This is a genomic window from Curtobacterium sp. MCLR17_051, from assembly GCF_003234395.1.
In the GTDB taxonomy this organism is placed as follows: Bacteria; Actinomycetota; Actinomycetes; order Actinomycetales; family Microbacteriaceae; genus Curtobacterium; species Curtobacterium flaccumfaciens.
Map to the genome: position 1 here is coordinate 54,227 of NZ_QKTA01000002.1, position 55,959 is coordinate 110,185.

General features: G+C 71.3%; 58 protein-coding genes (2 of these 58 only partly in view). 42 read left to right on the forward strand and 16 right to left on the reverse strand.

Features of this window, described 5'->3' with window-relative positions; translation table 11 throughout:
• Positions 1 to 163, forward strand: partial view of a glycine betaine ABC transporter substrate-binding protein gene (locus tag DEJ06_RS03270; protein ID WP_111038412.1) — the final stretch only. It extends 854 nt beyond the left edge of the window; only the last 163 of its 1,017 coding nucleotides appear in the window; its start codon lies beyond the left edge, outside the window; its stop codon occupies positions 161 to 163.
• 80 nt (positions 164 to 243) lie between these two features.
• On the opposite strand, the gene DEJ06_RS03275 is transcribed toward DEJ06_RS03270, so the two are convergent.
• Entirely contained in the window at positions 244 to 873 is a 630-nt protein-coding gene (locus tag DEJ06_RS03275) for a TetR/AcrR family transcriptional regulator (RefSeq protein WP_111038413.1), read from the reverse strand.
• A gap of 80 nt (positions 874 to 953) precedes the next feature.
• Between DEJ06_RS03275 and DEJ06_RS03280 the strand changes: the two genes are divergently transcribed.
• From DEJ06_RS03280 to DEJ06_RS03305, 6 genes are all read left to right on the forward strand, one after another.
• Positions 954 to 1,682, forward strand: coding sequence for an ABC transporter ATP-binding protein (locus tag DEJ06_RS03280; RefSeq protein WP_031260145.1), 729 nt, complete (start codon positions 954 to 956; stop codon positions 1,680 to 1,682).
• A complete protein-coding gene (locus DEJ06_RS03285) occupies positions 1,679 to 2,956 on the forward strand; it encodes an ABC transporter permease (protein ID WP_111038414.1) in 1,278 nt (425 codons plus the stop codon). Before DEJ06_RS03280 ends, DEJ06_RS03285 begins: the two co-directional genes overlap by 4 nt.
• Positions 2,957 to 2,983: 27 nt before the next feature.
• Positions 2,984 to 3,511 carry a GNAT family N-acetyltransferase gene (locus DEJ06_RS03290; protein WP_181436704.1) on the forward strand — a complete coding sequence of 176 codons (528 nt, stop codon included), beginning with the start codon at positions 2,984 to 2,986 and terminating at the stop codon, positions 3,509 to 3,511.
• 54 nt (positions 3,512 to 3,565) lie between these two features.
• The gene (locus tag DEJ06_RS03295; protein ID WP_111032176.1) at positions 3,566 to 4,234 is read left to right on the forward strand and encodes a hypothetical protein; all 669 of its coding nucleotides are present in this window, start codon (positions 3,566 to 3,568) and stop codon (positions 4,232 to 4,234) included.
• A gap of 282 nt (positions 4,235 to 4,516) precedes the next feature.
• Positions 4,517 to 5,962: an NAD(P)/FAD-dependent oxidoreductase gene (locus tag DEJ06_RS03300; RefSeq protein WP_111038416.1), complete on the forward strand. Its 1,446-nt coding sequence runs from the start codon at positions 4,517 to 4,519 to the stop codon at positions 5,960 to 5,962.
• Positions 5,963 to 5,967: 5 nt separating this feature from the next.
• The gene (locus DEJ06_RS03305; protein ID WP_027466826.1) at positions 5,968 to 6,411 is read left to right on the forward strand and encodes an SRPBCC family protein; all 444 of its coding nucleotides are present in this window, start codon (positions 5,968 to 5,970) and stop codon (positions 6,409 to 6,411) included.
• Positions 6,412 to 6,485: 74 nt separating this feature from the next.
• Here DEJ06_RS03305 and DEJ06_RS03310 read toward each other — a convergent pair whose 3' ends face one another.
• On the reverse strand, positions 6,486 to 7,304 hold the full coding sequence (locus DEJ06_RS03310) for a shikimate 5-dehydrogenase (protein ID WP_111038417.1): 819 nt from the start codon (positions 7,302 to 7,304) through the stop codon (positions 6,486 to 6,488).
• Positions 7,305 to 7,399: 95 nt separating this feature from the next.
• Between DEJ06_RS03310 and DEJ06_RS03315 the strand changes: the two genes are divergently transcribed.
• The 3 genes from DEJ06_RS03315 to DEJ06_RS03325 all read left to right on the forward strand — a co-directional run bounded on the left by DEJ06_RS03315 (position 7,400) and on the right by DEJ06_RS03325 (position 10,061).
• On the forward strand, positions 7,400 to 8,326 hold the full coding sequence (locus DEJ06_RS03315) for an NADP-dependent oxidoreductase (protein ID WP_258372380.1): 927 nt from the start codon (positions 7,400 to 7,402) through the stop codon (positions 8,324 to 8,326).
• 99 nt (positions 8,327 to 8,425) lie between these two features.
• Entirely contained in the window at positions 8,426 to 8,620 is a 195-nt protein-coding gene (locus DEJ06_RS03320) for a PspC domain-containing protein (RefSeq protein WP_027466823.1), read from the forward strand.
• Positions 8,621 to 8,654: 34 nt separating this feature from the next.
• Complete coding sequence (locus DEJ06_RS03325) at positions 8,655 to 10,061, forward strand: L-serine ammonia-lyase (RefSeq protein ID WP_111038418.1); 1,407 nt, start codon at positions 8,655 to 8,657, stop codon at positions 10,059 to 10,061.
• A gap of 35 nt (positions 10,062 to 10,096) precedes the next feature.
• On the opposite strand, the gene DEJ06_RS03330 is transcribed toward DEJ06_RS03325, so the two are convergent.
• The 5 genes from DEJ06_RS03330 to DEJ06_RS03350 are packed head-to-tail and all read right to left on the reverse strand — an operon-like array spanning position 10,097 to position 14,856.
• Entirely contained in the window at positions 10,097 to 10,933 is an 837-nt protein-coding gene (locus DEJ06_RS03330) for a class II fructose-bisphosphate aldolase (RefSeq protein WP_111038419.1), read from the reverse strand.
• Positions 10,930 to 11,955, reverse strand: a complete 1,026-nt coding sequence (locus DEJ06_RS03335; RefSeq protein ID WP_111038420.1) for a 1-phosphofructokinase family hexose kinase — start codon at positions 11,953 to 11,955, stop codon at positions 10,930 to 10,932. Before DEJ06_RS03335 ends, DEJ06_RS03330 begins: the two co-directional genes overlap by 4 nt.
• On the reverse strand, positions 11,952 to 13,070 hold the full coding sequence (gene nagA / locus DEJ06_RS03340) for an N-acetylglucosamine-6-phosphate deacetylase (protein WP_111038421.1): 1,119 nt from the start codon (positions 13,068 to 13,070) through the stop codon (positions 11,952 to 11,954). Before nagA ends, DEJ06_RS03335 begins: the two co-directional genes overlap by 4 nt.
• Positions 13,067 to 13,978, reverse strand: a complete 912-nt coding sequence (locus tag DEJ06_RS03345) for an ROK family protein (protein WP_111038422.1) — start codon at positions 13,976 to 13,978, stop codon at positions 13,067 to 13,069. Before DEJ06_RS03345 ends, nagA begins: the two co-directional genes overlap by 4 nt.
• Positions 13,978 to 14,856 (reverse strand): SIS domain-containing protein, encoded by an 879-nt coding sequence (locus DEJ06_RS03350; RefSeq protein ID WP_071406232.1) that lies wholly within the window; start codon positions 14,854 to 14,856, stop codon positions 13,978 to 13,980. The genes DEJ06_RS03345 and DEJ06_RS03350 overlap by 1 nt, the downstream gene beginning before the upstream one ends.
• 133 nt (positions 14,857 to 14,989) lie before the next feature.
• Here DEJ06_RS03350 and DEJ06_RS03355 point away from each other — a divergent pair, with 133 nt between their 5' ends.
• The 8 genes from DEJ06_RS03355 to DEJ06_RS03390 all read left to right on the forward strand — a co-directional run bounded on the left by DEJ06_RS03355 (position 14,990) and on the right by DEJ06_RS03390 (position 23,099).
• Positions 14,990 to 15,778, forward strand: a complete 789-nt coding sequence (locus DEJ06_RS03355; protein WP_027466817.1) for a DeoR/GlpR family DNA-binding transcription regulator — start codon at positions 14,990 to 14,992, stop codon at positions 15,776 to 15,778.
• Between the two features lie 147 nt (positions 15,779 to 15,925).
• Positions 15,926 to 17,167, forward strand: coding sequence for a Gfo/Idh/MocA family protein (locus DEJ06_RS03360; protein WP_111038423.1), 1,242 nt, complete (start codon positions 15,926 to 15,928; stop codon positions 17,165 to 17,167).
• A gap of 23 nt (positions 17,168 to 17,190) precedes the next feature.
• The gene (locus DEJ06_RS03365; protein WP_111038424.1) at positions 17,191 to 18,516 is read left to right on the forward strand and encodes a sugar ABC transporter substrate-binding protein; all 1,326 of its coding nucleotides are present in this window, start codon (positions 17,191 to 17,193) and stop codon (positions 18,514 to 18,516) included.
• A gap of 9 nt (positions 18,517 to 18,525) precedes the next feature.
• On the forward strand, positions 18,526 to 19,503 hold the full coding sequence (locus DEJ06_RS03370; RefSeq protein WP_111038425.1) for a carbohydrate ABC transporter permease: 978 nt from the start codon (positions 18,526 to 18,528) through the stop codon (positions 19,501 to 19,503).
• Positions 19,500 to 20,360: a carbohydrate ABC transporter permease gene (locus DEJ06_RS03375; RefSeq protein ID WP_181433258.1), complete on the forward strand. Its 861-nt coding sequence runs from the start codon at positions 19,500 to 19,502 to the stop codon at positions 20,358 to 20,360. Before DEJ06_RS03370 ends, DEJ06_RS03375 begins: the two co-directional genes overlap by 4 nt.
• Positions 20,357 to 21,130, forward strand: coding sequence for a hypothetical protein (locus DEJ06_RS03380; protein ID WP_111038426.1), 774 nt, complete (start codon positions 20,357 to 20,359; stop codon positions 21,128 to 21,130). Before DEJ06_RS03375 ends, DEJ06_RS03380 begins: the two co-directional genes overlap by 4 nt.
• 34 nt (positions 21,131 to 21,164) lie before the next feature.
• Positions 21,165 to 21,359 carry a hypothetical protein gene (locus DEJ06_RS03385; RefSeq protein ID WP_017887924.1) on the forward strand — a complete coding sequence of 65 codons (195 nt, stop codon included), beginning with the start codon at positions 21,165 to 21,167 and terminating at the stop codon, positions 21,357 to 21,359.
• A gap of 54 nt (positions 21,360 to 21,413) precedes the next feature.
• On the forward strand, positions 21,414 to 23,099 hold the full coding sequence (locus DEJ06_RS03390) for a bifunctional 3'-5' exonuclease/DNA polymerase (RefSeq protein WP_111038427.1): 1,686 nt from the start codon (positions 21,414 to 21,416) through the stop codon (positions 23,097 to 23,099).
• A 99-nt stretch (positions 23,100 to 23,198) separates the two neighbouring features.
• Here the strand turns inward: DEJ06_RS03390 and DEJ06_RS03395 are convergent, their stop codons facing one another.
• Positions 23,199 to 23,555 (reverse strand): hypothetical protein, encoded by a 357-nt coding sequence (locus DEJ06_RS03395; RefSeq protein ID WP_111038428.1) that lies wholly within the window; start codon positions 23,553 to 23,555, stop codon positions 23,199 to 23,201.
• 351 nt (positions 23,556 to 23,906) lie between these two features.
• Between DEJ06_RS03395 and DEJ06_RS03400 the strand changes: the two genes are divergently transcribed.
• The 9 genes from DEJ06_RS03400 (at position 23,907) to DEJ06_RS03440 (ending at position 32,686) form a co-directional block, all read left to right on the forward strand.
• On the forward strand, positions 23,907 to 24,362 hold the full coding sequence (locus DEJ06_RS03400) for an SdpA family antimicrobial peptide system protein (protein ID WP_258372585.1): 456 nt from the start codon (positions 23,907 to 23,909) through the stop codon (positions 24,360 to 24,362).
• Positions 24,359 to 25,366, forward strand: coding sequence for a sporulation-delaying protein SdpB family protein (locus DEJ06_RS03405; RefSeq protein ID WP_181436706.1), 1,008 nt, complete (start codon positions 24,359 to 24,361; stop codon positions 25,364 to 25,366). Before DEJ06_RS03400 ends, DEJ06_RS03405 begins: the two co-directional genes overlap by 4 nt.
• A gap of 5 nt (positions 25,367 to 25,371) precedes the next feature.
• The gene (locus DEJ06_RS03410; protein ID WP_146245782.1) at positions 25,372 to 25,758 is read left to right on the forward strand and encodes a hypothetical protein; all 387 of its coding nucleotides are present in this window, start codon (positions 25,372 to 25,374) and stop codon (positions 25,756 to 25,758) included.
• Between the two features lie 46 nt (positions 25,759 to 25,804).
• Positions 25,805 to 26,623, forward strand: a complete 819-nt coding sequence (locus tag DEJ06_RS03415) for a phosphatase PAP2 family protein (RefSeq protein ID WP_111038432.1) — start codon at positions 25,805 to 25,807, stop codon at positions 26,621 to 26,623.
• Between the two features lie 108 nt (positions 26,624 to 26,731).
• Entirely contained in the window at positions 26,732 to 28,327 is a 1,596-nt protein-coding gene (locus tag DEJ06_RS03420; RefSeq protein ID WP_111038433.1) for a serine/threonine-protein kinase, read from the forward strand.
• Positions 28,328 to 28,373: 46 nt separating this feature from the next.
• The gene (locus tag DEJ06_RS03425) at positions 28,374 to 31,526 is read left to right on the forward strand and encodes a GH92 family glycosyl hydrolase (protein ID WP_258372381.1); all 3,153 of its coding nucleotides are present in this window, start codon (positions 28,374 to 28,376) and stop codon (positions 31,524 to 31,526) included.
• Positions 31,527 to 31,560: 34 nt separating this feature from the next.
• Positions 31,561 to 31,791, forward strand: a complete 231-nt coding sequence (locus DEJ06_RS03430; protein WP_017887929.1) for a hypothetical protein — start codon at positions 31,561 to 31,563, stop codon at positions 31,789 to 31,791.
• A gap of 64 nt (positions 31,792 to 31,855) precedes the next feature.
• On the forward strand, positions 31,856 to 32,068 hold the full coding sequence (locus DEJ06_RS03435) for a hypothetical protein (protein ID WP_139179591.1): 213 nt from the start codon (positions 31,856 to 31,858) through the stop codon (positions 32,066 to 32,068).
• Positions 32,069 to 32,140: 72 nt separating this feature from the next.
• Positions 32,141 to 32,686, forward strand: coding sequence for a hypothetical protein (locus DEJ06_RS03440; RefSeq protein ID WP_027466807.1), 546 nt, complete (start codon positions 32,141 to 32,143; stop codon positions 32,684 to 32,686).
• A gap of 81 nt (positions 32,687 to 32,767) precedes the next feature.
• Here the strand turns inward: DEJ06_RS03440 and DEJ06_RS03445 are convergent, their stop codons facing one another.
• The 4 genes from DEJ06_RS03445 to DEJ06_RS03460 are packed head-to-tail and all read right to left on the reverse strand — an operon-like array spanning position 32,768 to position 35,766.
• Entirely contained in the window at positions 32,768 to 33,313 is a 546-nt protein-coding gene (locus DEJ06_RS03445) for a GNAT family N-acetyltransferase (RefSeq protein WP_111038436.1), read from the reverse strand.
• Between the two features lie 37 nt (positions 33,314 to 33,350).
• Positions 33,351 to 34,289, reverse strand: a complete 939-nt coding sequence (locus tag DEJ06_RS03450; RefSeq protein WP_111038437.1) for an aldo/keto reductase family oxidoreductase — start codon at positions 34,287 to 34,289, stop codon at positions 33,351 to 33,353.
• A gap of 51 nt (positions 34,290 to 34,340) precedes the next feature.
• Positions 34,341 to 34,961, reverse strand: coding sequence for a hypothetical protein (locus DEJ06_RS03455; protein WP_111038438.1), 621 nt, complete (start codon positions 34,959 to 34,961; stop codon positions 34,341 to 34,343).
• 49 nt (positions 34,962 to 35,010) lie between these two features.
• Positions 35,011 to 35,766, reverse strand: a complete 756-nt coding sequence (locus DEJ06_RS03460; protein WP_111038439.1) for an SDR family NAD(P)-dependent oxidoreductase — start codon at positions 35,764 to 35,766, stop codon at positions 35,011 to 35,013.
• Positions 35,767 to 35,800: 34 nt separating this feature from the next.
• Between DEJ06_RS03460 and DEJ06_RS03465 the strand changes: the two genes are divergently transcribed.
• Positions 35,801 to 36,613: a putative RNA methyltransferase gene (locus DEJ06_RS03465; RefSeq protein WP_111038440.1), complete on the forward strand. Its 813-nt coding sequence runs from the start codon at positions 35,801 to 35,803 to the stop codon at positions 36,611 to 36,613.
• A gap of 9 nt (positions 36,614 to 36,622) precedes the next feature.
• On the opposite strand, the gene DEJ06_RS03470 is transcribed toward DEJ06_RS03465, so the two are convergent.
• Entirely contained in the window at positions 36,623 to 37,051 is a 429-nt protein-coding gene (locus tag DEJ06_RS03470) for a VOC family protein (RefSeq protein WP_111038441.1), read from the reverse strand.
• A 62-nt stretch (positions 37,052 to 37,113) separates the two neighbouring features.
• Here DEJ06_RS03470 and DEJ06_RS03475 point away from each other — a divergent pair, with 62 nt between their 5' ends.
• A complete protein-coding gene (locus tag DEJ06_RS03475) occupies positions 37,114 to 38,070 on the forward strand; it encodes a YafY family protein (protein WP_111038442.1) in 957 nt (318 codons plus the stop codon).
• On the opposite strand, the gene DEJ06_RS03480 is transcribed toward DEJ06_RS03475, so the two are convergent.
• The gene (locus DEJ06_RS03480; RefSeq protein WP_258372382.1) at positions 38,071 to 39,141 is read right to left on the reverse strand and encodes an Abi family protein; all 1,071 of its coding nucleotides are present in this window, start codon (positions 39,139 to 39,141) and stop codon (positions 38,071 to 38,073) included.
• A gap of 256 nt (positions 39,142 to 39,397) precedes the next feature.
• On the opposite strand from DEJ06_RS03480, the gene DEJ06_RS03485 reads away from it, so the two are divergent.
• The 7 genes from DEJ06_RS03485 to DEJ06_RS03515 all read left to right on the forward strand — a co-directional run bounded on the left by DEJ06_RS03485 (position 39,398) and on the right by DEJ06_RS03515 (position 47,776).
• Complete coding sequence (locus DEJ06_RS03485) at positions 39,398 to 39,487, forward strand: potassium-transporting ATPase subunit F (RefSeq protein WP_017887940.1); 90 nt, start codon at positions 39,398 to 39,400, stop codon at positions 39,485 to 39,487.
• Positions 39,487 to 41,169 carry a potassium-transporting ATPase subunit KdpA gene (gene kdpA, locus DEJ06_RS03490; protein WP_111038444.1) on the forward strand — a complete coding sequence of 561 codons (1,683 nt, stop codon included), beginning with the start codon at positions 39,487 to 39,489 and terminating at the stop codon, positions 41,167 to 41,169. Before DEJ06_RS03485 ends, kdpA begins: the two co-directional genes overlap by 1 nt.
• A complete protein-coding gene (gene kdpB / locus DEJ06_RS03495; protein WP_111038445.1) occupies positions 41,166 to 43,265 on the forward strand; it encodes a potassium-transporting ATPase subunit KdpB in 2,100 nt (699 codons plus the stop codon). The genes kdpA and kdpB overlap by 4 nt, the downstream gene beginning before the upstream one ends.
• 2 nt (positions 43,266 to 43,267) lie before the next feature.
• Positions 43,268 to 43,867, forward strand: a complete 600-nt coding sequence (gene kdpC, locus DEJ06_RS03500) for a K(+)-transporting ATPase subunit C (RefSeq protein WP_111038446.1) — start codon at positions 43,268 to 43,270, stop codon at positions 43,865 to 43,867.
• 121 nt (positions 43,868 to 43,988) lie between these two features.
• Positions 43,989 to 46,481 (forward strand): ATP-binding protein, encoded by a 2,493-nt coding sequence (locus DEJ06_RS03505; protein WP_111038447.1) that lies wholly within the window; start codon positions 43,989 to 43,991, stop codon positions 46,479 to 46,481.
• On the forward strand, positions 46,478 to 47,161 hold the full coding sequence (locus tag DEJ06_RS03510; protein ID WP_027466795.1) for a response regulator: 684 nt from the start codon (positions 46,478 to 46,480) through the stop codon (positions 47,159 to 47,161). The genes DEJ06_RS03505 and DEJ06_RS03510 overlap by 4 nt, the downstream gene beginning before the upstream one ends.
• 96 nt (positions 47,162 to 47,257) lie before the next feature.
• Complete coding sequence (locus tag DEJ06_RS03515) at positions 47,258 to 47,776, forward strand: helix-turn-helix domain-containing protein (protein ID WP_111038448.1); 519 nt, start codon at positions 47,258 to 47,260, stop codon at positions 47,774 to 47,776.
• Here DEJ06_RS03515 and DEJ06_RS03520 read toward each other — a convergent pair.
• Entirely contained in the window at positions 47,760 to 48,605 is an 846-nt protein-coding gene (locus DEJ06_RS03520; RefSeq protein ID WP_071406217.1) for a LuxR C-terminal-related transcriptional regulator, read from the reverse strand. The genes DEJ06_RS03515 and DEJ06_RS03520 overlap by 17 nt on opposite strands.
• Positions 48,606 to 48,715: 110 nt before the next feature.
• Here DEJ06_RS03520 and hxlB point away from each other — a divergent pair, with 110 nt between their 5' ends.
• The 4 genes from hxlB to DEJ06_RS03540 all read left to right on the forward strand — a co-directional run bounded on the left by hxlB (position 48,716) and on the right by DEJ06_RS03540 (position 51,276).
• Positions 48,716 to 49,279 (forward strand): 6-phospho-3-hexuloisomerase, encoded by a 564-nt coding sequence (hxlB, locus tag DEJ06_RS03525; RefSeq protein ID WP_111038449.1) that lies wholly within the window; start codon positions 48,716 to 48,718, stop codon positions 49,277 to 49,279.
• Between the two features lie 11 nt (positions 49,280 to 49,290).
• Positions 49,291 to 49,914 carry a 3-hexulose-6-phosphate synthase gene (gene hxlA, locus DEJ06_RS03530; protein ID WP_071406215.1) on the forward strand — a complete coding sequence of 208 codons (624 nt, stop codon included), beginning with the start codon at positions 49,291 to 49,293 and terminating at the stop codon, positions 49,912 to 49,914.
• Positions 49,915 to 50,050: 136 nt separating this feature from the next.
• A complete protein-coding gene (locus tag DEJ06_RS03535) occupies positions 50,051 to 50,557 on the forward strand; it encodes a GNAT family N-acetyltransferase (protein ID WP_111023340.1) in 507 nt (168 codons plus the stop codon).
• On the forward strand, positions 50,554 to 51,276 hold the full coding sequence (locus tag DEJ06_RS03540; RefSeq protein ID WP_111028931.1) for an alpha/beta hydrolase: 723 nt from the start codon (positions 50,554 to 50,556) through the stop codon (positions 51,274 to 51,276). Before DEJ06_RS03535 ends, DEJ06_RS03540 begins: the two co-directional genes overlap by 4 nt.
• A gap of 71 nt (positions 51,277 to 51,347) precedes the next feature.
• Here the strand turns inward: DEJ06_RS03540 and DEJ06_RS03545 are convergent, their stop codons facing one another.
• Complete coding sequence (locus tag DEJ06_RS03545; RefSeq protein ID WP_111023338.1) at positions 51,348 to 52,703, reverse strand: APC family permease; 1,356 nt, start codon at positions 52,701 to 52,703, stop codon at positions 51,348 to 51,350.
• A 201-nt stretch (positions 52,704 to 52,904) separates the two neighbouring features.
• Between DEJ06_RS03545 and DEJ06_RS03550 the strand changes: the two genes are divergently transcribed.
• A complete protein-coding gene (locus tag DEJ06_RS03550; RefSeq protein WP_071406212.1) occupies positions 52,905 to 53,672 on the forward strand; it encodes an HAD family phosphatase in 768 nt (255 codons plus the stop codon).
• Positions 53,673 to 53,745: 73 nt separating this feature from the next.
• Positions 53,746 to 55,959: the 5' portion of a glycoside hydrolase family 65 protein gene (locus tag DEJ06_RS03555; RefSeq protein ID WP_111038450.1), read on the forward strand. It continues 297 nt past the right edge of the window; only the first 2,214 of its 2,511 coding nucleotides appear in the window; it begins with the start codon at positions 53,746 to 53,748; the stop codon falls past the right edge of the window.

The window sequence follows — 55,959 nt, forward strand, 5'->3', positions numbered from 1 at the left end:
CAAGGAGTACCCGCAGCTCGAGGGGATCTACGACCAGATCTCGCCGAAGCTCACGGACGCGGTGCTGCAGGAACTCAACCGTCAGGTCGACGTCGAGGGGCGTGAGCCGGCCGACGTCGCCTTCGACTGGATGGTCAAGGAGGGCTTCATCACGAAGCCCTGACCGTTCTCGACGCACCCACCGACGGACGGGAGGCGTGGTGCCAGCTGGCACCACGCCTCCCGTCCGTTCGTGGTCGCGTCTCAGGCCGCGGCGATGCGCGCAGCCGTGTCGCGGATCGACGCGACCACCGCCGCCCGGACCTGCTCCGGGTCGGAGCCCTCGTGCCGAGCGGCACTGCGGAGGCCCGTCATGCACATGCCGAGCAGCATCTCCGCCGCCTGCGGGGTCGCCGCCTCCGGCCCCCAGGCCGGGTCGCGTTCGAGGATCGTGCGCACCGCGCCGGTCATCGCCTCGGCGACCGTGGTCATCCGCGCGACCTGCCGACGCATCAGCTGCGGGAACCGCACGATGACGGCCTTGCGCTCGAGCCGCTCGTGCTCGTCGCCGAACGACGACCCGAACACCAGGAACGCCAGGTCCACGACGGCCTGCGCCGCCGGCTCCCCCGCGACGGCGGCCAGGTGCGCCTCGAGGGTGGCGGGTTCGAGGTCGAGCTCGGTGTGCCCGAGGACCGCGTCCTCCTTGCTCTCGAAGTAGTTGAAGAACGTCCGCGGGGAGACGTCGGCCCGTGCTGCGATCTGCTCGATCGTGGTGCCGTCGACGCCCTGCTCGAGGGCCAGGGACCGAGCCGCCTCGGCGATGCGGTTGCGGGTCTCGATGCGCTTGCGGTCACGGAGACCGAGTTCTGACGGCGTCGCGGAGTCGGGCATGGCCCGACTGTAACCGGAACGTCACATGATCTACAGCAAACGCAAACTTGCAGTCGTGCATCGGACACTACGGTGAACCCATGACCACTCCCGTGCTCGAGGCCCGTGACCTCGCCAGGACCTACGGCCGCGGCGCGACGCGGTTCGACGCGCTCAAGGGGGTGTCGCTGGCGGTGCACCAGGGCGAGAGCCTGGCGATCGTCGGTAAGTCCGGCTCCGGCAAGTCGACGCTGATGCACCTGCTCGCACTGCTCGACAAGCCGTCGGCCGGACAGGTGCTGCTCGACGGCACCGACGCGGCGACGCTCGGTGCCCGCCAGGTCAACCGCACCCGGAACAGCACCTTCGGGTTCGTGTTCCAGCAGTTCTTCCTGACGCCGAAGACCTCGGTGCTCGACAACGTCGTGCTCCCGCTCAAGATCGCCGGCGTCTCCGGGGCCGAGCGCAAGCGCCGGGGCATGGCGGCGCTCGACGCCCTCGGGCTGGCCGACAAGGCGAAGAACGACGCCAACGACCTGTCCGGCGGCCAGAAGCAGCGCGTGGTCATCGCCCGGGCGCTGGTCGGTGAGCCGAGCGTGATCTTCGCCGACGAGCCGACCGGCAACCTCGACACGAACACTGGGCAGGTGGTCGAGGACATGCTGTTCGGGCTGCAGCGCGAGCGGGGGATCACGCTCGTCGTGGTCACGCACGACGAAGAGCTCGCCGCGCGCTGCGACCGCAGCGTGAACGTCCGCGACGGCCTGATCGTCGGCGGACCCGACGACGCGGTCGACGCGTCTGCCACGCACGGAAGGCACTCCGCATGAACTTCCTCGACCTCCTGCGCACCGCGGTCTCGAACACCTTCCGCTCGAAGCTGCGCACGACCCTGACCGTCATCGCGATCTTCATCGGCGCCTTCACGATCACGCTCACCTCGGCCATCGGCACGGGCGTCAGCAACTACATCGACAGCCAGGTCTCCTCGATCGGCGACGACGGCACCCTGGTCGTCACGAAGGCCGTGGAATCCACCTCGACCGACAGCGGCCCGGCGAAGTACGACCCCGAGGCCTCCGGTCAGAGCGTCGACCGTGGCCCGGCGTCGTTCTCGTACCTGTCGCAGTCCGACGTCGACGCGATCGAGAAGACGGACGGCATCAAGAACCTCCGTCCGGCGGTCGCGCTCGCACCGAAGTACGCCGAGTACGGCGACCAGGGCAAGTACGTCGTGTCGCTCACCGCCAACGCCGGCGAGCTCGACGCCGACCTGGCGAGCGGCAAGCAGCTCGACGACGAGACCGACGCCAACCAGGTGATGCTGCCGACCGACTACCTGAAGAACATGGGCCTCGGCAGCGCGTCGGCCGCCGTCGGCAAGGAGCTCACGTTCGCCGTCGACGACTACCAGGGCAAGGCGCACACGCTCACCGCCACCGTCGTCGGGGTGCAGAACGAGTCGCTGTTCGGCAGCGGTGCGGGGGCGAACGCCGCGTTGACCGACGCCATGCAGGCCGCGCAGGAGATCGGCAAGCCCGACTCGATCGCGACGTCCTACGCCAGCGCCACCGCGACGCTCGACGCCGACGCCTCCGTCACCACGGTCAAGAAGTCCCTGGCCGACGACGGGTTCCTCGGCCAGACCATCCAGGACCAGCTCGGCCAGTTCCAGACCGTGATCAGCGGCATCGTCGGGGTCCTGAACGCCTTCGCCGTGATCGCACTCGTCGCCGCCGGCTTCGGCATCATCAACACCCTGCTCATGAGCGTGCAGGAGCGCACCCGCGAGATCGGCCTGATGAAGGCGATGGGCATGGGTGGCGGCAAGGTCTACACGCTGTTCTCGCTCGAGGCGGTGTTCATCGGGTTCCTCGGCAGCGCCATCGGTGCCGGGGTCGCGATCCTGCTCGGCACCGGGATCTCGAACGTCCTGGCCGGCACGCTCCTCAAGGACCTGCCGGGGCTGCAGATCATGCAGTTCGCGCCGGGGTCCGTCGCCACGATCATCCTCGTCGTGATGTTCATCGCGTTCCTGGCGGGCACCCTGCCGGCACGACGAGCGGCACGGCAGAACCCGATCGAGGCGCTCCGGTACGAGTGACAGGCAGGGGTGCCTAGTGTCTGGACGGTGACGACGTTCGGACGCGACCTCGGTGACGGCTACACGCTGACGCTGCGCGACCTGACGACGGTCGACCCGGTGCTCGCACTCGTGCACGCCAACACCGATCGTCTGCGGGCCGCTGAGCCCTGGGCCTGGGACCCCCAGACCCGCGAGGCCATCGCCCTGCACACCGAGCGGCTGCTCGGCCAGTTCGCGATGGACCGCGCGCTGCCCTGCGTCATCCGGGCGGACGACCGCATCGTCGGCGTGGCCTCGCTGACGTTCGACCCGTACCTGGGCCAGGCATCGCTCGGCTACTGGGTGGACGCCGGACAGGAGGGCCGTGGTGTCGTCCGGCGGGCCGCCACCGTGCTGATCGGGGTCGCCCGGGCGCGCGGGTCCGCACGGATGGAGATCCGGACGGCGGTCGACAACGCGCGGAGCCGGGGGCTCGCCGAGCGGCTCGGCTTCGTGCACGAGGGCACCCTGCGCGGCGCGCTGCCCCTCGGGCCCGATCGTGTCGACGTCGCGGTGTACGGCCTGCTGCTCTGACGAACGACTCCCTCGTGCAGGCCGACCGACACCGGTCGCCGGTATCGTCGGAGCATGGCCTTGTTCGGACGACGCAACCACGACGTGCGCGATCGACCCATCAGCCAGGTCGAACTGAAGCGGGCGGTCGACGAGGGCTTCCTCATCGCGAAGGCCGCCGTCACCATCGCGGTGGCCAACCGCATCATCACGAACGCCCTGCGTGACCAGGGGTACTTCGACCACGCGCTCATCGCCGAGGCCACTCGCGAGGAACTCCACCGCATGGCCGAGGAAGAGCGGGGCGACGCCGCACGGATGCGCGAGATCCGCTCCACCTCGAGCAAGCAGAAGGGCCGTTCCCGCCACCAGCACGACTACCGGCGGGGCGACGACCTGAAGCTCCGGATGCGCGAGGCCACGTACGAGCAGCTCGCCACCATGCTCGACAAGCGGCGCGACGACCAGCACTTCGTCGACGGCATCGTGCTCGCCGCGCGGGCCCGCGCCTGGGACGACATCGGCACCACCGTCGTCGGACGCCTCGGGTGGGCACAGCGCCCGGCGGACGACTACGAGATCGGCCGCGACGACCGGCTGCAGCAGATGCTCGACGAGGACTTCGCCGAGTTGCTCGCCGAGCACCCCGTCGGATCGACCCCGGTCGACGCCGACGAGCCCGACGACGCCGACGGTGACCAGGACGAGTCGGACCCGGCTGATCCCGACACCTCGCGCACCTGACCGGTACGTGATATACTGGGGCATCTTCGATACGCTCATCGAGTAACGCCCCAGGACCATTCGGCTCGCCGGACTCCTGGGGCGATTGCTGTCTCAGAGGGGTGCGACGAGGGGTGCGACGAGGGGCGCGATGATCGAACGATCGACCCCGACGCAGCAGCGTTCATCGCCGGTGCGCACCGCATCGACGACGTCCTGGCTCGGAAGCGGGTGGCGGTGTCGACAGGCGCCTCGGTGATCTGACCGACACCACACGCAGTCACGAGTCCCTAGGCTCGGTGCATGGTTGATGCGGTGGTCGTCGGAGCGGGACCGAACGGGCTCGCGGCAGCGGTGACGCTCGCACGCGCCGGACTGTCGGTCGAGGTCGTCGAACGGAACGACACGATCGGCGGCGGCGCCCGGACAGCCGAGCTCACCCTGCCCGGCTTCCTGCACGACGTCTGCTCCGCCGTGCACCCGATGGCCCTGCAGTCCGAGTTCTTCCGGCTGTTCCGCATGGAGGAGCGCATCGAGCTCCGCCTGCCCGAGGTGCAGTACGGCCACCCGCTCGACGGCGGCCGCGCCGGCATCGCCTACCAGGACCTCGACCGCACCGCCGCCGAGCTCGGGGTGGACGGGCCGGCCTTCAAGCAGTTGATGGCCCCGCTGGCGGAGAACGCCGACCAGGTCGCCGACTTCGCGACCGACGCGCTGCTGCACGTGCCGCGGCACCCGCTGACGGTCCTGCGCTTCGGCCTGCGGGCGCTCGAACAGGGCACCGCCGCGTGGAACCTGCGCTTCCGCGGTGAGGCCGCCCCGGCGATGGTGTCCGGCGTCGCCGCGCACTCGATCCAGCACCTGCCGTCCCTGTCCACCGCGGCGGCTGCCCTGTCGCTCGGCTCGTACGCGCACGCCCGCGGCTGGCCGGTGCCGATCGGTGGCAGCCAGGCGATCGTCGACGCGCTCGCCGCGGACCTCGTCGCGCACGGCGGCCGCATCGTCACCGGGCAGGAGGTCCGGTCGCTCGGTGACCTCACCCCGGCGAAGGCGGTGCTGTTCGACACCAGCGTGCCGGGCATGCTCCGGATCGCGGGCAAGCAGATCCCGACCCCGAAGCACGGTGCACTGCGGCGCTTCCGGTTCGGCAACGCGGCGGCGAAGGTCGACTTCGCGCTGTCCGACCCGGTGCCGTGGACCAACGAGTCGCTGCGGAAGGCCGGGACCGTGCACATCGGCGGGACCCGCCAGGAGATCGCGGAGGCCGAACGGGCGGTGGCGCACGGGCAGCACGCCGAGCGCCCGTACGTGCTCGGCGCGGAGCCGACCGTGGTGGACCCGACCCGCGCCCCGAAGGGCAAGCACGTCTTCTGGGCCTACGCGCACGTCCCCGCGGGGTCGGACGTCGACCCGACCGAAGCCGTCACCCGCCAGATCGAGCGGTTCGCGCCGGGGTTCCGCGACACGATCCTGTCGTCGAGCTCCCGCACCGCCGTGCAGATGGGCGAGTACAACCCGAACTACGTCGGTGGCGACATCGCCGCCGGTGCCGCGAGCTTCTGGCAGCTCGTCAAGCGCCCCGTCCTGTCCAGCGACCCGTGGCGGATGGGCGGCGGCATGTACCTGTGCTCCGAGTCCTCCGCGCCCGGCCCCGGCGTGCACGGCATGGCCGGGTGGCACGCGGCGAAGAGCGCACTCCGGCACACCTTCGGCCTGCCGGAGGACGTCGACCTCACCCCGGAAGGCTGATCACCATGGCGAAGAACGTCCGCATCCTGCACTGCCGTCCCGAAGCCGTCTTCGACGTGCTCGGCGACGGGTGGCTCTACACGACCTGGGTGGTCGGGGCCTCGCGCATGCGCAAGGAGGAGTCCGGTTGGCCGCAGGTCGGTACCCACCTGCACCACTCGTTCGGCGCGTGGCCGATCGTCATCAACGACGTCACGACGTCGCTGGTGTGGGAGCCGCCGCACCGCATGGTCATCCAGCCGAAGGGCTGGCCCATCGGCGAGGCCCGCGTCGAGCTGACCGTCGAACCGCACCGGCACGGCAGCAAGGTCACGATCACCGAGAACGCGGTGGCCGGACCGGGCTCGTACGTGCCCGACTTCCTCATGCAGCCGCTCATCTGGATCCGCAACCGCGAGACCCTCCGCCGCCTCGAGTGGGTGGCCGTCGGGCGCGCGGCGAACGCCTGAGACGTCTCCACGAACGGACGGGAGGCGCGTGGCGGCGCCGCCACGGCCTCCCGTCCGCCCTGTGGGTGCGTCGACTACTCGGCGCGCGAGAACTCGCTGGCCCGCGCCACCTGGTCGTCGGTCAGGGCGACGCCCGTGTACCGCTCGAACTGACGGGCCGCCTGCAGGGCGATGACCTCGGCCCCGGTGATGACGTGCTTGCCGGCGTCGCGCCCCGCCCGCACGAGCGGGGTCTCCGACGGGAACGCGACCACGTCGAAGACGGTGTGCGCCGCCTCGATCCGTTCCGGCGCGAAGGCGAGTGCGTCCTGCTGGTCGCCGCGCATGCCGAGCGGGGTGACGTTGACGACCAGGTCGGTCTCCCCCGCCTCGCGCTCGTCGGCCACCCAGTCGTACCCGTACTGCGAGGCCAGGGCCGGGCCGGTCTGCTCGTTGCGGGCGACGACCGTCAACCGGTCGAAGCCGGCGCCGCGGAACGCCGCCGTGACGGCCTTGGCCATGCCACCCGAGCCGCGGAGCAGCACCCGCGAAGCCGGGTCGACCTGGTGCGACCCGAGCAGGGCGGCGATCGCCTCGTAGTCGGTGTTCGACGCCGTGAGCACGCCGTCGTCGTTCACGACCGTGTTGACCGACTGGATCGCGGCGGCGGAGTCCTCGATGTGGTCGACCAGCGGGATGATCGCCTCCTTGAAGGGCATCGACACCGAGCAACCGCGGATCCCGAGCGCACGGATGCCGGCGACGGCGCCGGGCAGATCGGTCGTGGTGAATGCCTTGTACAGGAAGTTGAGGCCGAGCTCGTCGTACAGGTAGTTGTGGAACCGGGTGCCGATGTTGCTCGGTCGCGCGGCCAGCGACATGCAGACCTGCATGTCCTTGTTCAGGATGGGCATGCCCCCAGTCTCGCACCCTCTCCCTTTCGCGTCCTCGCAGGGATGGAGCGGTCCACGCAGACCGGGTGCCGCGCGCCGGGGTAGCGTCGGTGCCGATGACTGAGATCCCGGAGACCATGCGCGCTGTCCGCTTCGACGAGTGGGGTGACCGATCGGTCCTGCACGTCGCCGAGGTGCCCGTTCCCGAGGTGACGCCCGGGCGGGTGCTCGTCCGCGTCCGCGCCGCAGGCATCAACCCCGGTGAGTCGGCCATCCGCCAGGGGGCGTTCGGCGGCGACCTGCCGTCCGGGCAGGGCACCGACTTCGCCGGCATCGTGGTGGCCGTCGGGGCCGAGGTCGACGGCGTCGACGAGGGCGAAGAGGTCATCGGCTGGTCGTGGGACCGCGCCAGCCATGCCGAGTACGTCTCCGTGCCGGCCGTCCAGGTCGTCCAGAAGCCACGCCTGCTCGACTGGACCGTGGCGGGTGGCCTCGACGTCATCGCGACCACCGCGGCCGCAGCCGTCCGCGCGGTCGACCCGCGTCCGGGCGAGACCGTCGTCGTGTCCGGCGCCGCCGGCGGGGTCGGCGGCTTCGTCACCCAGCTGCTCGCGAACGAGGGCATCGACGTCATCGCCGTCGCCTCCGAGGCGAACCACGAGTGGCTCCGTTCCAAGCGTGCACGGCCGGTCGCGTACGGCGACGGGCTGCAGGAGCGCATCACCGAACTCGCGACGAACGGCATCGACGCCGTGATCGACACCCACGGTGCCGAGTACGTCCGGCTCGGCATCGCCTTCGGGGTGCCGGTCGACCGCATCGAGACGATCATCGCGTTCGACGAGGCCGCCGAGGTCGGAGCGAAGGCCTCGGGCAGCGCGGACACCGCCGACCCGGAGATCCTCGGGGCGCTCGCACTGGAGGTCGCGAACGGCGCCATCGAGGTGCCGATCGCCGCGACCTACCCGCTCGATCGTGTGCAGGACGCCTTCGAGGAGCTCGAGCAGGGCCACACCCGCGGCAAGATCGTCCTCATCCCCTGACCCCGGGGGCTGCTCAGGGCCGGTCCGGGGGTTTCCCCCACCACTCTCGGGGTGCGTCCCGGATGCGCTCGACCGGCGGGGTTGCGTAGCGTCGTCGGTATGAGCACACTCTCCCGTCCCCGCAACGGTCGTCTGCTGGCCGGCGTCTGCGCCGGTCTCGCCGATCGCTTCAACCTGTCCCGCACCCTGGTCCGGGTGGTCTGGGTCATCCTGAGCTTCTTCCCCGGGCCGCTGTGGATCGCGTACGTCGTGCTGTGGTTCGTGATGCCGCCCGAGGGTGGTCGGCGGCGCTGAGCACCGGTCCGTCCGGACGGGTTAGTGTGGCGGCGTGCCGGTCTCCGTCTTCGATCTGTTCAGCGTCGGTGTCGGCCCCTCGAGCTCGCACACCGTCGGCCCGATGCGGGCCGGTGCCGAGTTCGCCACCCTCGTCCGTGGCCTGCCCGTCGCGTCCGTGGTGGTCGACCTGTACGGGTCCCTCGCGTCGACCGGGCAGGGCCACGGCACGCTCGGTGCCGTCGTCGCCGGGCTCATGGGGTCGCACCCGGAGACCGTCGACCCCGATGCCATGGTCCTCGCGCTCGACGCCCTGGAACGCGACGGTGTCCTGCGGCTCGACGGCGGTGCGAGCGTGCCGTTCCGCCTCGCCGACATCGTCCTGCACCCCCTGACGATGCTGCCCCGGCACCCGAACGCCATGCGGCTGCGCGCCCGTGACGCCTCCGGTGCCGACCTGGCGGACGAGACCTACTACTCGATCGGTGGTGGGTTCATCGCACGGGACGAGGCGGCGGAGCCCGCGGCCGACGCATCCGCTGCCGTCGCCGGTGCCGCGATCCCGGTCGACGACGCCGTGCCGTACCCGTTCTCGAGCGGCGCGGAGCTGCTCGCCGCGTGTGCCGGTTCCGGCCTGCCGATCAGCGGCGTCGCCCTGGCGAACGAGGCCGTCACGCGGACGGACGCCGAGATCCGGTCCGGACTGCTGGGCATCCACGGCGTGATGGAGTCGTGCGTCGACCGATCCGTCCGCCGGGGCGGGTGCCTGCCCGGGGGACTCGACGTCCGCCGTCGTGCCGCCACCTGGCACGAGCAGCTCACCCGCGAGGACCCCGACCACGACCCGCTGTTCGCGATGGAGTGGGTGAACCTCGTCGCCATGGCGGTCAACGAGGAGAACGCCACCGGGGGCCGCGTCGTCACCGCCCCGACGAACGGCGCAGCCGGCATCATCCCCGCGGTCCTGTACTACGCGCTCACCTACGTGCCCACGGTCGCCGCCGCCCCCGCCGCCGAACGGGACGACGCCGTCGTGCGGTTCCTGCTCACCGCCGGCGCGATCGGGTCGATCTACAAGGAACGGGCGTCGATCTCCGGCGCCGAGGTCGGCTGCCAGGGCGAGGTCGGTTCGGCGGCGTCGATGGCGGCTGCGGGACTCGCCGAGGTCCTCGGGGGCACGCCGGAGCAGGTCGAGAACGCCGCCGAGATCGCGATGGAGCACAACCTCGGGCTGACCTGCGACCCGATCGGCGGCCTGGTGCAGATCCCGTGCATCGAGCGGAACGCGATCGCGGCGAACAAGGCGATCAACGCCGCCCGGATGGCCCTGCGCGGCGACGGGGTGCACCACGTGTCGCTCGACCAGGTCGTCGAGACGATGCGGCAGACCGGGGCGGACATGTCGTCGAAGTACAAGGAGACCGCGATGGGCGGGCTCGCGGTGAACGTCCCGCTCTGCTGAGCGCCCGCTCGCGCCCGTTTGCGCCCGCTCGCGCGTCAGGCGTGCAGGAGCGTCAGCAGCCGTGCCGTCTCGGTGGCGATGGCGTCCCGGCCCGCCGACACGTACTTGCGCGGGTCGACGACGTCCGGCCGCTCGTCGAGCACGGTGCGGAGCGCACGGGTGAACAGGCCGTTCAGGTGCGTCGAGATGTTGATCTTCGTCATCCCCGCGTGCACGGCGCCGCGGAGTTCATCGTCGGACAGGCCGGAGGACCCGTGCAGCACGAGCGGCACCGGAACCGCGGCACGGAGGCGCTCGACCAGGTCACGGTCCACCGACGCCTCGCGGGTCTGCATCGCGTGCGAGGTCCCCACCGCGACCGCCAGGGCATCGACCCCGGTGTCGGTCACGAACGCGGCGGCGTCGGTCGGATCGGTGCGGACGCCCGGGGCGTGCACGCCGTCCTTGCCGCCGACCTCGCCGAGCTCGGCCTCGATCGCGACACCCGCGGCGTGACACCGCGCGGCGAGCTCGCGGGTCGCTGCCACGTTGGCGGCGAAGTCCAGGTGCGAACCGTCGTACATGACCGAGTCGACGCCCAGGTCGACGCCGGCCGCCACCAGCTCGGGGTCCTCGATGTGGTCGAGGTGCACGAGGACCTCGACGTCGGCGGCACGTGCGACTGCCTGGGTCGCGGTCGTGATCGGTGCGAGGCCGCCGTGGTAGCGGACGCAGTTCTCGCTGATCTGCAGGATCACCGGCAGACCGGCCAGCTCGGCGCCGGAGACGATCGCCTCGGCGTGCTCGAGCAGCACCACGTTGAACGCACCGACCCCGCGGCGTGCCGTGCGGGCGGTGTCGAGCAGGCCGGTGAGGGCAAGGTCGGTGATCATGCGGGGGTCCTCGTTCGGTCGTGGGCGGGATCGGGCGGTGTGGACAGGAAGCGGTGGACGTCTGCCGGGTCGACCGCGCCGGCCACCGGCTGGAGGACGGCGGCCGCCCCGTGTGCGGCGGCGGACCGCAGGGCTCGGAGCAGGGTGGCGTCGTCGGGGGCCGGGACGCTGCCGTCGGGCGCGGGGAGACCGGCACCGACGAGCACCTCGACGAGGACACCGACGAGCCCGGCGGTGGCGGCGTCACCGGCGCCGGTCGGGTTGCCCGAGACCCCGGGGACCGCCGGCACCTCGAGCACGTGCTCGGCGGTGTGGGCGGCGATGCCGTCGGATCCGCGGGACACGACCACGACCGTCGCACCGAGTCCGAGGAGCCGGAGCGCCCCAGAGCGCTCGTCATCGGTGCCCGTGGCCTCGAGCAGTTCCTCGCGGTTGGGCTTGCAGACCGTCGCACCGGCCGAGGCGGCCGCCAGCAGCGCGGTGCCCGAGCAGTCGACCACCGAGAGCACACCGCGGTGGCGAGCGGCGGTGACCCAGCGGGCGACGACCGCGGGATCGGAGTCGCGGGGCAGCGAGCCCGACACGACCAGGGCGGCTGCGGGCGGGGTACCGGCGGCACCGCCAGTACGGCCGACATCGCCGTCGAGCAGTGTCTCGACCGCGGCGGTGACCGTGTCCCACTCGTCGGGGCTGAGCACGGGTCCGGGCTCGCCGAACATCGTCGGGTGGGCGAGGTCGTCCACCACCGTCACGGTCGTGCGGGTCTCGCCACGGACAGCGACGTCGGTGTGGACGAGCCCGAGGTCGTCGAGGGCGTGGGCGATCCAGCGTCCGCCGTCGCCGCCGAGGGGCAGCACGGCGCGGGTCGGCACGCCGGTGGCGGCGAGGACCCGCCCGACGTTCAGGCCCTTGCCGCCGGGGCGCCGCTGGACCTCGAACACGCGCTGGGTCTCGCCGATGCGCTGCTCGGCGACCCGGTAGGTCACGTCGACGGCCGGGTTCGGGGTGACGACGAGGATCATGCGACCACCGCCGTCGGCAGGGCTCGGACGCTGCCGCGCTCCGGGTCGAGCACGACCAGGTCGGCGGGGGCGCCCACGCTGAGCGGTTCCGGAGCCCCGAGCAGGCGTGCCGCACGCCCCGCGGACGCCGCGACGACCTCGGGCAGGTCGGTCGCGGCGTCGAGCAGGCGGCGGACGGCGTCGGCGACCGTGATCGTGCTGCCCGCCAGCGACGAACCGTCGGCGAGCACGGCGAGCCCGTCGCGGACGGTCACCGCCGATCCGGCCACCGAGTACGTGCCGTCGGGGCAGCCGGTCGCAGCCATGGCGTCGGAGACCAGGACCATCCGGCCCGGAGCACTGCGCTGCACGAGGGTGACCGTCACGGGATCGAGGTGGTGGCCGTCGACGATGCACTCGAGCAGCACGCGGTCGTCGGAGAGCGCGACCCCGACCGGCCCGGGCGCACGGTGGTGCAGCGGGGGCATCCCGTTGAACAGGTGGGTGACGAGCGAGGCTCCGGCGTCGACCGCGCGGCGGGTCTGCTCGGCGGTGGCGTCGGTGTGGCCGATGGCGACGACGACCCCGGCTTCGACGAAACGGGCGACGGCCTCGAGTGCACCCGGGAGCTCCGGCGCGAGCGTGACGATCCGCAGGGCGCCACCCGCGGCGTCGCAGTAGGCGTCGACCTCGGCGGGGTCCGGAGCGTGCAGCAGGTCCACGCGGTGCGCCCCGCGACGGGCGGGCGCGAGCCACGGCCCCTCCAGGTGCAGCCCGGCGAGCGTGCCGTCCGCGACGAGTGGCCGGAGCCGGGTGAGGGCCGCCACGGTGTCCGCGCGCTCGCCCGTGGCGATGGACCCGACCAGGGTGGTCGTGCCCCGTGACCGGTGGTGCCCGGCGGCGACACGGGCATCCTCGGCGGAGCACCCGGCGAAGTCGTGCCCGAGCGCCCCGTGGGCGTGCAGGTCGACGAACCCGGGCACGACCACACCGTCGACGGTGACGGCGGTGTCCGTGCGCATCGGGGACCCGGTACCGGTCGCCAGCACGGTGTCGTCGTCACCGATGACGAGCCAGCCGTCGTGCAGGTCTGCCTGGGCCGTGACGATGCGATGGGCCCGGACGAGGGTGGTCACAGCAGGACCCCGGTCTCGGTCTCGAGCAGCGCGCGTGCGACGATCCCCGCTCCGATGGCGCCGGCTGCGTCGCCGTGCCGGGCGGGGACGACGACGGGGACACGGACGCCCTGCAGGCGCTCCGTGACGGCGTCGCGCAGCGGGTCGAGCAGCAGCGGCCCCGACTCGGCGAGTCCCCCGCCGACGATGATGGTGTGGACCCCGGCGACCGCGGTCGTCCAGGCGAGCGCGTCGGCCAGGACCGCGACGCAGTCGTCCCAGACCGCACGGGCTGCGGGGTCGCCCTGGCGGACCAGGAGCATGGCGGCGTGAGCGGACGGCGCGCCGGAACGACGTGCGACTCCCCCGGCGGACGCGATCTCCTCGACGCGGTGGCCCGCGTGCGGACCGGTCTGGATGCGGACCTGCCCGATCTCCCCCGCCCAGCCACCGCCGGACACGACGACGCCGTCGACCACCAGGGCGCTCGCGAGCCCGGTGCCGACCGGCACGAACGAGACCGACCCCCGCGAGAGCGCCGGGTCACCGGCCCGGACCTCGGCCAGGGCGCCGGCGCGGACGTCGTGGCCGAAGGCGAGCGGCACGTCGATCCCGTGACGCAGGAGCTCGGCACGGACGAGGTCACGCACCGGGACGTCGCGCCACCCGAGGTTGACGGACAGGTCCACGGTGCCGCGGGTCTCGTCGACGACGCCGGGGGTCACCACCCCGATGGCTCCGAGCGGCGCCCGTCGGGTGGCCTGTGCGGCCAGTTCGGCGACGACGGCGGCGAGGCGCTCGGCGCCCGGGTCGTCGCGCGGCGTCGGTACCCGAGTCTCGTCGAGGACGAGTCCGTCGGCCGTCGTCAGCCGGGTCTTGATGCCCGTGCCGCCGACGTCGACCCCGAGCACCGCGCCTGCGCCACCCATCAGGTGAGGATGACCGACCGGGTGAGCGACCGGGGGTTGTCCGGGTCGAGCCCGCGTCCCTCGGCCAGGGCGACGGCGAACCGGTGCACCACGACGAGTCCGGCGATCGGGTCGAGGTCGTGCTGGACGAAGCGGGCGCCGGTCGCGGCGACCTCGTCGGCCAGGCCCTCGGGTGCCGTGCCGAGCGACCAGACGAGCCGGCCGGGCTGGGCGATCGCGATGGGACCGTGCCGGTAGTCCATCGCCGGGTAGGACTCAGCCCAGAACTGCGCGGCCTCACGCGTCTTGAGCGCGGCTTCGAACGTCAGGCCGACTGCGGCCCCACGACCCACGAACGAGACCTGCTCGGCGTCGAGCAGGTCGTCGATCGGCACCGTCAGCGCGGTCTCGGCCTGGGCTGCGAGCGCGTCGACGTCGTCACCGATGGACGCCCGCAGCAGTGCGAGCGTCGTGGTGGCGAAGCGGGTCTGGACGACCGAGCGCTCGTCGGCGAAGGGCAGGGCGACCACCTGGTCGGCGACGGCCGCGGCAGGGCTGTCGGCGACGGCCGTGATCAGGACGGTCCGCTGCGACGGCAGGGCCTGCAGCAGGTCGACGATCTCGGTCGTCGTGCCCGAGCGGCTGATCATGAGCACGCGGTCGTACTCGCGGGACGCGGGGTACTCGGATCCGGCGAAGGCATCGGTCACACCGAGGCCCGCCTGCTCACGGGCGACGGCGTAGCTCATGGCGATGAACCAGCTCGTGCCGCAGCCGATCACGGCCACGCGTTCGCCCGGCTGGGGGAGCGCGTCGGCGAAGGTCGGCAGGAGCGCGGCGGCTGCACGCCAGGTCTCCGGCTGCGAGGCCAGTTCAGCGCTCACGAAGGTGTCGGTCATGGGAGCCTTCCGGGTCCGGATCGATCCGGGTGATCGATGATCAGGAAGCGTAGCGAGCGATCGTGCGCAAGGGAAGGGGAAAACGTCATTTCCGATCACCGGGGGACGGTGGTGACGCCGTAGGATGACCGTCATGACCCCCCAACAGCGGCTGAACGCCCTGCTCGAACTGGTGAGCGAACGCGGCAACGTGTCGATCGCCGAGATCGGGGAGCTGCTCGGGATCTCCGCCGCGACGGCTCGCCGTGACCTCGCGACCCTCGCCGACCAGCGGCTCGTCACGCGCACGCACGGGGGCGCGGCAGCACTCGGGGCCGGGTACGAGCTCCCGCTGCAGTACAAGATCGCCCGGCAGGCCGAGGCGAAGACGGCGATCGCCCGCGCGGCCGCCCGACTGGTGCAGCCGGGGGAGACCGTCGGCCTCAACGGCGGGACGACCACGACCGAGGTCGCGCGTGAACTCGGCAAGAGCGAGCGGTTCATCCGCGCCGACGGCGAGTTCGGCATCACGATCGTGACGAACGCGCTGAACGTCGGGTACGAGCTGTCCGTCCGCGCCAACGTGAAGATCGTGGTCACCGGTGGAGTGGCGCGGCGGCAGTCCTACGAGCTCGTCGGGCCGCTCGTCCGGGACACCCTCGACGAGTTCGCCCTCGACCTCGTGGTGCTCGGCGTCGACGGTCTCACCGGCCAGTACGGCGCGACCACCATGCACGAGGGCGAGGCCGAGGTCAGCCGCCACTTCGCCTCGGTCGGACGACGCGTCGTCGTGGTCGCCGACTCGACCAAGATCGAACGGTCGACCTTCGCCCGGATCTGCCCGCTCGACCGCATCGACGTCCTGGTCACCGACCAGCCGGTGCCGGCCTCGTTCGCCGCTGACCTGGCCAGCGCCGGCGTGGAGCTCGTCGTCGCCGACTGAGCACCCCCTGCGGCCGCCCCGGAGCGGTCCGGACGTTTCGATCGTGTAAAACCCTCCCCGGCACGGATGCGTGAGCGATCCGTGAGCGCCTATTGTGCATTCATGATCGATTCGGCATCATGGGCGTCACATTCACGCAAGGGAGCGATGAGCATGGGCGCTGACAACGCAGGACTCCGCGTCGCGGTGATCGGGATGGGCCAGCGGTCCGCCATCGCCCGCCACGTGGCCGAGGCAACGGCGGACGACCCGTCGCTGCAGGCCCGGGTCGTGGCCGTCGCGGACGTGATCGCGGCCGGCCGGGACCGCGGGCACGACGAGTACCCGGACGCCCTGGTGGTCGAACACCACCGTGACCTCACCGGTCACGTCGACGCGGCCATCGTCACCACGCCGGACTGGACCCACGCCGAGATCGCGATCGACCTGCTCCGCGCGGGCATCGCCGTCTACCTCGAGAAGCCGCTGGCCATCACGGTCGAGGACGCCGACGCCGTCCTGAACACCGCGGCGGAGACCGGGACGCCGCTGTACGTCGGGCACAACTTCCGGCACGCCGCCGTCGTCCGCCTGATGCGCGAGATCGTCGACCGCGGCGAGATCGGTCAGGTCAAGGCCGTCTGGTGCCGGCACTTCGTCGGCAACGGTGGCGACTACTACTTCAAGGACTGGCACGCCGACCGCAGCAAGGTGAACTCCCTGCTCCTGCAGAAGGCGAGCCACGACCTCGACGTCATCCACGCGCTCGGCGGGGGTGACACCGCCCGGGTTGTCGGGATGGGCTCGCTGTCGGTCTACGGCGACGTCACCGACCGGCGCGACCGCAGCGGCGAGCTCATGGGGGACTGGTTCTCCCACGACAACTGGCCGCCGCTCGCCCAGACCGGGCTGAACCCCGTCGTCGACGTCGAGGACGTCTCGATGGTGATGATGACGCTCGACAACGGGGTGCAGGCCAGCTACGAGCAGTGCCACTTCACCCCGGACTACTGGCGGAACTACACCGTCATCGGCACCGAGGGACGCCTCGAGAACATCGGCGACACCGGTGGTGGCGTCGTGAAGGTCTGGACGCACCGCCGGGGCTGGGACACCGCGGGGGACCGCGAGTACCCGATCGACGGCGTCGAGGACGGGCACGCCGACGCCGACCTGCTCACCATGACCGAGTTCCTGCGGTCCGTCGCGTTCGGCGAACCGTCGGAGCTGTCCCCGATCGCGGCCCGTGCCGCGGTCGCCGCGGGCGCGCTGGCCACGCGCTCGCTCCGCAACGGGTCCGTCCCCATCGACGTCCCGCCCCTGCCGGCCGAGACCATCGCGCACTTCACGTCGAACGCCCCGCACTCCACCCCCTCCACCCCGCATCCCGCCCAGACCGTCGGTTCCTGACGGCCGTGCGAAAGGACACCCCGATGACCGCACACATCCCCACCCGAGGAACCGGCGTGCGCCGCGTCCTCCTCGGTGCCGTCGCCGCACTCGGCGCGGCAGCGCTCCTGGCCGGCTGCTCCTCGTCGTCCGGAGCGTCCGGCTCCGGCGGCGACTACGAGGCCGCGCCGAAGGACACCAAGGCGTCCCTGACCTACGCCGTCTGGGACGAGAACCAGGTCAAGGCCATCAAGGCCAACCTGAAGGGCTTCAACGAGGAGTACCCGGACATCAAGGTGAGCGTCGACGTCACGCCGTTCGCCAACTACTGGACGAAGCTGCAGACCCAGGGTTCGAGCAACACCCTGCCCGACCTGTTCTGGATGAACGGCCCGAACTTCCAGCTGTACGCGGCCAACGGCAAGCTCGCGCCGATCACCGGCGAGGTCGAGTCGGGTGACATCGACGCGTCGAAGTACTCGAGCGCACTCAACGACCTGTACACGTACGACGACACCCAGTACGGCGTGCCGAAGGACTTCGACACCATCGGCGTCTGGGTCAACAAGTCGCTGTTCGAGCAGGCCGGCATGGACCTGCCGTCCAAGGACTGGACGTGGGACGACTTCCAGCAGACCGGCGCCGAGCTGTCCGAGAAGCTGAAGGCGAAGGGCGCCTACGGGGCAGCCGGCGGCATGGACGGCCAGACGACGTACTACAACACGATCCTGCAGGCCGGGGGATCGGTCGTGAACGCGGACGGCACCGAGTCCGAGTACGCCACGAAGGCCTCCGAGGACGGCCTGCAGTTCTGGACCGACCTGATCGACTCGGGGGCATCGCCCTCGATCAAGCAGCTCACCGACACCACGGCCGACCAGTGGTTCACCTCGGGCAAGCTCGCGATGTACCAGGGCGGCAGCTGGTTCCGCTCCGCGCTGACCGGCACCGAGATGGAGAAGGACATCGTCGCCTACCCGCTGCCGAAGGGCAAGGAGCAGGCGACCGTCATCCACGGTGTCTCGAACGTCGTGTCCGAGGCGAGCAAGGACAAGGCCGCCGCCCAGGCGCTGCAGGTCTACCTCGCTGGCGAGACGGCCCAGCAGCAGCAGGGCGACATGGGCGCGGTCATCCCGGCGTACGAGGGCACGCAGAGCGCCTTCACGAAGACGATGCCCGACGCCGACCTGCAGGTGTTCCTCGACGCGGTGGACTACGCGAAGCCGCTGCCGGTGTCGAAGAACACCGCCGCCTGGAACACCCTCGAGACCACCCTGCTGCCGAGCGCCTTCGACGGGTCGAAGCCCGTCGACCAGGTGGCAGAGGACCTCGCACAGAAGATGGACGCCGCCCTCGCCAAGGAAAAGTAGGACCCGCGCGTGACGATCAACACCGAGCGGCCCCCGGCCGCAGCCACCCCCGCCCGGACGACACGTTCGTCCGGGCGGGGCGCCCCCGCTCAGCGAGCCGACGGCGGCCGAGCGCCACGACGGACCGACGGCTGGTGGCCGTGGCTCTTCGTGCTCCCGTTGCTCGTCGGCGTCGGCACCTTCTACATCTGGCCGATCATCCAGACGTTCTGGTACTCGTTCACCAGCTGGGGCGTCTTCGGGGGCGCCACGTTCACCGGCGTCGCCAACTACGTCCGGCTCGTCGGTGACCCGCAGCTGTACCAGTCGCTGCTCAACACGGTGATCTACACCGTGATCGTCCTCGCCGGGATCCCGATCGCGGTGTGGCTCGCCAGCCTGCTGAACACCCCGGGGCTGCGGTTCGCGCAGTTCTACCGGGTGCTCTTCTTCCTGCCGTACGTCGCCATGCCCGCGGCGATCGCCCTGGTCTGGCGGATCATGTACAACGGCGACTACGGCATCGTGAACTGGTTCCTCGGGAACTTCGGCATCGACGGCCCGTACTGGATCTCGACCCCCGGCTTCGCGCTGATCGCGGTGAGCCTGGTCGGCCTCTGGTCGTCCCTCGGGTTCTCGATGATCATCCTCGGCGCCGGGCTCAAGGACATCCCGCCGGAGCTCTACGAGGCCGCGGAGCTCGACGGCGCGAGCCGGTGGCGGCAGTTCCGCTCGGTGACCGTGCCGTTGCTCAGCCCGAGCATCTTCTTCGTGGTGATCGTCACGACGATCTCGAGCTTCCAGCTGTTCGACCTGCTGTACGCGATCCTCGGCAGCACCAACCCGGTGATCCCGAAGACGATGTCGCTCGTCTTCTACTTCTACAGCGCCGGGTTCATCGACAACGACAAGGGCTTCGCGGCCGCGATCGCGATGGTGATCTTCCTGCTCATCGGCATCGTCACGCTCGTGCAGTTCCGCGTCCAACGGAAGTGGGTGCAGGGATGACCGCCACCGTCACACCGCCTCGGACCGCACGCCGGCCCGGCCGTCGCGGCGGCAGCCACTGGTGGATCCACGTCGTACTCGGCATCGGCGGGTTCGCGATGGCGTTCCCGTTCCTGTGGCAGATCATCATGTCGCTCTCCACGAACGCGCAGGTGCAGTCCGTCACGCCGGTCTTCTGGCCGGGGGAGCTGCAGTGGCAGAACTACGCGCAGGTCTTCGAACGCCTGCCGTTCCTCAGCCAGCTCGGCACGTCGGTGTACGTCACGATCATCCGCACGATCGCGCAGATCGTCCTCTGCACGCTCGCCGGGTACGCCTTCGCCCGGATGCGGTTCCGCGGCCGGGCGGCACTGCTCGCGATCGTGCTGTCGATCCTGCTCGTGCCCTCGCAGGTCTACCTGATCTCGCAGTACCAGATCGTGCAGGGGCTCGGCTGGCTCGACACCCTGATGGGGATCGTCGCACCCGGGCTGTTCAGCGCCTTCGGCACGTTCCTGATGCGGACCGCGTTCCTGAACATGCCGCCCGAGCTCGAAGAGGCAGCGCGGATGGACGGCGCGAACCCCTTCCAGACGTTCTGGCGGATCATGCTGCCCCTGGCCCGTCCCTCGATCAGCGTGCTCGCGATCACGACCGTGCTGTGGTCGTGGAACGAGCTGCTCTGGCCGCTCGTGGTCTCCACCCGCGCCGAGGACATGCCGCTCGCCGCCGGCCTCGCGACGCTGTCGAGTGACCGCACGATCGACTACCCGGTGCTGATGGCCGCCAGCCTGATGGCGATGGCGCCGGTGCTCATCATGTTCGTCGTGCTGCAGCGTCGGGTGATGGACGGGCTCGCGTCGTCCGGTCTGAAGTGACCACCGCGACCCCCGGCCTGGAGGCCCGCCCCGCGTCCGTCGCGGTCCTCGCCGCCGCCGTGGGGTCACCGGACGACTCCGCGACGGTGGCGGCCGCACTGGCCGCCACCGTCGCCGACGCCGGGCCCGCGGAGCGGGACGAGCTGCTGGTCGCGGCGCTCCGCGCCGCGGTGCCGGACAGCGCCGACGCGCTCGCGGAGCGGGGCCTCCCGCGCGCGCTCGCCGAGGCCTCCGTCGCCGACGTCGACCGCAAGCTCGCACGCTACGGACTGCACGGCACCGGGGTGGAGTGGCTCGTCGCCGTGGTGACCGGGCGCGTGGTGGCCGTGGGGCGCCTCCAGTTCGAACTCGGCGACCACCTGGCGGACGGCACGCTGGCCTGGGGCGTGCACGTGCCGGAGACCGGGCCGCTCGACCCGGTGGCCTGCGACCGCTCGTTCGCCCGCGCACCCGAGGTCCTGCGCGGCCTCGCACCGCAGCTCGCTGCCGACCGGTGGCAGTGCCGCTCCTGGATGCTCGACCCGGGGCTGCCCGCCGCGCTCGGTCCCGATGCCAACCTCGTGCGCTTCGCCCGGCGCTTCCGTCTCGTCCCGCCGGGGGAGCACGACGCGACCGAGGGGGACGCCAGCGTCGCGAAGTTCGTCTTCGGGGTGCCGCTGGCGACCGCGCGGTCCGCGGCGCCGTCCGGTCGGTTGCGCGCGGCCGTGCTCGACCGGTGGGCGAGCGGTGGGCACTGGGCCGAGCGGACCGGCACGGCACCGGTCGCGTGACCGCCCGCAGCCGCGGCCGCGTACCGTGCACGGCATGACGAAGCCCGACCACGACCACCTCGACGACGGCGTCGACATGACGTTCGAGGAACGCCGACAGGACACGTTCCGCCGCATGTCCGGATCCGACGAGCACGACGCCGATCCGCGGGTCGAGGTCTCCCGTGCCGAGGACGGCGACGTCCGCATCGACGTCGCCGACACCGCGGCGGTCCGACCCGGCGAGTGACACCCGTTCCGGCCCTGGTCCGCCGGGGTCGGTGGGGCACGGCATGATCGTGTCGTGCACCTCGTCCTCCGCCGCGTCGACGGCGGCGTCCTCGCGACGCCCCTGACCGACGCGGGGACCGCCGGGGGCGAGCCGATCCGCCTGGACGAGCCGGGCCTCCCGGCCTTCGTCGCGGCCCACGATGCACCGGGCGTGCGATGGGTGTGGGACGACACCGCCCGCTGGTACCCGGCCGTGCTCGCTGCGGGCGGTCGGGTCGGACGCTGCGTCGACCTGCGCCTCGGTCGTCGTGTCTTGCGGGCCGCGCTCGCGGCACGGGGATCCGCGCTCGCGGCCGCGCCGGCCGACGCCCTGGACGCCCCGGTCGCGGAAGCCCGCGTGGTCCGGCCGACGCAGGCCCAGCTCTTCGACGACGCCCTGTTCACCGCCGCTGCGCCCGACGACGAGGTCGACCCGGTGGCGGAGTTCCGGGCGCAGCTCGCCGCGGTGACGGGGTCGAGCGCTCCCGGTGCCCTCCGCCTGCTGCTCACCGCGGAGTCGGCCGGCGCGCTCGTGGCGGCCGAGATGCTGCACGCCGGGCTGCCGTGGCGTGCCGACGTGCACGAGCGGCTGCTCGAGGACGCCCTCGGGCCGCGCGTGCCCTACGGGGTGCGGCCGCGACGCCTCGAGGAGATCGCCGCCGTCGTGCGCGAGCGCCTCGACGACCCCGGTCTCAACCCGGACTCACCCGCCGACGTCCTGAAGTCGCTGCGCCGGGCCGGCCTGATGGTCACGAGCACGCGGAAGTGGGAGCTGCAGGAGATCGAGCACCCCGTCATCGAGCCGCTGCTCGAGTACAAGCGCCTGGCGCGACTGCTCACCGCCAACGGCTGGACCTGGCTCGACGACTGGATCCGCGACGGACGGTTCCACCCGAAGTACGTCGTCGGCGGTGTCGTCACCGGTCGTTGGGCGGCCGACGGCGGGGGCGCGATGCAGTTGCCGAAGGGCATCCGCGGGGCCGTCATCGCCGATCCCGGGTGGAAGCTCGTCGTCGCGGACGCCGCGCAGCTGGAGCCCCGGGTGCTCGCCGCGATGTCCGGCGACCGGGCGATGGCCGCGGCCGGTGACGGGCGCGACCTGTACGACGGCGTGGTGGCCTCGGGTGCGGTCGAGACCCGGCAGCAGGCCAAGGTGGCGATGCTCGGTGCGATGTACGGGGCGACCCAGGGCGAGGGCGGTCGGCTCGTGCCACGCCTGGTCCGGGCGTTCCCGCAGGCGCTCGACATGGTGGAACGGGCGGCCCGTGCGGGGGAGCGCGGCGAACCCGTGACGACGTTGCTCGGGCGGACGTCACCGGTGCCCGAGGACTCGTGGTTCGAGGCCCGGAACCAGGCCTACACGGTCGAGGGGACCCCGGCGATGCAGCGCGCGGTCGAGTCCCGCGCCCGGAGCTGGGGGCGGTTCACCCGGAACTTCGTGGTGCAGGGGACGGCGGCCGAGTGGGCGCTCGCGTGGATGGGGTCCCTGCGCTCGCGGCTGATCGCGCGCTTCCCCGGAGCCGTGACGGACGGGCCGCACCTGGTGTTCTTCGTGCACGACGAGATCGTGGTGCACGCCCCGGCGGAGCACGCGGAGTGGGTGGCGCAGCAGATCCGGGAGGCCGCCGTCGATGCCGGACGGCTGCTGTTCCAGGACTTCCCGGTGACGTTCCCGCTGTCGGTCGGGGTGGTGGGGGCGTACTCGGAGGCGAAGGACTGAGGCGGCAGCCAAGGGTTGGACTGACTGCGCCTGACGTTGTGCCGGTGAAACATGTATGCCAGTGTTTCAATGAACGACGAAAGGAATGCATTGAAGCACTCACTTACCGCCCTTGCTGCACCGGTCCTCCTTGTGGCGGGTCTCCTCGGCACGAACCCTTCGAACGAGGCACACGCGTCTACGGCGGGTGGTCCTTCCGACGCAGCAATCGTCGAAGCCCTCGCCTAGGGTGCGGGAGACCTCGCCCACCAGCTGGGCACGGAGGTCGGAGTCGACGTTCTCGTGTCTGATGGCTTCGACGTCGGCGAATACCGAGAGAAGGCTCACGCGGCCAGTACCGAGGTGCTGGCCGCCGAACAGGACCGCCTTGAGCCTGTTCTGCAGGATGTCCGGAGCGGCGACGTCTACCGTGTCCAGTCCGCGTCTGCTGAGCTCGGTGAGATCGTCGTAGACCACACCCGCCAGCGGATGGACGCTGAGGGTGTCGTCCCTGCAGACCTTCCGTCCGCGGAAGGAAGCGGCCGATGTGGTGCGGCCGTGGTGTGCGTTGCATACGCGGCTGTCGGGGTGCACAACGCAGCGGTGGCAACCGCTGCCGTTGCGGTCGTGGTGACCGCGGCACTGTGGTGCGGTGCCTGGACGTGGTGCGGCAAAGCGGCGACGGGTGCGGAGAGCGTGGCAGCACGAGAGCGCCTCGCCGCACAGATCGTCTCGACCATCCGGTAGTCGTCGATGACGAGCTCACGAATCCACGCGCTCGCCCTTTGTGGGACCGTCGTCTGCATCACCGTGACCGGTGTCGCAGCGATGTCCTTGCCGGCGGCCGACCATCTCGGGCCAGGCGCAAAGCGTGCAGCGAATGTGACACGGGAACTCCTACCCGAGGGATGGTCCTTCTTCACGAAGTCACCTCGAGATTCGTTCGTGATCGCCTACGACGAAACCGGTGAGGAGATGGGCACGGGAACGAACATGCAGCTCAAGTGGGCGTTCGGCTTGAACCGTGCGTCGCGGTTGGGCGGGATCGACGTGGACCGAGTCATGCAGCAGCTGGACCGTGCGGCGTGGCGAGGCTGCAAAGCGGGCACGAGCGTCTCTGAGTGCGTCAACGGGCTAAAGAGACAGCAAGTGCGGATCAGCAACGACGTGCACTCGCTGTGCGGTGAGATCACACTCGTGCGGAAGAAACCCACTCCTTGGGCGTTCCGCGGGGCTGATCCGCGCGTTGAGGAAGTCGCAGCCGTGAAAGTGCGATGCACGTGAGCCTCGCAGCGTTGGCGCGCGGCGCGCGCACCGAGGCCAAAGCCTTCACCGAGAACATTCGGCCACTCCTCGCCGCCGCCGTTCGTTGCATCGACGAGGTTTCGACGTACAACTCGTCATTGGCCCTCGCGCGAACTTTCCTTGCGCTGTCCACCCTCTTGACCGTGCTGATGACGCCGGCTGGCGTGCTCTTCCTGAAGGGTCCGGCCGATCCCGTCGGGGTCGTGTGCGAAGCGTTCACCTCGCGCTGGTCACTGTTCTGCATGGCTGGTGGGGCTACGCCGACCAGCATCATCATTGTGCTCGCGGTCACGCTCGCGGTGATCAGCGGCTACCTTCCGGCTGTCACCGCAATCCCTCACTGGTGGGTGGCGTGGAGCCTGAACATCGGTTCCCCGATCCGAGACGGTGGGGACCAGGTCGCAGCAGTACTGACCCTGCTCTTGGTTCCGCTGCTACTCCTCGACCGTCGTCGCAACCACTGGTCGGTGGACAGGCGCTGGAGTTCGCGATCGTGGGTTGTGCGCGGAGCAGCCTGGGCCGTGCTCGTGGTCGTCTGGGTCCAGACGTCGGTGCTGTACGCCAACGCGGCGATCGCCAAGTTCGCGGTGGCCGAGTGGGCCAATGGAACAGCGCTTTGGTACTGGATCCAAGAGCCTAGCTTTCGGCCTCCCGCCGCGTTCCTCTGGCTTGCGGAAGGCGTTCAAGGCTCCCTTGCCGGTGCCCTCATCGTGAACTACGGCGTTCTGGCGGTCGAACTGCTGGCCGCAGGACTCGTGCTGGTACGACCAGCGAATCGCAGGATTGCACTCCCGCTCATGCTTGCCTTCCACCTCTCCATCGCCGTGATGTTCGGGCTCTGGTCGTTCTTCCTCTCCATGGCAGCTCTTCTGGTGCTCTACCTCCGAGTACCCCGAAACGATCGGACGGATCGATGCGTGTCCTCTCCTGGCAACGGTTCGACATCGGGTTGCGGCTCATCCTCTGCAGCGGCCCTGTGCTGATCTGCGTGTTCTCCCTGGCCGAGTTCCCGGAAGTGAGCGGCTGGTGGATGCTGGGCATCGGGACCGCGTCGATCGTGCTGATGCTCAGCACCCCGGCAGTCGGCATCATCGCGACCCGTAACGCCCTCTGGCTCGTTGCGGCGCCGTTCTGGGGCGTCCGGGTCAAGATCGGCGACATCGCCTCGGTGACCAGCGTGGACGTGCGACCGATGGAGGACTTCGGCGGGTGGGGCATCAAGGGCAGGAGCCGCCGCGATGGTCTGCTCCTGGCAGCGGACGGCCAGCGCGCCGTACGCATCGCTCGACTGAACGGACAGGTCTTCCTCGCCACCTCGGATGATGCCGACGGTGTGGCCAGCGCGATCGGTCGTGTGGTCGCTCGGCGCTCGTAGCCAGGCGGCCGGGACGGCTCCCGGCGGCTTCGGGCAGTGTGGACGGATGCAGACCGAACGCGGGGACGCCGCCGACCGCACCGTCGGCGAAGTCGACCTGACCCGTTGGCGCTCCCGTGCCGGTCGCAGTGTCGCCGGTGCGTGGACCGCGCTCGGCAAGCGCTTCGGCGCCATGCCCGTCCTGCTGCTGACCCTCGCCATCGGCCTGGGCGTCGCCGTCCTCGCCACGTGGATCGCCTCCGAGGTCTACGACGCCGTGCGGGAAGCCGACGACGTCGCGGTGCTCGACCGACCCGTCCTCGACTGGGCGCTCACACTCCGATCACCCACGGCGGACACGCTCGTCACCTGGTGGACCGACATCGCGGGCACGATCGGGATGCCGATCGTCGCGCTCGGGTTCCTGGTCGGCTTCACGATCCAGCGCCGTGCGTGGACGCCACTGGTGCTCCTGGTCGCCGCGAGCGGTGGGTCGTTGCTCATGACGATCGCGGGCAAGGACCTGATCGGTCGCGCCCGTCCGCCGCTGTCCGACGCGGTGCCGCCGTACGAGACGTCGCCGTCGTTCCCGTCGGGGCACACGCTCAACTCCACGGTGATCGTGGGCACCATCGTGTACCTCCTGCTCCTGCGGCAGTCGCGCGTCGTCACCCGGGTGTGGACGATCGTCGTGGGCACCCTGTTCGTGCTGTCGGTCGGGGCGTCGCGGGTGTTCCTCGGGCACCACTGGCTGACCGACGTGCTGGCGGCGTGGGCGCTCGGACTCGCCTGGCTCGCCCTCGTGATCACGGCGCACCGGTTGTACCTGACGGCGCTCCACCACGGTGCTGAGCCCGCGCCGGACGTCGACCGCATCACTTCGTGAGCAGAAGACGTCGGGTCGCTCGCCCGCACCCGACATCTTCTGCTCACGAAGTCGTCAGGCGCCCCGAACGGCAGAGCGCCGTCAGCCGCGACCGGTAGGTTGCCGGGCATGGAAGAACGGGTCTTCGGCGGCAGGTACCGCGTCACGGGCACGCTCGGACACGGTGGCATGGCGTCCGTGTACCGGGCGGTCGACGAGCAACTCGGTCGCGAGGTCGCGGTCAAGGTGTTCCGCATCGGCCCCGTCGACCGCGGTGAGCGCGCCCGCGCCGAGGCGGAGATCCAGACGCTCGCGACGCTGCGCGCGCCCGAGCTCGTCACGCTCTACGACGCCGCTCTCGACGACGTCGACGGTGACTCGTACCTCGTCATGGAACTCGTGCCGGGCAGTGACCTGGCGACCCGTCTGCGCGAGGGCCCGCTCGACCCCGCGACCGCTGCCCGCCTGGGTGCGCAGGTCGCCGACGGCCTGGCCGCCGTGCACGCGCAGGGGATCGTCCACCGTGACGTGAAGCCCGCGAACGTCCTGCTCGAGAGCGACGGCCGGCACGTCAAGCTCGCCGACTTCGGGATCGCCCTGCTCCGTGACGCCTCACGCGTGACGGGGACGGGGACCGTGATGGGGACGGCCGCGTACCTGGCCCCGGAGCAGGTCCTGGCGAAGGAGATCACCGGCAAGGCCGACGTCTACTCGCTCGGGCTCGTGCTGCTCGAGTGCATGACCGGCCGCCAGCCGTTCCCGGGCAGCGCGGTCGAGTCGGCCACGGCCCGGCTGACCCGTTCACCCGAGATCGACCGGCAGCTGCCCACGGCCTGGCGCACCCTGCTGCACGTGATGACCGCGCAGGACCCGGCGGAGCGACCGACGGCAGCCGAGGCCGCCGAGCGCCTGCGTGCGCTGGGCCGCGACGAGCCGACGAACGCCACGCAGCTGCTGCCCGGCACGCCCGGTGCGGTGACGTCCGCGGCCGCCGGTGCGGCTGGTGCCGCGGTCGGCGCCGGTGCCGCCGCTGCGGCGAACGCCGACGACCGGACGCAGGCGATGCCGGCGAGCGAACTGCCGAACGGCGGCGCGGGTCCGGGGGACGACGCCACCCGCGTCCTCGACACCCAGCGTCCGAACGCCGCCGACGACGTCTCGACGACCGTCCTCGGCGCCCAGGCGAACGGCCGCGGCGCATCGGGCCCGAGCGGGCCGACCCCGCCGCCGGTCACGCCCCGCCCGGTCCGGGACCGGCCGGACGACCTGCCGGAGAAGAAGAAGCGCGGACCGCTCATCGCCGCGATCATCGTGATCGTCCTGGTGCTCATCGGCATCGGGGTCGCGGTGTTCGCCCTGAACGGCGACGACGACGGCACCCCGGCCCCGACGGACACCACGTCGACCGCGCCGACCGAGCAGCAGCCGTCCGAGGACCCGGGCGAGGAAGAGCAGCCGAGCGAACCCGCCGAGCAGCAGCCCTCGCAGGAGCAGCAGCAGCCGTCGCAGCCCGCCGAGGAACCGAGCGAGCAGCCGAGCGAACCGACCCAGCCGGAGCAGCCCACGCAGGACCCGCCCGTCGGCCCGGAGCCGAGCACCCCGGCCTCGAACCCGGTGCAGGAGCCGCAGGACGGCACGGGCGCGGCCGACACCGGTGCGGTCGACACCACGTCGGACACCGCTCCCGGCAAGTCCGGCAGTGCCCCGGGACAGAACAAGGACTGACACGCCGGGGTTTTCGTCCAGTCCCTGGAGCAAATAGGCTCGCCCCGTGCGAGAACTGCAACGGAGCGGTGGTCCGACGACGGCCGTGGCCGCTCGGAACGGTGTCGGGTTCGGTTCCGCGGAGGGCTGGCTCGTCGAACGACCAGCTGGCGGGTCGGTGGCCGAGGCGATCGTCCCCGGCTTCAGCGGACGCACCATCGCCGCCGGCGACGAGCTCGCCTGGGTCTGGTTCCCCGAGCGGACCCTGCCCGACGGGGCGTCGGAACCGACCGAAGCAGACCTGCCGCACTTCTGGGACGCCACGGCCTTCGCCCTCGACGTCGTCTTCACCGACGGCTCGCGGCTGCGTGACGACGCCGTGGTCCGCGACCAGTACGGCGACGCGGTCACCCCGGACGCGCAGGACGCGGCCCGCAAGCAGTGGGTGGACCAGTGGAACCGTCGCGCGGTCGACCTCACGCCGTTCGCGGGGCTGGTCGTCGACCGCCTGGAGGCCCGGTTCGGCTCCGAAGCACCGGCTGCGGCCTCCGACGGCGAGCGTCCCGCACTGCGCGGCTGGCTCGACGCCGTCCGGATCGGTCCCGCGCGTCCGACCCCGACGACGCCGCTCGGCCACGTCCGGACGACTCGTGGCACCCAGGCGTCCTCCCGGTTCTCCCGCGGCAACAACGCCCCGCTCGTCGGCGTCCCGCACGGCGGGGTGTTCGGCCTGCCGATGACGGACGCCTCGAGCAACCGCTGGCCGTACGCGTACCAGGAGCACGACCGGCTCGACGACCAGGGGCGACTCCGCCCGGCGATCCAGGCCTTCGCGACGAGTCACATCCCGTCGCCGTGGATGGGCGACCGCGGGGTGTTCCAGGTGATGCCCTCGCCACTCGACACTCCCGATGTCGACCGGTCCGCCCGCGCGCTCGGGTTCGACCACGAGGACGAGCAGGACGGCCCGCACCGCTACCGGGTCGCCCTCGAGCACGGTGTGACGGCCGAGCTGACCGCGGGGGAGTTCGCCCTCGGGTTCCGGTTCACCGGCACCCGCAGCGTCGTGCTCGACCACCACGGCCGGGTGTCCGACGTCTCCGTGACGATCACCGACGGCACCGCCGTGGTCGAGGCCGTCCTCGACGACCGCCCCGGCACGCCGCCGCACCACGTGCACCTGCGGGTCGCGGGGATCACCGCCGACCACACGACGATCGGTGAGCACGAGCTGCGCGGCTGGCTGTCCGTGGGGGAGGCCAGCGGCACGGCCGGCCCGGTCGACGTCCTGCTCGGCATCTCGACCGTCTCGATCGAGGACGCCCGCGCGAACCTCGACGCCGCCGGCTCGTTCGACGCCATGTGCTCCCGTGCCGAGGCGCTGTGGACCGAGAAGCTCGCGACGCTGTCCTTCGACGGCGCGAGCCCCGACCAGCTGACGAGTCTGTACTCCGGCCTGTACCGGCTGTTCCTCTACCCGAACCGCGCCGGGGAGACCGCCCTGACCGGCACCCCGCGGCACCGCTCCCCGTACGGCGACGTGCTGGCGGACCCGATCCGCGACGAGCCCGGGCCGGAGATCGTCGAGGGTCCGTTCACCACCACGAACGGCTTCTGGGACACCTACCGCACGGCCTGGCCGCTCCTCGGACTCCTGACCCCCGAGACCGCTGGCGAGCTCGCGCAGGGCTTCGTCGAGCACCACCACGACGGCGGGTGGACGCCCCGCTGGAGTGCCCCCGGCGCCGAGGACTGCATGACCGGCACCACGAGCGACACCGTCTTCGCCGACCTCGCGGTGAAGGGCGTGCGTGGCTTCGACCTGGCCGAGGCGTACCGGAGCGCGGTGCGGAACGCGACCGTCCCGCCGCGTGACGAGCGCGTCGGACGCAAGGGGAGCCTCCCGGGCGCCTTCCGCGGCCACGTCGACACGGCGACCCACGAGGGGATGTCGTGGACCCTGGACGCGGCCATCAACGACTGGGGTCTGGCCGTCATGGCGGGCCTGCTCGCGTCACGGGCGCGGACGCCCGCCGACCTGTCCCGTTACGAGGCCGAGGCCGAGTGGTTCGCCCGTCGGTCCCTGCAGTACCGGCACGTCTTCGACTCCGAGCGCGGGTTCTTCATCGGCCGCGACCCGGACGGCTCGTGGCGGGTCGGCACCGAGTTCGACCCGCGCGACTGGGGCGACGACTACACGGAGACGAACGCGTGGGGCACCGCGTTCACGGCGCCGCACGACGGCGCTGGCGTCGTCGACCTGCACGGCGGGCCGGAGCGGTTCGACGCGGCCCTCGACGCGTTCTTCGCGACCCCCGAGACCGGCGCCCTGGCGCGGTCCGGCTCGTACGGGTTCCCGATCCACGAGATGACCGAGGCCCGCGACGTCCGGATGGGCATGCTCGGGCTGTCGAACCAGCCGGCGCACCACATCCCCTTCTTCCCGATGTTCACCGGGCGCCACGACGACGCGCACCGCATCGTCCGCGAGTCGCTCGAGCGGCTGTTCGTCGGGTCCGACCTCGGCCAGGGATACTCCGGCGACGAGGACAACGGTGAGATGAGCGCCTGGTACGTCTTTGCGACCATCGGCCTGTACCCGCTGGCCCCGTCGACCGGTACCTACGTGCTCGTGCCGCCGTCGGTCCGCAGGACGGTGCTGCGACAGCCTGGAGGAACGGAGACGGTCATCGAGATCGCCGCCGGCTCCGCAGGCCGGTACGTCGCGTCGGTGACGGTCGACGGCGCGCCCTGGACCTCGGTCACCATTCCGCACAGCGTGGTCGTGGCCGCGTCGCGGATCGAGTTCACCCTGTCCGACGAACCGCAGGGATGGGCGTCGGACACCCGTCCCGTCTCGGCCTCCGACGTGCACGGGTACCGGGACGCCCCGGTGGACGTCCTGCCCGTCGGAGCCTCGGCGCTCACCGACGACACCGGCCGCACCGTCACGTCGCTGGCCGCGGGGGAGTCCGTGTCCTTCGACGTGTCGTGCCCCGCCGCCTCGTTGTACACGGTGACGGTGGCATCGCCGGGGTCCTACTCGTGGCAGGTCGGCCTCGACGAAGCCGTCACGGCGGTCGACGGCGCCGAGTTCTCGTGGGCCGGCCAGACCCGGGTGTTCCGCATCCTCGGCGGCGGTTCGTCGTTCACGTTCACCGCCGGCACCGACCTGACGCTGACGCAGCTCGAGCTCATCGCGGCCGACGGACAGCGTTGACCCGGCGTTCACCGAGCGGGAGCATGCTCGCCCCATGTCGATGAGCGCACCGTTCGATCCCGAACAGCAGGGCCGGTCCATCCCCGTGGACGGCAGTGACGAGTCCGAGCTCGAGATGGAGGAGGACCGCGGCGCCGACGTCGGCGACGACTCCGCTGACCCGAGCGTCTCGCCCGTCAGTCACCACGACGAGGACGAGGCTGGCGGCGGCCCGGTGTTCCGGCGTCCGCACGCCGGTGAGCGGCTCCACCCGGACGACCTCTGACCGTTCCGGGGGTCCTCCGGGGTTTCTTGGGCGATTGCCAAGCGGCTCGGGCATGCTCGTGCGCATGTCGATCGCGAACTCGTGGGACCCGTCCGGTGGCCGTGCAATCCCGGAGGACCAGGTCCGTCAGGACGGGCTCGAACTCGACGAGGACCCGGCGATGCTCGGGATCTCGTTCGACGTCGTGGGTGGTGCCTCCGCCGATCCCGCCGGGGTGTCCCCGGTCGACGTGAACGTGCCGACGCCGAGGTCTGCTGGTTCCGCCTCCGACGACTAGCGCGCGCCCGGCTGCAGCGGCCGCGCGGTCCCATCCGACCGGTAGTATTCCGGAATGGTACCGACGGCGTACGTGGACGAATCCGAGCCCGGAGACGAACGTGACCCCGGCGCGTACATCCTCGGGGCGGTCACAGTTGCCGACAGCGATGCTGAGCGGTTCCGGGACTCGCTCTGCGCCATCAAGCCACGATCGGCGCGGAAGCTGCACTGGTCCGAGAGCGACGCCCGGCACCGCACCGGGATCGTCGGGATGCTGTGCGACCATCCGTTTGCAGCCATCGGGGTCGTGAGCGTGACCGACCCATCCGTCCGGAGCGAGCGTCGTCGCCGTCTCGCTCTTGAGCACTTGATCTTGGAACTCCGCGCGGGCGGTGTCGATCGAGTCGTCCTCGAATCTCGCGGGCCCTCGGACCGGAACGATCGTGCGCACCTCGACGCCTTGCGATCACGCAAGTTGGTGCACGGGTTGGCGTTCGAGCACCTGCCGGGTGGCCGCGAGCCACTTCTCTGGGCGGCGGACGCGGTGTGCGGCGTGGTCGCGCTGGCTCGGCGAGGGGAAACGGCCTACCTCGAGCAGCTGGGCCATGTGCTGAGCGTCCACGAACACCGTCGGTGAACGCGCGAATCCCCGGGCCCCGCTATACCGCAGGAGCTCCCGGGGATCACTTCCGCACCCACCTCGATGGGGCGACTGGTCTCAGTGTGACATATCAGGCGGGATGGCGGAAGGGTCGGGGACCCGGTACTTGAACCCGACGTGCGACCCGGTGAAGCCGAGGCGCTCGTAGAACCGGTGCGCATCGGTCCGTGCAGCGTCCGAGGTGAGCTGCACGAGCGGGGTCCCGAGGGCCGGCGCCGCGACGTCGGTCACCCAGCGCATCAGCGCACTCCCGATGCCGCCGGAGCGCAGCGCACTGCTGACCCGCACCGCCTCGACGAGCAGCCGGGTGGCACCACGACGAGCCATGCCGGGGATCCGGGTGAGTTGCAGCGTCCCGACGAGCCGCCCGTCGGCGTCCTCGGCGACGAGCAGCGCGTTCGCCGGGTCGTCCACGATCGACCGGAGTGCCTCGGCGTACTGCGGGCGGTCCTCCGGCGCGGCGACGTCACCCCGTGCGGCGCTGATCGGGTCGTCGGACAACAGCGCCATGAGCGCATCGAGGTCCTCGTCCACCGCGTCCCGCAGCGTCAGTTCGCCGGAGCGTGTGGTCAGACGAACGGGCAGGGCGAGGTCGTGGAGCACGACCCCACCCTGCCCGACCCGACCGAGCCGTTCCTGCTCAGGGAACGGTGTGTCCGGCCGCGGTGAAGATCCGGTACCACTCCTCGCGCGACAGCTCGACGTCCGAGCCGGCTGCCGAGTCCCGCACGCGCTGCGGGTTGGTGGTGCCGAGGACGACCTGGAAGTGCGCGGGGTGGCGGGTGATCCACGAGACCGCGATGCCGGTCGGGGTGACACCGTGCGCGGCGGCGACCTCCTCGAGCACGTCGTTCAGCTCGGCGTACTGCTCACGGTCGCCCAGGAAGACGCCGTCGAAGAAGCCCTTCTGGAACGGCGACCAGGCCTGCAGCGTGATGTCGTTGATGCGCGAGTAGTTGAGGATGTCGTTGTCGCGGTCGACCGACTGCTCGAGGCCACCCATGTTCGCCGTCAGGCCCTGCGAGATGACGTTGGCGTGGGTGATGCTCAGCTGCACCTGGTTGAACGCGAGCGGCTGGCGGACGTGCTTCTTGAGCAGGTCGACCTGGCCGGGGGTGTGGTTCGAGACGCCGAAGTGGTGCACCTTGCCGGCGGCGTGCAGCTCGTCGAAGGCCTTCGCGACCTCTTCCGGCTCGACCAGGGCGTCGGGGCGGTGCAGCAGCAGGACGTCGACGTACTCGGTCTGCAGTGCCTCGAGCGACTCGTGCACGGACTCGAGGATGTGCTCGTACGAGAAGTCGAAGTACGCGCCCTTCGGCGTCGGCCGGATGCCGACCTTGGTCTGCAGCACGATCTCGGCGCGTTCCGCGGGCGACAGCGTGACCGCCGCGCCGAACCGCTGCTCGCAGCCGTGCCATTCGCCGTAGACCGCGGCGTGGTCGAACATGTTCACGCCCGCATCGCGCGAGGCGCTGTAGAGCGAACGGATGTCCTCGTCGCTCATGTCGTTGATCCGCATCAGTCCGACGACGACGTCGGAGGCGGTGAGGTCTGTCTGTGGCAACTCCAGTGTCTTCACGCCGTCGATCCTGCCAGCCGGTCCCCGGTGCAGGCAGGCCCTGCCAGTACCTCAGGCGCGTTCGGGCAGCAGGACGGCGAGCACCTCGGAGCCGTCCGCCCACGTCCCGGTCAGCGTCTCGCCCTCGGGCAGGGCCGTACCGACGACCCGAGCGACGACGATCGTGCCGTGGTCGGTCGCGATCGACGTCAGGGCGTTCGCAGTGGTCGCTCGCACCGAGGTGACACTGGGGGAGTCGGGTGCGGAGCCGCTCCCGCTGGCCCAGGCGTCCTTCGGCCGCTGTCCGGCACCGTTGGCCAACTCGAGCTCCGCTTCGTGTCCGCCGGTGACGATCGCCCGGCGCAGGACATCAGCGTGGACGGGATCGCCCACGGCGTCGTAGACCCACCGTCGCCCGAGCACGGAGTGGTCCATCTCGGTGACCAGGAACGCGTCGGCGCCGGGCAGTGGTGCGTCCCGGTAGGTCAGTGGCGCCTGCAGGACCCGGCCGTCGTCGGTGCGGACGAGGAGCACCTCGATGCCGACCTCGCCAGCGGGGTCGTCGAACCGGAACTGCCCGACGACCTGGAGCGGCGCTCCCGCGACGACGCCGCTCCACGCCTGGTCGGGGAGCCAGGCGGCGAGCGCCTCGGCCTTGGAGGGGCGGAGCGTTGCCTGCTCGATGACTGCCATGTCCTGACCGTACTGCCGCGCAGCACACTGCCGTCGGCGCACCTCGGGGTCAGTGGACGGAGAACCCGCCGTCCACCGCAATGGACTGGCCGGTGACGTAGGCCGACCCGGGCCCGGCGAGGAACACCGCCGCCGCGGCGAAGTCCGACGCCAGCCCGTTCCGGCCGACCAGCGTCCGTGCGGCGAGGGCCGCCACCGTCGCCGGGTCGGAACCCAGCCGCTCGTTGAGCGGGGTGCGCACGAAACCGGGGACGAGGACGTTGGAGGTGATCCCCTGCGCGGACCAGGCCTCTGCCTGGGACCGGGCCAGCGCCTCCAGGCCGGCCTTGGAGACCCCGTACGCGCCGCTGGCGGCGAAGGGGCGGTGGGCCTGCTGCGAACTGATCGACACGATCCGCCCGTACCCACGGGCCGCCATGCTGGGTGCGAGCCCCTGCCCGAGCACGAACGGCGCGTCGAGGTTGACGGCCATCGTGGCGTCCCAGGTGGCCTCGTCGAGTTCGGGTATCGGCGGCCGCAGGTTGATCCCGGCGGAGTTCACCAGCACGTCGACGTCCCCGGCGGCGTCCGCGAGTGCATGTGCGCCAGCGCGGGAGGAGAGGTCCGCGACGATGCCGTCAGCCGAGCGGCCCGCCTGGCGGATGCCGGCGACGGTGGCGTCGATGGTCGCGGACGTCCGGGCGGCGACGAGGACGTGGGCACCCGCGTCGGCGAGTGCGGTGGCGATCGCCCGGCCGATGCCGGAGCTGCCTCCCGTCACGAGTGCGGTGCGGCCGTCGAGGCCGAAGAGCTGCTGCAGCGACATCCGGTCAGGCTACCGAGGCCCGTACGCTGGGCCGGTGCGTGACGATCTGCTGCCGATGCTCGCCTGCCCCGTGTGCGCCGAGCCCCTCGGCCGCGTCGACGGTGGCCAGGTCGGCTGCCCGAACGGTCACCGGTTCGACGAGGCGAAGCAGAGCCACCTGACGCTCCTGCCCGCGAAGCGGCGCGCACTCACCGCGGACACCCCGGAGATGGTGGACGCGCGGCTGCGGTTCCTGGGGCGCGGCCACTACGCGCCCGTCGAGCGGGCGCTCGCCGCGATCGTCGCGGACGCCACCGCGCCCGGCATCGTGCTCGACGTCGGTTCGGGCCCAGGGACCTACCTGGCGCATGCGCTGCGCGCGGCGGACGGGAGGCTCGGGGTCGCGTTGGACTTGTCGGCCGTCGCGATCCGGCGTGCGGCACGCGCCCACGAGCGCGCGGGGGCCGTCGTCGGGGACGTGACCGAGCGCCTCCCGGTCGTCGACGGCGCTGCCGCCGTCCTGCTCGACGTCTTCGCACCCCGCAACCAGACCGAGTACGCCCGCGTCCTGCACACCGACGGCGTGCTCGCGGTGGTGACCCCGCGGGCCGGCCACCTGGCGGAACTCGCCGAGGCGACGATCAGCGTGGACCCGGAGAAGGAGCGCCGGCTGCACGACTCCCTGACGCCGTCGTTCGCGCTGCGGTCCTCCGAGGACCTGACCTGGACCATGGAGCTGTCGACGGAGGACGTCCACGACGTCGTGCACATGGGGCCGAGCCACCACCACGTCGCGGCGGACACGGAGTTCGAGCCGGCGACGGTGACGGCCGCGGTCACCGTGTCGACGTGGACGCCGACGCGCTGACCGCGGCCCTCAGGACGGATCAGTCACCAGCGGGGCGACGTCGAGCTGCCAGACCACGCCGAAGCGGTCGCGCAGCTGCCCGGCCAACGGTGCCCAGGCCGAGGGTTCCAGGGGCTGCCGGACCTCGGCGCCGTCGGACAGTACGGCCCAGTACCGCTGGATCTCGGCCGTGTCGTCGCCGTGCACGAACACGTAGAAGGCGTTCGATCCCTGGTCGTAGGGCTGCCCGGGCCAGACGTCGAAGGCCTTGACACGGAAGCCGGCGGCCGTGGAGACCTGCCCGAAGACGATCCGGTCCGCCCAGGCCTGGTCGTCCAGGGCGCCCATCTGGCCGTAGGTGGCGGCGGTGACCTCGCCGCCGAAGACCGATGCGTAGAAGTCGAGCGCCGCGCGGGCGTCGCCGTCGAAGTTGAGGTGGGTTGTCGTCTCGATGCTCATGGGACGAGGATGTCGGGCAATGCGGTCAGATCATGTCCGCTTCTCGGACGAAGATGGACGCCATGGCCGGACCCTCCGCACGGATGCTCGCGCTGCTCTCCCTGCTCCAGGTGCACCGCGACTGGCCGGGCGACGAGCTCGCCGGTCGGCTCGAGGTCAGTCCGCGCACCGTCCGCCGCGACGTCGATCGGCTCCGCGGGCTCGGGTACCGGGTGGAGGCACTCCGCGGCCCGGCCGGCGGCTACCGGCTCGAGGCCGGCTCCGACCTGCCCCCGCTGCTCTTCGACGACGACCAGGCGGTGGCGATCGCCCTGGCGCTCGCCGTGGCGCCGGCATCGGGGGCGGACGTCGCCGAGTCGGCGGCCCGCGCCCTGGCGACCGTCCGGCAGGTGATGCCCGCGCGGCTGCGGTCCCGGGTCGACGCGGTGCAGGCCGTGACCGCGACCAGCCGGACCACCACCGACCCGGAGGTCCTGGTGGCGGTGAGCGAGGCCGTCCACCTGCAGGAGGTCTTCCGCTTCGGGTACGGCGAGGACGAGACTCCGTACCGGGTGGAACCGCACGCCGTCGTCGCCCGGAACGGCCGCTGGTACCTGCTCGACTGGGATGCCGATCGCGACGACTGGCGCACGCACCGCATCGACCGGATCACGCCCCGGATGCGCACGCGCGTCCCCTTCACGCCACGTCCGATCCCCGGTGGCGATGCGGCCGCGTTCGTGTCCGCGCGGTTCAAGGGGTCGGCGGTCGACGACGTGTGGCCGTGCACCGGCTCGGTGACCACGACGGCGGGCGATGCGCGGCGGATCGCGCCGTACCTGCCCGAGGACGCCGTGGTCGAGCAGCTCGAGGACGACCGGGCCCGCGTCACCCTCGGATCGTGGTCGTGGGACGGGCTCGCGGGAGTGGTGTCAGGACTTGCGGTCGACTTCGTCGTCGCGAGTCCGGACGAGCTCGTCGAGGCCGTGGCAGGCCTCGCTGACCGGTTGCGCGCGGCCGGCACGCGTGGCCCAGCGTGATCAGTGGCGACCTCTCCAGATCGCGTGGTCCAGCCAACCGGCGCCGACACCCATCGACGAGAGATCGAGGTGTTCGTTGCTCGGGAAGGCCCCGAGGAGAGCGGCCACGCGCTCGGCCCAGTCGTGGTCGGACGGGATCGACCTGAGCAGGTAGGCCATAACCGCCAAGGTGTTGTAGACACCGAACTGCTTCGGCGCATCGGTTCCCGAGAGATGTGCGAGGAGCGGTACCGCACCGGAACTCGGGCGTTTCGGGACCACGACCAACTTCCGGTTGAACAGACGCGCATGGTGTGCTGCGACGTTCCGGACGTAGTTGACCGAGGCGAGCCAGCTCAGCATCGTCTTCTTGGTCGGGACGCCGAACTCTCCGGCGATCCGGGTGGCGACGTCGTTCCGGAGACCGCCGTACAGCCGAGCGAGGTGTCCCAGCTCGAGGATTTCGGTGAGTGCCCAGATGGGCATCCGGTCGTCGTACTTGGCGCGGAAGTGGGCAACGAACGACTCATCCGAGGAATCCTGCCGTTCGCGGACGCGCTGCAGCCAAGCAGTGTGCGGGCTGGAGCCATCGGACGCATCGGCCCGGTGTGCGGTGAAGGCATCGGTGAAGAGTGATCCGTCTTCGTGAGCGAAGGGGGCGTGCTCTCCGAGGACGTGGCCGACCTGGGTCCGAACGGCCACCTCGATCCGCTCGACACCTTCGATCACCAGGAGCCGGAGACTCCGATCGAAGGCAATGAGTGCTTCTGCTGCGGCGAGTTCCGTCCCTGCTCGGTACCGGTCCTGGACCTCGATGTGCCGACGGCCGCCGTCGTCGATCTCGAACGAGGATTCACGGAAGGGGTAGAGGTACCCGGTGAGGCGGTAGTAGCCGACTTCGCGCAGCACCGAGCTCGCGACACCCCGATCACCGATGCAGACTCCCTTGGAAGCCAGCTTCTCGATCTGCTCACCGATCGAGAGCCACGGCTTCACGTACTCCATGCGCCCCCCCGAGACAAGAAAATCGGCCCGAGCCGTGAGGCGAGCGGGCCGATCGTGATACCGAAACCCTACCAGGATCCGCGTCACGGGATCGAGCGCTCTCCACAGGCGTTAGGAGCGTGCATGCGTCCGCCAGGGCGGCGTCAGGGATCCGTTAGGAGCGGCCTGGAGGCGCGGCGCAGGACGCAGCATCGGTTCGGCACCACTCGTGGTGCCGGTCCGCGTCACCCGGCGCGGACACCGCAGATCTTCTGGAGTCCCTCGTGTTCGACGTGTTCGTCGTCGCCGGTGTCCTCGCCGTGTTCGGCGTGGTGGCACTGATCGCCAAGGGGGTGGAACGGCTGTGATCGGCATCACCATCGCGGCCGCCGTCCTCGGCATCGCCGCAGTCGTGTACCTCGTCTGGGCGCTCGTGCGTCCGGAGCGCTTCTAGTGGGCGCCGCGGACGTCTGGGCGGGCATCGCCCAGGTCGCCACGCTCGTCCTGCTGCTCGTCGTCGCGTACCGCCCGCTCGGTGACTGGATGGCGAAGGTCTTCACGCCCGTCCGTCACAACCGGGTCGAGCGCGGGGTCTACCGGCTGATCGGGGTCGACCCGGACGCCGAGCAGTCGTGGCCCGTGTACCTGCGCGGCGTGCTGCTCTTCAGCGTCGCCGGGCTCCTGCTCGTCTACCTGCTGCAGCGCATCCAGGTCGTCCTGCCCGGCGACCTGGGGCTGCCCGGCGTCGGACCCTCGCTGGCGTTCAACACCGCGGCGTCGTTCGTGTCGAACACGAACTGGCAGTCGTACTCGCCCGAGGTCACCCTCGGCTACACGGTGCAGATGGCCGGCCTGGCGGTGCAGAACTTCCTGTCCGCAGCCGTCGGCCTGGCGGTCGCCGTGGCCCTGGTGCGCGGGTTCGCCCGTCGCAAGTCGGGCACGCTCGGCAACGTGTGGGTGGACATCGTCCGCGGTCTCGGCCGACTGCTGCTGCCCGGGGCGTTCGTCTTCGCGGTCGTCCTCGTCGCCGGCGGGGTCGTCCAGTCGTGGGGGAGCGGCACCGACGTCACCACGCTCATCGGTGGCACGCAGCACATCCCCGACGGGTTCGTCGCGTCGCAGGAGGCGATCAAGGAGCTCGGCACGAACGGTGGCGGCTACTTCAACGCGAACTCGGCGCACCCGTTCGAGAACCCGCAGGCATGGACGAACCTCGTCGAGATCTTCCTGATGCTCGTCATCCCGTTCTCGCTCCCGCGCACGTTCGGGCGCCTGGTCGGCGACGACCGCCAGGGGTACGCGATCCTCGCCGTGATGGGCGCGATCTTCCTCGTGTCGCTGTCGGTCATGTCGATCGCCGAACTCGGCGGCGGCGGTGTCGCCACACACGCTGCCGGTGCCGCGATGGAGGGCAAGGAGAGCCGCTTCGGCATCCTCGGTTCGACGCTCTTCTCGACCGCGACCACCTCGACGTCCACCGGTGCCGTCAACGCGATGCACGACAGCTACACCCCGATCGGCGGGATGATGGCGCTCGTCAACATGATGCTCGGCGAGGTCACCCCCGGCGGCGTCGGATCCGGCCTGTACGGCATGCTCGTGCTCGCCGTCATCACGGTGTTCATCGGCGGCCTGCTCGTCGGTCGCACCCCGGAGTACCTCGGCAAGAAGATCCGCGCCAAGGAGATGACCTTCGCGGCGCTGTACATCCTCGTCACGCCGACGCTCGTGCTCCTGGCCACCGGGCTCTCGCTCGTGATCCCCGGGGTCCGCGAACAGGTGCTCGGGACGTCGATCTTCAACCCCGGCAACCACGGGCTGACCGAGCTGCTCTACGCCTTCACCTCGGGTGCGAACAACAACGGCTCGGCCTTCGGCGGGCTCACCGCGAACACCACGTGGATGAACTCCTCGCTCGGCGTCGTGATGCTGCTCGGCCGCTTCGTGCCGATGGTGTTCGTCCTGGCGCTCGCCGGGTCCCTCGCCGCGCAGGACCGGGTGCCGGAGACCGCCGGCACGCTGCCCACCCACCGCCCGCTGTTCATCGGGCTGCTCGGCGGCGTCGCCGTCATCGTCACCGCACTCACCTACTTCCCGGTGCTCGCACTGGGTCCGCTCGCAGAAGGACTGTCATGACCACCCCCGTGACCACGGAGTCGGAACCGCGCACCGCCGTGGAACCGGCCACCCGCTCGTCCGCATTCGGACCCCGCCAACTGGTGGCGGGCCTCCCGGGCGCCCTGCGGAAACTCGATCCGCGACTCATGTGGCGGAACCCCGTCATGTTCATCGTCGAGGTCGGCGCGGCGCTGACGACGGTGGCCGCCGTCGTCGAGCCGTCCGCGTTCACCATCGCGATCGCCGTGTGGCTCTGGCTCACCGTCGTCTTCGCCAACCTGGCGGAGTCGGTGGCCGAGGGCCGTGGCAAGGCGCAGGCCGACACCCTGCGGAAGACCCGCTCGACCACGAGCGCCCGCCGCGTGCTCGGGTACAAGACGACCGACGCGGCCGCGACCGGCAACGAGACCGAGGAGGTCGCGTCCGTCGACCTGGCGAAGGGCGACGTGGTCGTGGTCGTCGCCGGCGAGGTCATCCCGGGCGACGGCGACGTCATCGACGGCATCGCGTCGGTCGACGAGTCGGCCGTCACCGGCGAGTCCGCGCCGGTCATCCGCGAGTCCGGTGGTGACCGCAGTGCCGTCACCGGCGGCACCCGGGTGCTGTCGGACCGGATCGTGGTGCGCATCACCTCGACGCCGGGCGAGACCTTCATCGACCGGATGATCCGCCTGGTCGAGGGCGCGGCACGGCAGAAGACACCGAACGAGATCGCGCTGAACATCCTGCTCGCCTCGTTGTCGATCGTCTTCGTGATCGTCTGCCTGACGATGCAGCCCATCGCGGGACTCGTCGGTGCGACGGTCAGCGTGCCGGTGCTCATCGCCCTGCTCGTCTGCCTCATCCCGACCACCATCGGAGCCCTGCTCTCCGCGATCGGCATCGCCGGCATGGACCGGCTCGTGCAGCACAACGTGCTGGCGATGTCGGGCCGCGCGGTCGAGGCCGCCGGTGACATCACGACGCTGTTGCTCGACAAGACCGGGACGATCACCTACGGCAACCGTCGGGCATCCCGTGTGGTGCCGGTGCCGGGCGTGAGCGAGGCTTCGCTCATGGCGGCAGCCGCGCTGTCGAGCGCCGCCGACGGGACACCGGAAGGCCGCTCGATCGTGTCGCTCGCTGCTGACGCAGGGGTGGCGCCGGCACTGCCGGACGGCGCTGTCGAGGTGCCGTTCACGGCGCAGACGCGCATGTCCGGTCTCGACCTGCCCGACGGCTCACAGATCCGGAAGGGCGCCGCTGCGGCAGTGCTCGCCTGGGCGGACACCACCGAAGCCGGTGTGGTTTCGGCCATCGACGTGACCGTCGCGGAGATCTCCGACCAGGGCGGCACCCCGCTCGTCGTCGGTCGCCGCTCGTCAACGGGCGCGGTCACGCTGCTCGGTGTCGTGCACCTGAAGGACGTCGTCAAGGACGGCATGGCGTCGCGGTTCGCCGAGCTCCGGTCGATGGGCATCCGCACGGTGATGATCACCGGCGACAACCCGCGCACCGCGGCCGCCATCGCCCACGAGGCCGGCGTCGACGACTTCCTCGCCGAGGCCACCCCGGAGGACAAGCTCGCCTACATCAAGCGCGAGCAGGAGGGCGGCAACCTCGTCGCCATGACCGGTGACGGCACCAACGACGCCCCGGCCCTGGCCCAGGCGGACGTCGGCGTCGCGATGAACACCGGCACGACGGCGGCGAAGGAGGCGGGCAACATGGTCGACCTCGACTCCGACCCGACCAAGCTCATCGACGTCGTCCGCATCGGCAAGCAGCTGCTCATCACCCGCGGTGCCCTGACCACCTTCTCCATCGCCAACGACGTCGCGAAGTACTTCGCGATCATCCCGGCGATGTTCCAGGCGGCGTTCCCCGGGCTCGCGGCGCTCAACATCATGGGGCTGCACAGCCCGTCGTCCGCGATCCTGTCGGCGGTCATCTTCAACGCGCTCGTCATCGTGGCGCTCATCCCGCTGTCCCTGCGTGGCGTCAAGTACCGCGCGGCCGCAGCGTCGTCGATCCTCGGCCGCAACCTGCTCGTCTACGGGCTGGGCGGCGTGGTCGTCCCCTTCATCGGCATCAAACTGATCGACCTCGTGGTCGGTCTCATCCCGGGGTTCTAGTCATGGCATCTGCACGTTCCACCTTCCGTTCCGCCGGTGTGGCCATCCGCCTCACCCTCGTCGCCACCGTCGTCCTGGGCGTCGGCTACCCGCTCGCCGTCTGGGGCGTCGGCCAGGCGGCGTTCCACGACCAGGCCAACGGTTCGATGGTCACGGACTCGTCCGGCGAGGTCGTCGGTTCCTCGTTGATCGGGCAGTCGTTCACGGGCAAGCAGGCCGACCGCTGGTTCCAGTCCCGGCCGTCCGCCGCCGGGGACGGCTACGACGCGGGGGCGTCCTCCGGCTCGAACCTCGGGCCGAACAACGCCGACCTGCTCAAGGCCGTCGAGGAGCGTCGTGCGGCGCTGGCGAAGGCCGACGGGGTCCCCGCCGCGCAGGTGCCTGCCGACGCCGTGACCGCATCCGGTTCGGGGCTCGACCCGGACATCAGCCCGGCCTACGCGTCCCAGCAGGCGGCTCGAGTGGCCTCGGCTCGGGGGTTGTCCGTCGCCACCGTGCGGCAGCTCGTGGCGTCGCACACCGAGTCGCGGCAGCTCGGGTTCCTCGGCGAGCCCGTCGTGAACGTGTTGTCGCTGAACCTGGCCCTGGCGAAGTCCTCCTGACCGTGGGTGGCCCCTCCGCAAGACACCGGTGCTCGCACGTCGAACACCCGCAATCCGCGGTGCGACAGGTGAACACCGGTGTCTTGCGGAGACCGACCCCCGGACGCGAGAGGATGAGCACGTGAAGCGCGGGAAGCTGCGGGTCCTGCTCGGTGCGGCGCCCGGTGTCGGCAAGACCTACACGATGCTCGAAGAGGGGCGTCGGTTGCTCGACGAGGGTCGCGACGTGGTCGTCGCCGTCGTCGAGACGCACGAGCGCGCCGCCACCGCAGCACTGGTGAACGGGCTCGAGGTCGTGCCCCGCCGCACCGTCTCGCACCGGGGCGTCGACCTCGACGACCTCGACCTCGACGCCGTCATCGCCCGGGCACCCGAGGTCGCGCTGGTCGACGAACTCGCGCACACGAACGCCCCGGGGAGCCCGAACGAGAAGCGCTGGCAGGACGTGGAGGCACTGCGGGACGCTGGCATCGACGTCATCTCGACCGTCAACGTGCAGCACATGCAGTCCCTCGGCGACGTGGTCCGCGAGATCACCGGCACCGTGCAGCGCGAGACCGTCCCCGACGCCGTGGTGCGCGCGGCCGACCAGATCGAGGTCGTCGACCTGGCCCCGGCAGCGCTGCGCGAACGGCTCTCCGACGGGCTCGTGTACCCGGCGGCCCGGATCGACGCCGCGCTGTCGAACTACTTCCGCCTCGGCAACCTCACCGCACTGCGCGAGATCGCCCTGCTCTGGCTCGCCGACGAGGTCGACGACGCGCTCAAGGCCTACCGCGCCGAGCACGGCATCGAGCACCGGTGGGAGACCCGGGAGCGCGTGCTCGTCGCCCTGACCGGCGGCCCCGAGGGCGAGACCCTGTTGCGCCGCGGCGCCCGGATCGCCGCCCGCAGCGCCGGTGGGGAACTCGCCGCCGTGCACGTGACGACGAACGACGGCCTGCGCGTCCGGCACCCCGGCGCGCTCGGCAAGCAGCGGACCCTGCTCGAGCAGCTCGGTGGCACGTACCACCAGGTCGTCGGCGACGACGTGCCGAGCACGCTCGTGCGGTTCGCGCGGTCGATCGACGCCACCCAGATCGTGATCGGGGTCAGCCGCCGCAGCCGACTCGCTGCCGCGATGACCGGTCCGGGGATCGGCAACACCGTGATCCGCGAGTCCGGCGACATCGACGTGCACGTCGTCACGCACGAGCGCGCCGGCGGCGGGATCACCCTGCCCAAGCTCGGCGGCAGCCTGTCCCGCGGCCGGGTGGTCGCCGCGTTCGTCCTGTCGGTCCTGGTCGGGCCGCTGCTCACGTGGGTGCTGTCGATCGGCAGCGATCCGGACGCCATCACGGTGGACGTGCTGGCGTACCAGCTGCTCGTCCTCGTCGTGGCGCTCGTGGGCGGGATGTGGCCGGCGGTCTTCACGGCCGTGCTGTCCGGGCTGAGCCTCGACTACTTCTTCGTGCAACCCCTCTACATGGTCACCGTCCAGCAGCCGTGGCACCTGTTCGCCCTGGTCATGTACGTGATCAGTGCGGTGCTGGTCAGCTTCGTGGTCGACCGGTCCGCTCGCCGTTCACGTGCCGCCCGTCGGGCCTCGGCCGAGTCCGGGCTCCTGATGGGCATCGCCGGCAGCGTGCTCCGCGGCGACGACGCCCTGCAGGCACTGCTCGACCGCACCCGTGAAGCCTTCGGCTTCGTCGGGGTCCGGATCCGCCAGGGTGACGAGGTGCCGGCGACCTCCGGCGAGTTCGGTGCGACGCCGGACGCGTCGACGACGCTCGCGTCCGGTGCCGTGCTCGAGTTCGCCGGTGCGCCCGACGACCCGACCCAGCGCCGGCTGCTGCGGGTCGTCGAGCAGCAGCTCGACGCCGCCGTCGAGCACCGGGAGCTGACCCGCACCGCCGTCGGCGCCGAGCGCATCGCCGCCGCCGACCGGGTCCGGAGCGCGCTGCTCGCGGCCGTCGGCCACGACGTGCGCCGACCCATCGCCGCGGCCTCCGCCGCCGTGCAGACGCTGCGTGCGTCCGACATCGACCTGTCCGGGGCCGACCGGGAGGCGCTGCTCGCGACCGCCGACGAGAGCCTCGGTCAGCTGGCGGTGCTGTTGGCAGACCTGTTGGACGTCAGCCGCGTGCAGGCCGGAGTCCTCGCGGTCACCCCGGCGGCGATCGCGCTCGAGACGGTGGTCGCGCCGGCGCTCGACGAGCTGGAGCTCGGCCCCGACGACGTCGACCTCGACCTGCCCGCGGACCTGCCGCCGGTGCTCGCCGACCCGGTCCTGCTGCAGCGCGTCGTCGTGAACCTGCTCGCCAACGCCGCCCGGTACGCACCGGACGGCACCCACGTCCGGGTCGCCGCGAGCGCGTTCGCCGGCGGTGTCGAGCTCCGCGTCGCCGACCACGGCCCCGGCATCCCCGAGGACCGCCGCGACGAGGTGTTCCAGCCGTTCCAGCGGCTCGGTGACACCGACAACGAGACCGGCCTCGGGCTCGGGCTAGCCCTGGCGCGCGGGTTCACCGAGGGCATGGGCGGCACGATCGAGGTCGACGACACCCCGGGCGGTGGGCTCACCGTCGTGGTGCGGCTGCCGATCGCCGGGCACGTGGGAGTGGAGATCCGATGAAGGTCCTGATCGCTGACGACGACGCGCAGCTCGTCCGCGCGCTGTCGGTGACGCTCTCGGCGCGCGGGTACGACGTCGTCACGGCTCGGGACGGGCGCGAGGCGATCGACGCCGTCATCACCGAGCGCCCCGACCTGGTGCTGCTCGACCTCGGCATGCCCCGGCTCGACGGGATCGGGGTGCTCGAGGGCGTCCGGGCCTGGTCGCAGGTGCCGGTCCTCGTGCTCTCGGGGCGCACCGACTCGTCGGACAAGGTCGACGCGCTCGACGCCGGTGCGGACGACTACGTGACGAAGCCGTTCCAGATGGACGAGCTCCTCGCCCGGCTGCGGGCACTCGGACGGCGCCGGGTGGTGGCGTCCGAGGAGACCCCGACGATCGCCATCGGACCGCTGCTCGTGGACCTCGTCGCGAAGCAGGTCACCCCGGCCGAGGGCCCCGCGATCCGCCTGACGCCCACCGAGTGGCGCCTGCTCGAGGTCCTGGTCACGAACCCCGACCGGCTGATGACCCGCGAGATGCTGTTGACCGAGGTCTGGGGGCCGACGCACGGCAACGACTCCGGGTACCTGCGGCTGTACATGGCCCAGCTGCGGCGGAAGCTCGAGCCCGACCCCGCGCACCCGCGCTACCTGGTGACGGAGTCCGGCATGGGCTACCGCTTCGCCCCCGGAGCGTAGGAACCCGCCGCTGTCGGGGGACTGGCGGGAAGCTGTCGTGTCGGTGGCGGGTCCCTGTCGTGGTGCACCGTTCCGCGGTTCCCTACTGTTCAGGACATGAACGAGATGCGGATCGGTGAACTCCGACGACTGCGGGGCTGGACCCAGGAACGACTGGCCGAGACGAGCGGCATCGCCGTGCGGACGGTGCAACGGATGGAGAGCGGCAACGACGCGAGCCTCGAGTCGCTGTCCGCGGTGGCCACGGCCCTCGAGGTCCCCGTGCGCGACCTGTTCGCCACCGAGGAGCCGGCGTCGCTCGACCCCGGGGTGCGCGGTCTCGACGAGCGTGCCGAGCGGGAGCAGGCGCAGCGCGACGCCGCTTCGCGCGGCTGGCAGTACCTGTACTCCGGCGTCGGCATCGTCGTGACGCTCGGCACCCTGGCACTCATCGGTTCGCGCATCTGGCCGGGCGCCGCGATCTTCGTCATCCCCATCTACTGGGCGGGTGGGCGGCTGCTCTCCCAGTTCCTGATGGCGACCGTCGTCGAGCCCGCGCTCGAACGTCGGTACCCGTTGTCGCGGTCTCGTCGGGACGCCTCGTCGCGGTCCCGTCGGTTCACGCCCGGGAGCTGAACGCCGCGAGCTCGGCCCGGGTCCGGGCGCCGTGCTTCCGGAGCAGGTTCGCCACGTGGTACTTCACGGTGTTGACGCTGATGCCGAGTCCCTCGGCGATCTCCCGGTTGCCGACACCGGTCGCCACGAGCCGCAGGACGTCGCGCTCCCGCGGGGTCAGGTCGCCGTCGTCGACCGCGTCCACCTCGGTCGGCCGCGGGTCGAGCGGCAGTGAGATGTCGAGCACCGATCCCCAGCCGGGCGTGCTCGCGACCTGCACCCGGCCGTCGAGCGTGACGACCCGCTCCGCGATCGGCCGCATGGCGTCGTCGTGCACGTCGAGCGTGCCGGAGCCGTCGTCGCGGAGCTGCATGAGCAGGTTCCGGCCGTCGCAGTCCCACTGGATGCGCACCCGCTTCGCCGCACCGTCGTCGACCAGGGCGAGCACCGCGGTCCGCACGATCGCCCGGGCCGCGTGGGCGACGTCGCCCGGCAACGCACGGCCGGTGGCCGGCGGTTCGACGAACTGCACGTCGAGGTCCCCGAAGCGCACGAGCGGTCGCAGGTCGGCGCGCAACCGCGAGAACGCGCCGGTGACGGGTTCGAGCAGGGTGCTCCGCTGCTGATCGGTCACGGTGCGCAGGTCGACGAGGGCGGCCGAGGCGATCTCGACGGCCTCCGCCCGGGCAGCCGCGTCGGTGACCCGCGACGACCGGAGCACGGCGAGGACGGACTCGAGGGTCAGCGCGTGCCGGTCCGCCTGCTCGGCGACCGTGCGGGCGTGCTCGGCGGCCGCGAGCCGGATGGCGGAGCCGCCCCGGGCCTCCAGGGTGTCGACCGATGCGTCCATGGACGCGACCGTACCCGTCCCACCCGAGCGGACGGGCCCACCCGATGGGATGGGGTCCCTGCCGGGGCGGGTAGCGGCGTGCCGAGGCATGCGACGGAAGGATCGAGGGCATGGCAGCAACCACCGTCTCCGCAGCGCTCGACCTGGTCGTCCGCGAGGTCGGCGACCTGGCAGCCCGCCTCGACGACGCTCCGGCCCAGCGCGCACTCGACCTGATCGAGGGCGCCGACCGGGTGTTCGTCCACGGCGCCGGTCGCTCCGGCCTCGCCCTCCGCATGACCGCGATGCGCCTCATGCACCTCGGGCTCGACGCCCACGTCGTCGGCGAAGTCACCACCCCGGCGATCCGTCAGGGTGACCTGCTCCTCGTCGCGAGCGGCTCCGGTACGACCACCGGCATCGTGCAGGCCGCGCGCACCGCGCACGAGGTCGGCGCATCCGTCGTGGCGCTCTCGACCACCGATGACTCCCCGCTCTCCGAGCTGGCGGACGTCACGATCGTGTTGCCCGCCGCGACGAAGACCGACCGCTCCGGCACCGCCTCGGCCCAGTACGCCGGTGGCCTCTTCGAACAGGCGGTCGCCCTGGTGGGCGACGCCGTGTTCCACACCCTGTGGACCCGAGGCGGGCAGTCCGCCGACGACCTCTGGCCCCGTCACGCCAACCTCGAATGAAAGGCACACCCATGCAGCTCCAGTTCGCCATGGACACCCTGACCACCGAAGCCGCCCTCGAGCTCGCCGCCGCGGCCGCGCCGCACGTCGACGTCCTCGAGCTCGGCACGCCCCTGATCAAGAGTGCCGGCCTGTCCGCCGTCACCGCGATCAAGGAAGCACACCCGGACAAGATCGTGTTCGCCGACCTCAAGACCATGGACGCCGGTGAGCTCGAGGCCGACATCGCCTTCTCGGCCGGTGCCGACCTGGTCACCGTCCTCGGTGTCGCCGGCGACTCGACGATCGTCGGCGCCGTCAAGGCCGCCAAGAAGCACGGCAAGGGCATCGTCGTCGACCTGATCGGCGTCTCCGACAAGGCCGCCCGCGCCCGCGAGGTCGTCGCGCTCGGCGCCGAGTTCGTCGAGGTCCACGCCGGGCTCGACGAGCAGGCGGAAGAGGGCTTCACGTTCTCGACCCTGCTCGACGCCGGCAAGGACTCGGGCGTCCCGTTCTCGATCGCGGGCGGCGTGAACGCGTCCTCGGTCGCCTCGGTGCAGGAGGCCGGTGCCCGCATCGCCGTCGCCGGCAGCGCGATCTACAGCGCCTCGGACGTCGGCGCAGCAGCCGCCGAGATCCGCGCCGCCATCAAGTAGCGCGTCCCAGTCGCCCGCTTCGGGCGACGGTCAACGAGTGAGCAGAAGACGTCGAGTGCGACCACCGCACCCGACGTCTTCTGCTCACTGGCTCCCGCCCCTGCGGTCACACCCCGCCCCGCGGTAGCGTCGGGCCGTGGGGATCGAACTGCGCCGCGCGACCGCCGACGACTGGGAAGCCTGGCGACCCGTGCGCCTCCGCGCGCTCGCCGATGCCCCGCACGCCTTCGGCTCGACGCTGCAGGACTGGGCGAACGCACCCGAACACCGGTGGCGCACCCGCCTGTCGATCCCGGGAGCGCTCGACCTGCTCGCAGTCGACACCGCTGCCGAGGTTCCCGGCACGGTCGTCGGGATGGCCAGCGGGATCCCACCCACCGGCCCCGACGGCCCCGCCGAGCTCATCTCGATGTGGGTCGACCCGGCAGCGCGCGGCCGCGGTGTTGCCCGCGCCCTCATCGACGCGATCGCCGTGTGGGCGGCGACCTCCGGAGCCACCGAACTCGAACTCTCGGTGCTGCCCGACAACGCCGTCGCCCGCCGCGCCTACGAGCGAGTCGGCTTCAGCGCCCGCGACGAACCCGGCGATCCGTTGCCGGACGGTCGGACCGAGGTCCGGATGCGCCGTACGGTGGCCACATGAACCGAGCGCTGCGCTGGACCACCTGGATCGTCGCCGTCGTCGTGCTGATCGCGGTGGTGTTCCTCGTCTGGGCGCACATCGTCATGCAGGGCACCCGCAGCGCCGCCCTGCAGGTCTGGCGCGACGACCGGATCGCGGTCCGGGACGCCGGTGACTCGGTGGTGATGACCCCGACCGGCCAGGCCGACGGGGTCGGGATCGTCTTCATCCCCGGCGCGAAGGTCGATCCGTACGCCTACATGGCCACGTTCCGGCAGGTGGTCGCCAACGGCACGACGGTGGTCATCACGAAGCCGACGCTGAACCTCGCGTTCTTCGACACCCGGCCGCTCGCCACGTTCGAGGCCCACGCGCCCTCGGTCACCCGCTGGGGGGTCGGCGGGCACTCCCTCGGCGGGGTCCGCGCGTGCCAGCTCGCCCAGGACGCCGACGGCCTGCTGCTGCTCGGCAGCTACTGCGCGAACGACATCAGCCGCTCCTACATCGACGTGCTGAGCGTCTCCGGTTCGCGTGACGGCCTGTCGACGCCGGCCAAGGTCGACGCCGCGCGGGACAAGCTGCCGTCGACCGCCACCATGACCGAGATCCAGGGGTCGAACCACGCCGACTTCGGTGCCTACGGCGACCAGCCGGGCGACCGCACGGCGACCATCAGCCGTGCTGATGCCCGCCAGCAGATCGCGGACGCGATCGAGGCCTGGGTGCGCGACCTGCGCTGATCACGCGGGCGGACCGGCGGACGTACCACGGGCCTCCAGACGGTCTGCCTGGAGGCCCGTGGTGCGTGACGTCAGTGGATCACGCCCGCCTCGTGGTCGCGTCCGGAACGGCGCCCGGTGAACCGGGCGACGAAGTACAGGACCACGCCGACGGCGAGCAGGATCGCGGCGTAGAGCCAGACCTGACCGCTCTGCTGCGTCAGCAGCAGGATGCACGACAGCACCCCGAGCACCGGGACGAACGTCCAGACCCGGAAGTGGTCGTGCTCGACGTGGTCGCGGCGGAGCACCAGGACGGCGACGTTCGTGCTGATGAACACGAAGAGCAGCAGGAGCACGACGGTCTCGGCCAGCACGCCCACGTCGCCCACCAGGGTCAGGAGCATCGCGACGACCGTGGTGGCGACGATGGCGGTCCACGGGGTCTTCCGGTTCGGCAGGACCTTCGCGAGCAGGGCGGGCAGGAGCCGCTGCTCGGCCATGCCGTAGGTCACGCGGCTCGACATGATCATCGTGAGCAGTGCGCCGTTCGCGACGGCGACCAGGGCGATGAGGCTGAAGACCCAGTCCGGGATCGGGACGCCGGTGGCGGAGACGACCGCGAGCAGCGGGCCGCTGGACTCGGACAGCTCCGACGCGGGCAGGGCGATCGCGCTGGCGAGGGCGACGAGGACGTAGACGACACCGGCCGTGGCGAGGGCACCGAACAGGGCCTTCGGGTAGACGCGGCGGGGGTCGCGGACCTCCTCCGCGATGTTGGCGGACGTCTCGAAGCCGACGAACGAGTAGTAGGCGACGATCGCGGCGCTCAGGGTCGCCAGGGCCGGGTTCGCCTCGGACGGGAACGCGCCGATCCGGGAGACGTCACCGCCGCCACCGCCGAGCATCACGGCCACGACCACGATCACGATGACCAGGCCGGAGACCTCGATGATCGTCATCACGACGTTGCTCTTGAGCGAGTCGGAGATGCCGCGGGCGTTCAGGCAGGCGATCAGGGCGAGGAAGACGATCGCGGTGGGCACGGGCGGCAGGTCGACGAACGTGCCGAGGTAGTCGCCGGCGAAGGCGAGCGACAGACCGGCGGCGCTCGTGACGCCGGCGGCGAGCATGCTGAACCCGACCAGGAACGAGACGATCGGCGCCTTGTAGGCGCGTTCGGCGAAGACCGCGGCACCGCCGGCCTTCGGGTACTTCGTCACGAGTTCGGCGTAGGAGCCCGCGGTGAGCAGGGCCAGCAGGAGCGCGAGCACCAGCGGTGCCCAGAGCGCACCGCCGACGTCCTTCGCCAGCGTCCCCATCAGGGCGTAGATGCCGGCACCGAGCACGTCGCCGAGGATGAAGAGGAACAGCAGCGGGCCGGTGATCGCCTGGCGGAGCTTCGACTGCGTGCCGTCGTGGGGTGCGGCCGTGGTGTCGCTGGTCATGGTGGTGCCTTTCGTCCGGGTCAGCGTGCCGGGGCGTGTCTCAGAGGCCTCACAGGTGCGCCGTGGCGGGGGTCCTCCCTGCACAGCGGAGCGGCCGGTGAACTCGCTCCACAGGGTGCGGCGCGTCGGAACGTCCGGACTGGAGCGGTCCTAGACTCGTCGCGAGCCATTCGTCCACCACCAGTCCCCGGAGGACCGCAGATGACGACGCAGGACCAGCGCACGCCCGCGCGACTCAGTGACCAGCGCGCGCTCCTGTTCGACCTCGACGGTGTGCTCACCCCCACCGCCGACGTGCACATGCGCGCGTGGAGCCGACTCTTCACGCCGTACCTCGAAGCACACGGGGTCGCGCCGTACACCGAGCAGGACTACTTCACCTCCATCGACGGCAAGCCCCGCTACGACGGCGTGCGCTCGCTGCTCGAGTCGCGCGGCATCGACCTGCCGCAGGGCACCCCGGACGACGCACCCGACACCGACACGGTGTGCGGGCTCGGCAACCGGAAGAACGCGGAGTTCACCGCCGAGCTCGACGAGCACGGCGTCGAGCCCTACCCGGGGTCGCTCCGGTTCCTGACCGCCGCGATCGCCGCAGGCATGTCCGTCGCGGTCGTCTCCAGCTCGGCGAACGCCACGTCGGTGCTCCGGACGGCGGGCATCCTCGACCGGTTCCCCGTCGTCGTCGACGGGCTCGTCGCGCGCCAGGACGGCCTGACCGGCAAGCCCGCTCCCGACACCTACCTCGACGCGGCGACCCGGTTCGGACTCACCGCCGCCGAGTGCGTCGTGGTCGAGGACGCCACCAGCGGGGTCGAAGCCGGCCGCAACGGTTCGTTCGGTCTCGTCGTCGGTGTCGACCGCGGTGCCGGGGCGGACGCCCTGCGCGAGCACGGTGCCGACGTCGTCGTGTCCGACCTCGACGAACTCATCGACCAGCTGCCCGCACCGGCCACCAGCACGACGTAGGCCACCCGGCCGGACGCTCCCTGGCTGCCGGCCGCACCGACGCACCCATCTCCCTCCCTTCCCACGGAGCAGCATGAACCCCATCACCTCGGACCCCCTCGACCGCGTCCGCTACCCGATCGACGAGTGGGCCCTCGTCGAGACCGAGTACACCCCCGACGAGCAGGGCGTCGCCGAGACGAACTTCGCCGTCGGCAACGGGTACCTCGGCCTGCGAGGCAACCTCGACGAAGGCCGTGGCGGCGTGCAGTACGGCACGTACATCAACGGGTTCCACGAGACCTGGCCGATCCGGCATGCGGAAGACGCCTTCGGCTTCGCGAAGACCGGGCAGACGATCATCAACGCGCCGGACGCCAAGGTCATCCGCCTCTACGTCGACGACGAGCCGCTCGTGCTGGCCGAGGCCGACATCCTCCGGCACACCCGTCGGCTGGAGTTCCGCGGCGGCTACCTGTTCCGCGAGACCGAGTGGTCGACGCCGTCCGGCAAGCGGGTGCTCATCCGAGCACGTCGACTCGTGTCGTTCACCGACCGGCACCTCGCCGTCATCGACTACGAGGTCACCGTGCTCGACGCGGACGCCTCGATCCTGCTGTCCAGCCAGATCCTCAACCGCCAGGACGTGCAGGACGAGTACCACGCCGGCATGCGGGCCGCGGCGAACGCCTTCGACCCCCGCAAGGCCGAGTCGTTCACCGAGCGGGTGCTCGTGCCGAAGCTCAAGCGCAGCACCGGCGGCCGCTCGGTCCTCGGGTACCAGGCGTCCAGCTCCGGCATGACGATCTGCGTCGGCGTCGAGCACCACATCGAGACCGAGAACAGCTGGGACGAGTCGTCGTCGATCGAGGACGACCTGGCGAAGCACGTCTACCGGGTGCAGGCCCGCGCCGGGCAGCCGATCCGGCTCGTGAAGCACGTGGTGTACCACACCTCCCGCGGGGTGCCCGTGCGCGAGCTCGCCGACCGGTGCGACCGCACGCTCGACCGCGCGCACGCCGAGAACGTCGACGAGACCTTCGCGAAGCAGCGCGACTGGCTCGACGACTACTGGGCCCGCAGCGACGTCGAGATCGCCGGTCAGCCCGCGATCCAGCAGGCCGTCCGCTGGAACCTCTTCCAGCTCGCGCAGGCCACCGCCCGCACCGACGGCCACGGCATCGCCGCGAAGGGGGTCACCGGCTCCGGCTACGGCGGCCACTACTTCTGGGACATGGAGATCTACGTCCTGCCGTTCCTGTCGTACACGGCGCCGATCGTCGCCCGGAACGCCCTGCGCTTCCGCTACAACATGCTCGACGCGGCACGGGCTCGGGCGCGCGAGCTGAACCAGCGCGGCGCCCTGTTCCCGTGGCGGACGATCAACGGTGAAGAGTCCAGCGCGTACTACGCCGCCGGCACCGCGCAGTACCACATCGACGCCGACATCTCGCATGCGCTCATGCAGTACGTGCGGGCCTCGGGCGACCGCGAGTTCCTGAAGCGCGGCGCCATCGACGTGCTCGTGGAGACCGCCCGGCTCTGGGCCGACCTCGGGTTCTGGCGGTCCAACGGCGACAAGAAGTTCCACATCGACGGCGTCACCGGGCCGGACGAGTACACGACCGTCGTCGACGACAACCTCTACACGAACGTCATGGCGCGGGCGAACCTGTGGTTCGCCGTCAACGCCTGCCGCGAGCTCGCCGCCGACGACGCCGAAGAGTACGACCGCATGGTGCGCCGGACCGGTCTGCAGCCGGACGAGCTCGTCGAGTGGGAGCACGCCGCCGAGTCGATGGAGATCCCCTTCGACCCGCACCGTGGCATCCACCCGCAGGACGCCCAGTTCCTCGACAAGGAACTCTGGGACCTCGAGAACACCCCCGAGTCCAAGCGCCCGCTGCTGCTCCACTACCACCCGCTGGTCATCTACCGGTTCCAGGTGCTGAAGCAGGCCGACGTCGTGCTCGCACTGTTCCTGCAGGGGCACGAGTTCACGGCGGCCGAGAAGCGTCGCGACTTCGACTACTACGACGCACTCACCACCGGTGACTCGACGCTGTCCGCGGTCGTGCAGTCGATCATGGCGGCCGAGGTCGGGTACCACGACCTCGCCGACCGGTACTTCCAGACCGCGCTCTACGTCGACCTGGCGGACCTGCACGGCAACACCTCGGACGGCGTGCACATCGCGTCGACCGGTGGCATCTGGGGTGCGCTCGTCAACGGCTTCGGCGGCATGCGCGACCACGGCGGCCGGATGAGCTTCAACCCGCGGCTGCCGAAGCACTGGGACCGTCTGTCC

Coding starts and splice junctions, on each gene's coding strand:
- DEJ06_RS03275 (WP_111038413.1), bottom strand. CDS start 873: ATGCCCGACTCCGCGACGCCGTCAGAACTCGGTCTCCGTGACCGCAAG.
- DEJ06_RS03280 (WP_031260145.1), top strand. CDS start 954: ATGACCACTCCCGTGCTCGAGGCCCGTGACCTCGCCAGGACCTACGGC.
- DEJ06_RS03285 (WP_111038414.1), top strand. CDS start 1,679: ATGAACTTCCTCGACCTCCTGCGCACCGCGGTCTCGAACACCTTCCGC.
- DEJ06_RS03295 (WP_111032176.1), top strand. CDS start 3,566: ATGGCCTTGTTCGGACGACGCAACCACGACGTGCGCGATCGACCCATC.
- DEJ06_RS03300 (WP_111038416.1), top strand. CDS start 4,517: ATGGTTGATGCGGTGGTCGTCGGAGCGGGACCGAACGGGCTCGCGGCA.
- DEJ06_RS03305 (WP_027466826.1), top strand. CDS start 5,968: ATGGCGAAGAACGTCCGCATCCTGCACTGCCGTCCCGAAGCCGTCTTC.
- DEJ06_RS03310 (WP_111038417.1), bottom strand. CDS start 7,304: ATGCCCATCCTGAACAAGGACATGCAGGTCTGCATGTCGCTGGCCGCG.
- DEJ06_RS03315 (WP_258372380.1), top strand. CDS start 7,400: ATGACTGAGATCCCGGAGACCATGCGCGCTGTCCGCTTCGACGAGTGG.
- DEJ06_RS03320 (WP_027466823.1), top strand. CDS start 8,426: ATGAGCACACTCTCCCGTCCCCGCAACGGTCGTCTGCTGGCCGGCGTC.
- DEJ06_RS03330 (WP_111038419.1), bottom strand. CDS start 10,933: ATGATCACCGACCTTGCCCTCACCGGCCTGCTCGACACCGCCCGCACG.
- DEJ06_RS03335 (WP_111038420.1), bottom strand. CDS start 11,955: ATGATCCTCGTCGTCACCCCGAACCCGGCCGTCGACGTGACCTACCGG.
- DEJ06_RS03345 (WP_111038422.1), bottom strand. CDS start 13,978: ATGGGTGGCGCAGGCGCGGTGCTCGGGGTCGACGTCGGCGGCACGGGC.
- DEJ06_RS03350 (WP_071406232.1), bottom strand. CDS start 14,856: ATGACCGACACCTTCGTGAGCGCTGAACTGGCCTCGCAGCCGGAGACC.
- DEJ06_RS03355 (WP_027466817.1), top strand. CDS start 14,990: ATGACCCCCCAACAGCGGCTGAACGCCCTGCTCGAACTGGTGAGCGAA.
- DEJ06_RS03360 (WP_111038423.1), top strand. CDS start 15,926: ATGAGCATGGGCGCTGACAACGCAGGACTCCGCGTCGCGGTGATCGGG.
- DEJ06_RS03365 (WP_111038424.1), top strand. CDS start 17,191: ATGACCGCACACATCCCCACCCGAGGAACCGGCGTGCGCCGCGTCCTC.
- DEJ06_RS03375 (WP_181433258.1), top strand. CDS start 19,500: ATGACCGCCACCGTCACACCGCCTCGGACCGCACGCCGGCCCGGCCGT.
- DEJ06_RS03385 (WP_017887924.1), top strand. CDS start 21,165: ATGACGAAGCCCGACCACGACCACCTCGACGACGGCGTCGACATGACG.
- DEJ06_RS03400 (WP_258372585.1), top strand. CDS start 23,907: ATGTCCTTGCCGGCGGCCGACCATCTCGGGCCAGGCGCAAAGCGTGCA.
- DEJ06_RS03415 (WP_111038432.1), top strand. CDS start 25,805: ATGCAGACCGAACGCGGGGACGCCGCCGACCGCACCGTCGGCGAAGTC.
- DEJ06_RS03420 (WP_111038433.1), top strand. CDS start 26,732: ATGGAAGAACGGGTCTTCGGCGGCAGGTACCGCGTCACGGGCACGCTC.
- DEJ06_RS03430 (WP_017887929.1), top strand. CDS start 31,561: ATGTCGATGAGCGCACCGTTCGATCCCGAACAGCAGGGCCGGTCCATC.
- DEJ06_RS03435 (WP_139179591.1), top strand. CDS start 31,856: ATGTCGATCGCGAACTCGTGGGACCCGTCCGGTGGCCGTGCAATCCCG.
- DEJ06_RS03455 (WP_111038438.1), bottom strand. CDS start 34,961: ATGGCAGTCATCGAGCAGGCAACGCTCCGCCCCTCCAAGGCCGAGGCG.
- DEJ06_RS03460 (WP_111038439.1), bottom strand. CDS start 35,766: ATGTCGCTGCAGCAGCTCTTCGGCCTCGACGGCCGCACCGCACTCGTG.
- DEJ06_RS03470 (WP_111038441.1), bottom strand. CDS start 37,051: ATGAGCATCGAGACGACAACCCACCTCAACTTCGACGGCGACGCCCGC.
- DEJ06_RS03475 (WP_111038442.1), top strand. CDS start 37,114: ATGGCCGGACCCTCCGCACGGATGCTCGCGCTGCTCTCCCTGCTCCAG.
- kdpB (WP_111038445.1), top strand. CDS start 41,166: ATGACCACCCCCGTGACCACGGAGTCGGAACCGCGCACCGCCGTGGAA.
- kdpC (WP_111038446.1), top strand. CDS start 43,268: ATGGCATCTGCACGTTCCACCTTCCGTTCCGCCGGTGTGGCCATCCGC.
- DEJ06_RS03510 (WP_027466795.1), top strand. CDS start 46,478: ATGAAGGTCCTGATCGCTGACGACGACGCGCAGCTCGTCCGCGCGCTG.
- DEJ06_RS03515 (WP_111038448.1), top strand. CDS start 47,258: ATGAACGAGATGCGGATCGGTGAACTCCGACGACTGCGGGGCTGGACC.
- DEJ06_RS03520 (WP_071406217.1), bottom strand. CDS start 48,605: ATGGACGCATCGGTCGACACCCTGGAGGCCCGGGGCGGCTCCGCCATC.
- hxlB (WP_111038449.1), top strand. CDS start 48,716: ATGGCAGCAACCACCGTCTCCGCAGCGCTCGACCTGGTCGTCCGCGAG.
- hxlA (WP_071406215.1), top strand. CDS start 49,291: ATGCAGCTCCAGTTCGCCATGGACACCCTGACCACCGAAGCCGCCCTC.
- DEJ06_RS03540 (WP_111028931.1), top strand. CDS start 50,554: ATGAACCGAGCGCTGCGCTGGACCACCTGGATCGTCGCCGTCGTCGTG.
- DEJ06_RS03545 (WP_111023338.1), bottom strand. CDS start 52,703: ATGACCAGCGACACCACGGCCGCACCCCACGACGGCACGCAGTCGAAG.
- DEJ06_RS03550 (WP_071406212.1), top strand. CDS start 52,905: ATGACGACGCAGGACCAGCGCACGCCCGCGCGACTCAGTGACCAGCGC.